This is a genomic window from Paraburkholderia solisilvae (genome assembly GCF_902859875.1).
Classification (GTDB): Bacteria; Pseudomonadota; Gammaproteobacteria; order Burkholderiales; family Burkholderiaceae; genus Paraburkholderia; species Paraburkholderia solisilvae.
In genome coordinates this window covers 1-52,363 of sequence record NZ_CADIKF010000053.1, presented here as the reverse complement: position 1 = coordinate 52,363, position 52,363 = coordinate 1, and the positions used below count along the sequence as shown (strand labels likewise).

Genomic DNA, 52,363 nt, shown 5'->3' with positions numbered 1-52,363 from the left:
CGCCTTTCCGTGTCTGCCGCGCGTCGCAGCAGAGAAGCGAGATTATGCAGACTCGCACTCACATCGTCAACAGGTTTTTTACTTCCACCAACCTGTCGCACATCGTGCAAACCCCCGCCATTGCTGGCGCTCCCGCCTTCCGCACCCCGTTCAACCCAGCCTCACATGAAGGCTCACCGAAGCGCGAAAGACGGCGATTCTAGCGACTCGACTCCGCCCGTGCAAGTGAAATCCGCCATTTATTTTCCCGGCGCCTTTTCGACTTCGCGACGACCGCCATCCGCCGCCACAGCAGCAGCGTCCGCGCTCGCCATTTCGCCGCGCGCGCCCGCTGCGCCCACCGTCCAGTCGTGCACCACGGTATAGGCGACCGCAAGCAGCGTCGGCCCGATAAACACGCCCAGAAAACCGAAGGCAAACGCGCCGCCGAGAATCCCGAGCATCACGAGAATCAACGGCATGTCGCTGCTCTTGCCGATCAGGATCGGCTTGACCACGTTATCGGACATGCCGACCACCACCACGCCCCACACGACCAGGAAGATCGCCCACCCCGTCTCGCCGCCGTGATACAGCCAGATCGCGGCCGGCAGCCACACGACCACCGGACCACCCGGTATCACCGACAGAAAGAACGTCGCGAGCCCAAGCAGCGCAGGCGCGGGCACGCCGGAGATCCAGCAGCCGAAGCCGGCCAGCACGCCTTGCACGAGCGCGGTGCCGAGAATGCCGTAGACCACCCCCTTCACCGTGCTGCCCGCGAGCGCAAGCAGGTAATCGGCACGCTCGCCGGCGACGCGCCGCATGCCGGCATTCAGCCACGCGGCCGCCCCTTCACCGCCCGTATAGAAGAAGAACGCAAGGATGATACTGAGCGCGAGCAGCCCGAGACCGTGCGTCACCGCGAGCGCCGCCGCGAGAATCCACTTGCCGGCCGGCGCCGCCAGCGTGCGCAGCTGCGCGGCCATTTCCGAACTGCTGCTCGTCACGCGCTCCCAGAACGCTTCGATACTCGTTCCGACGAGCGGTATGTGCGCAACCCATGGCGGCAAATCCGGCAAGCCCCCATCGAAGAAACGCTGCACGACCGCGGTGATATCACGCGCATGCGCGCCGAATGCGAACCCCGCATAAACGAATGGCCCGAGCACGACGATCAGGATCATCAGCACCATCAGCGTCGCCGCCCATCTGCGCCGCCCGCCAAGCGCCGCCGCGAGCCTGATGTACAGGCCCCATGAACTGAAGCTGAGAATCGCGCCCCATAGCAGCGCGGTCGTGAACGGCGCGAGCACCAGCAGCGAGCCGCCGACGAGGATGATCAGCGCGAACACGGCCGCGAGCCGCTCGATGAGTTGATCCGATTTCACCATGAGGCTCTCCCTTTGCCGAACCGCGGCGACAGATATCGATGAACGACAAAGCCCGCCCAGTCAGTATAGGGGAGCGCTTCGGCACGCCCTCCGGCCGCGCGCCCGCTCCGCGCGGCAATCCGTCGGGTAGTCCTTCGCAATGCCGACCTCCGGCCGGCGGGTGCGCGTGCCGAACATATCGCGTGATGGAAAGGACTAGAATATATGGTTCTGTGCACACAACCTCCGGATTTATGCGCTCGCGAATAGCTAAACGCCTCCCTCCCGACGCCGACAAACTCGTCGGTCTGTCGCTTGCCCTGTTCGCGTCGGGCAGCCGAACCGAAGATCGTTTCTGGGAAGCAAAACTCGACGCAATGCTTGCCAGAATCGTCCGCAATGGCAATCAGACAACTCTGGATGCCGCGCTGGACCATCTGCAGCAGAACCACCCCGACGCCTATGGCGCGCTCGCCGACATGGCCGAAACGCATAGCGAGTCGCTCGTCGTCGAGCACGAAGGCGTCACCTACGAAGCGCTGCTGATCGCCGCGCCGGTGCTCGCGTGGACGCGCTACGCGATTCCATCGGGCGCGCTGAAGGGCGACGCGTCCGACGCGTTGCGCGCGCACCTGCAGGCGCACGTGCTGGCCGCGGGCACGCGCGTCGCCATGGCGCCGTTCCTCTACAGCATCGACCAGTTGCCGCGCCATCACGTCGAAACCTGGCGGCTCGCGCAGCAGTTGACACAGACCGCGATGAGCGGCGGCATCGCGAAGCTCAACTTCGGCGAGCTGCCCGAAACTTCGCCGATTCTCGCGGACCCGCGCTTTCTGCTCGCGGTGGTCGCGGCCCCAGTCGGCGCGCCGGTGTTTCGCTGGCAGGAAGAAGAACACGGCACGCGCATCGAGCGCGGCCAGTGCCTCGAGCAATGGGCCGCGCAAGGCGGCGCGAACCTGTCGGTCGTGCTGCCGGGCTGCGAGTTCGAATGCCTGCTGCCCGATGCGTACTACTCGGCATGCCGCGATGCGGACGAACGGGTGCGTCCGCATACGGTCCGCACCGCGGTGCGCTATCTGTTCGACACGATCGGCGCGGCGCCGCAGGAATTGCGCGCGGTGGTCGCCGGCTTCGGCGAGCGGCGCATCGACGAGTACCGGATCGGCTTCACGCGGCGCGGCAGCAACGACGTGATCTATGGCGTCGTGTGGCCGCTCTACGGTCGCGAAAACGGCGACCCGGGCATCGATGAGGAACCGCAGGAACCGGGCGCCGAAGAAGGTCCGCTCGAAGAAATCGTCGCGCTGCTGAAGGAAACCGGCGTCACCGAAATCCGTCGTCATGCGGGCCGCTTCGAGCCCGAATATTGCGATGACTGCGGCGTGCCGCTTTATGCGGATCCGCTCGGCGAGATCGTGCATGCAGAAATGCCTGAAGACGCTGAGCCCGCACAGCCGCATTTCCACTAACTGCACGCGCTGTTCTTAAGAACAGCGCCAAACAGCGCTATGAAGCCCCGCCTGACGCGGGGCTTTTTTCATTTTTGTGCACTGATCCTATGCCTATCGGACAGGCGGTCATCCGTTAAGGAATTTGTCATTATCGGATTGGTGGGTGACGCATCGCCGCGCAACAGTCTCTAACGTTTCGCGCGCATCACGACACCTCGATCGACTCATCAGGAGGCATGGCAATGCGTTTTTCGCTTCTCAATTCAGACGCCGAACGGCGCGAAGGGCTCAAGGCACTGCTGCGGCAGATCGACCGGAAAGCCCGCTTCAACGAAGCACAAGACTGGCGTCAGGCCGACCGCATCTTGCGGCGGCATCCGCCGGAGCTGCTTGTGATCGACTGGCAGGACTGGATGACCGTCACGGATGCGCGCGCGCTCTTTGTGGACCATCCGGGCATGCCGGTCGCGGTGCTCACCGACGACACGTCGCCGGATTGCGTCCGCGGCCTCGTCGAAACAGGCGTGTGCGGCGTGATTCCTCGCTCGACGGACCCGCGCCTCATCGTGCGGGCGCTCGAACTCGTGCTGCTGGGCGGGCACTACATCCCGCCTGGTGCGCTTGCGCTCGAGCCCCCGGTGGTCACGATCACCACGGTGGCGAGCACACCGGATACGACGGGCGAGACCGGTGGCAATCCAGGCGGCAACGCGGGCGGCAGCCCCGCTGCCCTTCCCGCGCCCGCCGAAGGTGTGCCGCGGCGGCCCGAGTTCTTCGCGCCGCCGGCCAGGCGCACGCGCTTCGCAGGGGGACTGTCGCCTCGCCAGGAGCAGATCATGCGCTGCGTCCATATGGGCAGCACGAACAAGATGATCGCGCGCGCGCTCGGCATAAGCGAAGGCACGGTGAAAATCCACCTGACCAGCATTTTCCAGCAGCTCGGTGCGCCGAATCGGGCGGCCGCGGTGGCGATCTATAACGGCTGGCTCAATGCTCAGCTCGAGGTGTTGCGCACGAGCCAGGAAAGCGCCGAACGCCCGGTGCGGGGCCAGCCCGGCGTCGTGCCGCTGCGCAGGCGCACGCGGCGCAAGTTCAAGTATCCGTTGCCTGCGAACGACACTGCGACGCCGTTGCCCATCGCGGCCGAAGCGACCACGCCATTCGACGAAGCGGCACCCGCCGCGACGCCGGAACCGGCCGGCGACGCGGGTCGCGACGCAGGCGCCGGGCCCACCGACCCACCGCAGGCAAGCACGCAGGAAGGCGAAGCCACGGATGCCCCACGCGACGGCTGGCACGGAATCCGCTCACACGTTTCGCCGTCCAACGAGTAATATGAGACACATGGGTTTCTTCTATACTCCGCTTCCGCTATGGGTCGCTGCCGGTGGCTCGATCGCCGCTGCGGCGCTGCTCGCGCTCGCGCTGTCGAGGAACCCTTTCAAACGTCTTCAAGACTCGGTGTTGCAGCATGTCTGGCTGGCGATCATCGTCGCGGTGTCGGTGCTGTGGGCAAGCAATGCGTGGCTCGAAGACGGCACCGTGCTGCATCTGCTCGGCGCCACGCTCGTCGTCACGCTATTCGACTGGGCGCTCGCGCTGCTGGCCATGGCCGCGGTTGCGGGCCTCGCGGCCATCGTCTTCGATGCACCGTGGCAAGGCATCGCGCTCACGTTTCTTGTGTTCGGCGCGTTGCCGGTCGGCGTGTCCGCGTTGCTACAGCGCATGGGCAAAGCATGGCTGCCGCGCAGCCTCTTCATGTTTATCGTCGGCCAGGGCTTCGTGTCGCCGGCCATCGCGGTGACGGCCGCATCCGCCGCCGCGCTGGCCACGCATATCGGCCTTTCCGACGGCTCGCCGAAGGTGATCCCGGCCGGCTACGTGTTCAGCGTGTTTCTGCTGGCCTCGGGCGAAGCCTGGTTCACCGGCATGGCCACCGCGCTGATCGCCGTTTATCGGCCCGCATGGGTCACGACCTACGACGTGCGCCGCTATCGTCTCGGCGGCCCGCGCACCTGACCGCCGCCGCATCTGCGCGCAACCTGCGCGCCGTCCGTTCACGACGGCGCAAAATATTTGTGTCACGATTGAACTCCTTTTGGCATCAATGCATCTTATTTGGCTGATGTCGCAATCGTGCTTCAGTTTCATGCAGCTATTGCGTTCGACTCGCGCTTGATGCGCGTGACGGGCGCGTCACTCACTACAAGATGGATCGCACCAACGTACCGCGCCGGTTGCTGCGGTTGGTCGGCCGGATCGCGGTATGGACCGCGGGCGTCGCGCTCGTGTCTCCCGCCCTTGCCGACCAGCTCGAGCAACACAATCAGCTCGTCAATCAGTTCGTCAACGACATGCACGCCGACCCGCTCGTCGCGGACTGCGCGGCGCACGGCAACTTTGTCGCCAGCACGTCCACCGCATTCGATCACGTCGAATTCCCGCCCACCGCGTTCGATAGCGTGCATGCGTCGGTCACGCCGTGGAATGACGCGTTCGACGAAGGCAAGCAGCGCGTGAAGGTCGACAGCATCGTGACCGTCGACGGCTTCGGCATTCGCAGCAATGGCGGGGATCCGACCGAGTTGCACTTCCGCTGCGGCTATGTCGGCTCGCAGATGCTGGCGTTCTCGTGGAATGACCCGGTGCCGCCGTTGCGGCCGGTGGTGAGCCGCGCTGCAACGGCCGACAGCGTGCCGAGCGCGCACGGCAAGCACGTCGCACACGGCAACGCGTCGTCAACGAAGAAGGCTGCGGGAAAGACGTCGAAGAAAGGCTCGACCAAGGCCACGAAAGCCGCGAAAGCGACGGCGAATTCCAGCGCGAAGTCCACCGGCAAATCGGCAGGCAAATCATCGTCGTCAAAATCGACGGCTCACAAGACGAACGCGTCGACGACAAAGAAGAAGCATTGATAGCGCGGTCGTGCGGGCGCGCAGCATCGCTCGCTGCGGCCTGGGTTCATCGGTCGATTGATGTCCGCATCTTTACCACGCCTGTCCGATATCGATAGCTGATACCCAATGCGCGCAGCGCCGCACAACACAGCGGCCGCATCACCGCATCATCGCACCGCCCCATCCCGTCATCGCGCAACGGCACGACACGTTACGCGAACGCCTGCACGTGCCACAGGATCGCCTGCAACATCGCGGCGCCCAGCGCCGCGCTGCGCTCGCCGTTCCAGCCGACGCGCTCATCGGGCAGATTCGCGTTGTCCTTGAACGGCATTTCGAGCGTCAGCGACAGGCAGCCGAATTCATTGCCGATAAATTTCGACGCAAGCCGCAACGCATCCTGCCGATACTTGCTCGCCTCGTACCCGTACCTGTCCTGGAAATCGGGGCTTGCCTGCTTGAACGCTTCGATAAACGCCTTCTGCTCGCGCGCCTGCTGCTCGGTGAAGCCCGGCAGCATCTCCGAGCCGGCAACGAACACATACGGCAGCGCTTCGTCGCCGTGAATATCGAAGAACAGATCGCAGCCGGTCGCGCGAATCGCGTCGCGCACGACCAGCACTTCAGGACTGCGCGCGGCATCGGGCTCCATCCACTCGCGATTCAGATTCGCGCCGGCCGCGTTGGTGCGCAGGTTGCCGTGCACACTGCCGTCCGGATTCATATTCGGCACGATGTGGAACACCGCATGATCGTAGAGCTTGCGCGCCACCGCGTCGCCCGCCCAGTCGCCCCAGCCCGCGAGCCGCTTCACGAGGCCTTCGACAAACCATTCGGCCATCGTTTCGCCCGGATGCTGGCGCGCGATGATCCAGACGCGTTTCTTTTGCGCGCTACCTGCGCTGCTCGCCGCGCCCGCAGCGCGGGCCGCATGCGCGTCGTCCGCTTCAGGCGTGCCGAGCGTCAGCATCGAAACCGGGCGGCCTTCGACCGTCTTGCCGAGCTCCGTCAGCGTCGCGTGCGGCATCTGCTGCACCGCGCCGAGAAATTCCGCGTGACGCTCTTCGCTATACGGCTCGAAGTACGCGTAGTAGATGCGATCGAAGTCGGGCGTGTGATCGATCGTCAGCACGCGGCCGTCATAGGAGGTCGGCACGCGGAACCAGTTCACGCGATCATAGCTCGCCATCGCGTGATAGTTGCGCCAGCCTTCGGCGAACGCACAATCGCCGGCGTTCTCGAACTTCATCACGCAGCGCTCGCCGCGCGCGCCCGACACGCGGAAGTAGAACCATTGCGCGAATTCCGCATGGCTATCGCGGCGCACGCGCAGACGGATATCGCCGGCCCGCTCGCAGGACAGTACCTCGATTGCACCGGCGTCGAAGTTGCTCGTGATCGAAAGCGTCATGGTCTACTCCTGCCCTGCTGATTTACGCTGCTGCGGATTGTGCCGATGACGGCGCGCTCAACTCGCGACGCGCCGGCGAAAGACATAGGTATCGTCGTTCGACGCATTGGCATCGAACGCATAGCCTTCCGCATCGAAGCCTTTGAGTTCTTCCGGCGCGGCGATGCGGTGTTCGACCGCGAAGCGCGCCATCAGTCCGCGCGCCCGCTTCGCATGGAAGCTGATCACCTTGTAGCGTCCGCCCTTCCAGTCTTCGAAGACCGGTGTGACGACCGGCGCATCGAGCCGCTTCGCCTTCACGGACTTGAAGTACTCGCCGGACGCGCAATTGATCAGCACGCGCGCCGCGCCCCTGTTGCGCTTGAACTGCGCATTCAATGCTTCCGTGATGCGCTCGCCCCAGAACGCGTACAGGTCCTTGCCGCGTGCGTTCTGAAAACGCGTGCCCATCTCGAGCCGGTAAGGCTGCAGCAGATCGAGCGGCCGCAGCAGTCCATAGAGACCGGACAGCACGCGCACGTGCTGCTGCGCGTAGTCGAGATCGGCGGCCGACAGGCTGCGCGCTTCGAAGCCTTCGTAGACGTCGCCGTTGAACGCGAGCACCGCCTGCTTCGCATTGCCTGTGTGAAAACGCGGCGACCAGTCCGCGTAACGCTGGAAATTCAGCTGCGCGAGCGGATCGGAAATGCTCATGAGCGTGGCGATCTGCTGCGGCGACAGACGCCGCAAGCCGTCGATCAGTTCGGCCGCATCGTCGACGAAATCGGGAATGGTATGCCTGCTGACGTGCGGCGGGGTTTCGTAGTCGAGCGATTTCGCCGGCGACAGAACGATTATCATAGAGGCTTTCAGGCACGCCGTGCCTGGCGGTCAAAAGACGAAAGCCCGATTGTAGCGAATGTCACGCATGCCCGGTTCCCCTGCCCCACGTACTGCGCCCGATGTGTCGACGCCTGCGTCGCCCGACGTGCGGCCCGACGTGCTGCTCACCGTGCGGCCCGATGGACAACCCGCCGTGCCCGCGAGCGCGCCGCCGCCGCATGTAACCCAGCCGAACCCGCAGACGCCGCACATGCCGCCACATGCACCCCCGCCTGCACCCTTGCTTGCGCCCCCGCCTGCACCCAGAATCGTGCTCGATTCGAACGTGTGGATCGACATTCTCGTGTTCGACGATCCGCACACGCGCCCGATTCGCGCGGCGCTCGAACGAGGCGCGCTATGCGCGCTGATCGACGCGCGCTGCCTCGCCGAGCTCGCCTATGTGCTCGACTATCCGCAGTTCGCGAAACGCGCGGTCGACAAGGAAGCGGCGCTTGCCACCGTCGCACGTTTGACACAGCTGATCGAACCGGCCGCGTCCGACGACGATGCGGCCGCTGCGTGCGCGCTGCCGCAATGCAAGGATCGCGACGACCAGAAGTTTATCGAGCTCGCGCACGCAGGCCGCGCGCACTGGCTCGTATCGAAGGACCGCGCAGTGCTGAAACTGGCGCGCCGCATCGCCCGGGACTTCGGCTTCCGGATCGCCCAGCCGGCACCCTTCGTCGAAGCGTGCCTGTCGAGCCATGAGGAGCCCGCGCCCGCATAGCGCAATGCACGTGCAAAGCCGGCAGCGCGGCTGCCGGCATTTCCGGTTACAGTGACTTGCCTCTGCACCAGCCACACCCGACCGACCTCACTCACCTTCGCCCATCGCTTCAGGACCGCGCCATGAATGCACCGAACGACACGCCCGTCACGCCTTCGTTTCCGTCCCGCCTGCCGACCGTCGGCACGACGATCTTCACCGTGATGAGCGCGCTCGCGGTCGAAAAGAACGCCGTGAACCTGGGTCAGGGCTTCCCGGATTTCGAATGCGATCCGCGCATCATCGATGCGGTAACGGACGCGATGCGCGGTGGACACAACCAGTACCCGCCGATGGCCGGCATCGCGCCGCTGCGCGAAGCGATCGCGGAGAAAATCGCGAACCTGTACGGCCGCCGTTACGATGCGGCAAGCGAGATCACGGTCACCGCGGGCGCGACGCAGGCGTTGCTGACCGCGATTTTGTGCGCAGTCCATCCGGGCGATGAAGTGATCGTGATCGAGCCGACCTACGACAGCTACCTGCCGTCGATCGAACTCGCCGGCGGCAAGCCGGTGTTCGTCACGCTCGATGCGCCGGACTACGCGATTCCATTCGACAGGCTCGCCGCCGCGATCACGCCGAAGACGCGCCTGATTCTGATCAACACACCGCACAATCCGACCGGCACGGTCTGGCGCGCGGACGACATGCGCAAGCTCGAAGCGATTGTCCGCGGCACGAATGTGCTGATCCTCGCCGACGAAGTCTATGAGCACATGGTGTACGACGGCGCGCCGCATGAGAGCGTCGCGCGTTATCCGGAGCTCGCGCAGCGCAGCTTCGTCGTGTCGAGCTTCGGCAAGACGTATCACGTGACGGGCTGGAAGGTCGGCTATGTCGCGGCGCCCGCGGCACTGACCGCCGAATTCCGCAAGGTGCATCAGTTCAACGTATTCACCGTGAACACGCCGATGCAGCTCGGCCTTGCGCACTATATGCAGGACCCGGCGCCGTACCTGAATCTGGCCGCGTTCTATCAGAAGAAGCGCGACTATTTCCGCGCGGGTCTCGCGAATTCGCGCTTCAGGCTGCTGCCGTGCACGGGCACGTACTTCCAGTGTGTCGACTACTCGGCAATCAGCGACCTGCCGGAAGGCGAGTTCGCGCAGTGGCTCACGCGCGAGATCGGCGTCGCGGCCATTCCGGTGTCGGCGTTCTATCACGAGCCGCATGAATCCGGCGTCGTGCGCTTCTGCTTCGCGAAGAAGGAAGAGACGCTCGCCACCGCGCTGGAACGGCTGGCGCGCCTCTGATCGAAACCACACCGCGCGTTTGCTGCAAGCGCAGCGACGGAACCTGAAACGGGCGTCGCCGCAACAAGCGGCAACCAACCGCTGCACGGCCGGCGCGGCCAGCGCTATGTGTTGCGCGTCGCGTCCATATACGCCTTGCGGTCGGCGGTCACGCGCTGCGCGGCCGGGCGCGCATTGACCACCTTCCAGTAGCTTTTCCAGTCGACGCCTGCATCGAGCAGAAAGTCGCGCCCATAAACCTGCCGCGTCGCGAGACCGACAAGCGGCAGATGCACGAAGCCGCTGAAATCGGCGGCGCCGAACTTTTCCCCGCGCAGATACGGGCCAAACTGCGCGAGCCGCGTAAAGCCGCGAATATGGCGCGTGAGCAGCTTCTCGACCCGGCCTTTCGTCGCATCAGTTACCACGCCGCCGAAAAACGCCTGCTTGTACAGATTGCGCGCGACCAGTTCGAGATGCAGATCGACGAACAGCATCATCTCCCGCTCCTTCGCCGCCTCCCATGGATCGCGCGAAAAGATCGCCTTCTCCGGATAGCATGCGCACAGATATTCGAGAATGGCCTGCGATTCGCACAGGCTGCCGTGTTCGGTCAACACAAACGGCACCTTGCCGAGCGGTGAATGCGCCAGCATCGCGTCGTCCTGACTCGCCGGCACATGGTGTTCTTCGAATGGAATCTCGTGTTCGAGTAGCGCAAACTTGATCTTGTTGTAATAGTTGGACAGCGAGAAGCCGCATAGCGTAATCATTCGATGTCTCCCTTTATCGTCAGGCATGCGGACTGCCTGCGTTGAAACCGTGCCGGAGGCATCCCGCGACTGCAAAGGAAACCTTGCTAGCCGGCACGCTCGTGCTATTTTAAGCTCAACCTGGAGACGCCCCCGCATGACGTCAATCGCTCGCCCCTACGCTATTGAAACCATCGGCATCGTCGGCACCGGCGCGATGGGCCGCGGCATCGCGCAGATCGCGGCGCTCGCCGGTCTCGGGGTACGGCTGTTCGACACGAATCCCGCGGCCGTCGGCGCCGCGCGCGACTACCTCGCCGATACCTTCGCGAAACTGACCGCCAAAGGCAAGCTCGACGAAATTCACGCGCGCGCCGCGCTCGGCGCGGTCTCCGGCGCACAGGCGCTCGCGGAATTCGCCGACTGCGATCTCGTCATCGAAGCGATCGTCGAAAAACTCGACGCGAAGCGCGCGCTCTTTCGCGAGCTCGAGGCGATTGTCAGCGGCCGCTGCGTGCTCGCGTCGAATACGTCGTCGCTGTCGATCACCGCGATTGCCGCGGGCTGCAGCGATCCGTCGCGCGTGGCGGGCTATCACTTCTTCAATCCGGTGCCGCTGATGAAGGTCGTCGAAGTGATCGACGGGCTGCGCAGCGATCCGGCCGCCGGCGACGCGCTGATGGACCTCGCGCGCCGTATGGGCCACACGCCGGTGCGCGCGAAGGATATGCCCGGCTTTATCGTCAATCACGCGGGACGCGGGATGAATACCGAGGGCCTGCGCATCGCGGACGAAGGCGTCGCGCGCTTCGTCGACATCGATCGCATCATGCGCGAGCAGGCCGGCTTCCGGCTCGGACCGTTCGAACTGCTCGATCTGACCGCGCTCGATGTATCGCATCCGGTGATGGAGTCGATCTACCACCAGTTTTATGAAGAGCCGCGCTTTACGCCGTCGCCGATCACCGCGACGCGGCTCGCGGGCGGTCTTATCGGGCGCAAGGCGGGCGAAGGGTTCTACCGGTATGTCGACGGCAAGCAGCAGGTGCCGCCGGAGCCGCCCGCGCCCACGGGCTTGCCGGCGCGCGTGTGGATCAGCAACCGGCATCCGCACGCGCACGACGCGGTGCAGGCGCTCGTCGCGCGGGCTGGCGTGCCGCTCGATACCGGCGCGAAGCCGGCCGCCGATGCATTGATCGTCGTTACGCCGTTCGGGCTCGATGCGACCACCGCCGCGCTCGACGAATCACTCGATGCGACGCGCGTCGTCGCCGTCGACGCGTTGTTCCCGCTCGTCGATGCGCAACGCCGCACGCTGATGACGACGCCCGCGACCACGCGCAGCGTCCGCGACGCCGCGCATGCGCTGTTCGCCGCCGACGGCGTGCCGGTCACGGTGATTCGCGATTCGACGGGCTTTGTCGCGCAACGTGTGGTCGCGACGATTGTGAATATCGGCTGCGATATCGCGCAGCGGCAAATCGCGACGCCGCACGATATCGACCTCGCGGTCACCCTCGGCCTTGGCTATCCGCGCGGCCCGCTCGCACTCGGCGACGCGCTCGGCGCGCGTGTCATCCTGACGATCCTGCGCAACCTGCATGCGGTGCTCGGCGATCCGCGCTACCGTCCGTCGCCGTGGCTCGCGCGCCGTGCGCAACTCGGCCTGTCGCTCACGCAATCCGACGCGGCCGATAGACATCCGGATACCGGCGACAGCGATCGCCCCACTCAATCGAAGGAGCCCTCTCAATGACCGCCGAACTGCTCGCCACGCGTCCTGCCGAAAGCGAAGCGACCCTTGTGCTGACGCTGTCGAATCCGGGCGCGCGCAACGCGCTGCACCCCGACATGTACGCGGCCGGCATCGAAGCACTCGAAACGGCGGAACGCGACGCGTCGGTGCGCGCGATCGTGCTGACCGGCGCCGACCAGTTCTTCTGCGCGGGCGGCAACCTGCACCGGCTGCTCGAGAATCGCGCGAAAGACGCGTCGGTGCAGGCGGCCAGTATCGATCTGCTCGGCGAATGGATCGCGACATTGCGCGCGTCGACCAAGCCGGTGATCGCGGCGGTCGAAGGCGCGGCGGCGGGTGCGGGCTTCTCGCTTGCGCTCGCGTGCGACCTGATCGTCGCTGCCGACGACGCGAAGTTCGTGATGTCGTATGCACAGGTCGGCCTCACGCCCGATGGCGGCGGCTCGTGGTTTCTGACGCATGCGTTGCCGCGCCAGCTTGCGACCGAAGTGCTGCTCGAAGGCAAGCCGATCGGCGCGACGCGCCTTTACGAACTGGGCGTCGTGAACCGGCTCGCGAAAACCGGCACGGTGCGCGACGCGGCGCTCGCGTGGGCCGACGAACTCGGCAAGCTGTCGCCGCATGCGACCGCGCAGATCAAATCGCTGATCGGCGCAGCCGGCACGCAGCCGCTCGATGCACACCTTGTCGCGGAACGCGACAGCTTCGTCGCGTCGCTGCAGCATCGCGATGCGCTCGAAGGCATCAGCGCGTTCCTCGACAAGCGCGTGCCCCATTTCAAGTAAACGAGACTGCGCACGATGCCGTCCTATCAATTGCCCAAGCGCCGCCGGATCTATCTGATGCGTCATGGCGACGTCACGTACTTCGACGACTCGGGCCGCATGATCGACCCGGATACGGTGCCGCTCAATGCAAACGGCCGCGAACAGGCGAGCGCGGCGGGCCGCGCGTTCGCTGAGCATCGGATCCGCTTCGATCGCGTGATCGCGAGCGGTTTGCCACGCACGGTCGAGACCGCGCGGCGCGTGCTCGACGAGACCCGTCAGCAGATCGACATCGAGCTCGAGCCGGCATGGCTCGAGATTCGCGGCGGCAAGCTCGGCGGTATTCCGGATGCCGATCTCGAAGCGGCGTTTCTCAGCGTCTTCGATGGGATCGTGCCGGAAGACACGCGCTTTCTCGGCGGCGAAACGATCGGCTCGCTGTTCGACCGGACGCTGCCCGCGCTTGCCGCGCTGCGCGCCGACCACACGTGGGATTGCGTGCTGCTGGTGCTGCATGGCGGGGTGAATCGCGCGATTCTGTCGCACGCGCTGTCGGCGGGCGGGCGTACGTTTTTCGGTCATATCGCGCAGGCGACCGGGTGTATCAATGCGCTCGATGTCGGCGATGCGCCGCGCGACTGGGTGCTGCGGCTGATCAATCATTCGCCGCCGGCGCCCATGCATCATGAGATTCGCAATACGACGATGGAAATGCTGTATGCGCAGTTTCGGCAGACGAGGAGTGGGTAGGAGCGTCGGAATTTATGGGCGAGTGCTGGTGGGCGCTGAAGCGCTAACTCGCGCTAATGCGGCATGGGGCGGGAGTAGGCGCTGAAGCACCAACTCCCGTCGACTCACAAATAAAGGAGGAGACAATGCCGCAATCGACGACCACATCCGGCGCCGCACCCGGCACAACCGACTATTCGGCCTTCATCGGCACGCGCCCGATAACGGCTCACCAACGCGTCGATACCGACGCACTCACCGCGTGGCTCGCCGCGAACGTCGACGGCTTTATCGGACCGCTCACGCTCGAGCAATTCGCAGGCGGTCAGTCCAATCCGACCTTCAAGCTGATCACGCCATCGCGCGCCTATGTGATGCGCACAAAACCCGGCCCCGCAGCGAAGCTGCTGCCCTCCGCGCATGCGATCGAGCGCGAGTATCGCGTGATGCACGCGCTGCATGACACCGACGTGCCAGTCGCGACAATGCTCGCGCTTTGTGAAGACGAAAGCGTGATCGGTCGCGCGTTCTACGTGATGGAGTTCATCGAAGGCCGCGTGCTGTGGGATCAGTCGCTGCCCGGCATGACCTGCGACCAACGCGCGGCCCTCTACGACGAGATGAACCGCGTGATCGCCGCGCTGCATAGCGTCGATCCGGCCGCAGTCGGCCTCGCCGGCTACGGCAAACCCGGCAACTACCTCGCGCGGCAAATCGGCCGCTGGAGCAAACAATACCAGGCGTCCGAAACCGAACCGATCGACGCGATGCAGCGTCTGATCGAATGGCTGCCGCAGCATATTCCGCCTGAGCCGCCCGACGACGCCGCGCGCGTATCGATCGTGCATGGCGATTACCGGCTCGACAACCTGATTTTTCATGCGCAGGAACCGCGCGTGCTAGCGGTACTCGATTGGGAACTGTCGACGCTCGGCGACCCGCTCGCCGATTTCGCGTACCACTGCATGGCGTGGCACGTCGATCCCGCACAGTTTCGCGGCATCGCGGGCCTCGACTGGCGCGCGCTCGGCATTCCCGACGAGACAGCGTATGTCGAACGCTATTGCGCACGCACCGGCTTCACAATGCGCGGCGACTGGAACTTCTACCTCGCATACAACATGTTCCGCATCGCGGCGATTCTGCAAGGCATCATGAAGCGCGTCGTCGACGGAACGGCGGCCAGCGCGCAAGCAGTCGACGCGGGCCGCCGCGCGAGGCCGATGGCCGAGCTCGCCTGGCGTTACGCACAGAAAGTGCGCTGATACGCACACGCAACACACGTTGCAGATGCACGCGACGCATCGATTCCGACCGATTCACGATACGAGGGCTCAGATGAATTTCGACTACACCCCGAAAGTGCAGGCGCTGCGAGAAACGCTGCTCGCGTTCTTCGATGAGCACATCTACCCGAACGAGCAGGCCTTCGCCGCCGAGATTGCGCGCAACCGGCAGGACGGCAATGCATGGGCGCCGACCGACCTTATCGAAACGCTGAAGCAGCGCGCCCGCGACGCGGGCCTGTGGAATCTGTTCCTGCCGGCCTCGCAGCGCGGCGCGGGACTGACGAATCTCGAATACGCGCCGCTGTGCGAGATCATGGGCCGCGTGCCGTGGTCGCCCGAAGTGTTCAACTGCAATGCGCCCGACACCGGCAATATGGAAACGCTCGAACGCTATGCCAGCGAAGCGGGCAAACGCGAATGGCTCGAACCGCTGCTGCAAGGGCAAATCCGTTCCGCGTTTCTGATGACGGAGCCGGAAGTCGCGTCGTCGGATGCGACGAACATTCAAACCCGCATCACACGCGACGGCGACAGCTATGTGATCAACGGCCACAAATGGTGGTCGACGGGCGCGGGCGACCCGCGCTGCAAGCTCTATATCGTGATGGGCAAGACCGATCCGGACGCGCCGCGTCACCAGCAGCAGTCGATGATTCTCGTGCCCGCGGACGCGACCGGCATTACCGTGCGTCGGCCGCTGACCGTATTCGGTTATGACGACGCGCCGCACGGTCATATGGACATCACGCTCGACAACGTGCGCGTGCCGGCGTCGAACCTGCTGCTGGGCGAAGGCCGCGGTTTCGAGATTGCGCAGGGACGCCTCGGTCCCGGGCGCATTCACCATTGCATGCGGCTTATCGGCCTGGCGGAGCGCGCGCTCGAACTGATGTCGAAGCGCGTGCTGCAGCGCGTCGCGTTCGGCAAACCGATCGCTGCGCAGAGCGTCACACAGGAACGCATCGCCGAGGCGCGCTGCATGATCGAGCAGGCACGCCTGCTGACACTGAAGACCGCCTGCATGATGGATACCGTCGGCAATAAAGGTGCGCGCGGCGAGATTGCGATGATCAAGGTCGTCGCGCCGAACATGGCGTGCCAGGTGATCGACTGGGCGATCCAGGCGCACGGCGCGGCCGGCATGAGCGACGATTTTCCGCTCGCGTATGCGTATACCTGCGCACGGACGCTGCGTTTCGCGGACGGCCCGGATGAAGTGCATCGCAACGCGATCGCGAAGCTCGAACTGGCGAAATACACGGACGCGAACCTCGCGCCGCGCGGCGACGACGGTCAGGAAGCGGGCGCCTCGAAGTAGTGCAGCGTAATGAATTCGGCGATGCAAACCGGCCGCTCGCTATCCTGCCGCTCGAGTGTGACGCGCCACACCGCTTGCACGCCGCCGTCGGCGGCATCGGTGGCGCGCATCACCGCGAAGCTCGCGCGCACCTGTGAGCCGACCGGCAACGGCGCGGTGAAGCGCACGCGGTTGAGCCCGTAATTGACGCCGAGCCGCTGCACGAACGGCACAGTGCGATCGAGTAACACCGGAATGAGCGACAAGGTCAGAAAGCCGTGCGCAATCGGCCCGCCAAACGGCGATTCGCGCCGCGCGCGCTGCGGATCGACGTGAATCCACTGACGGTCGCCGGTCGCTTCGGCAAAGCGGTCGACGCTCGCCTGATCGATCTCGACCCACGGGCTCACCCGCGGCGCCGCGCCGATCAGCGCGCGCAGGCTTTGCGCGCTATCGATGCGCGTGATCTCCATATCAGGCGTCATGCCGACGCTCCCGGATTGCGCAAACCGAAGATCACTTTCGAGCGTACGGTAATCACGGTCTCGCCGTGCTGATTGACGCCGTCCCACTGCGTCGACACGATGCCGCGATCCGGCTTGCTCGACGACACGCGCTTGTCGAGCACCGTGCTCGTCATGCGGATCGTGTCGCCGGCACGCACCGGCTTCAGCCAGCGGATATCGTCGATGCCGGGCGAGCCCATCGAGGTCGAGCCGGCAAGTGCATTGCGCACCAGCATCCCCATCATCACCGAACAGGTATGCCAGCCGCTCGCGATCAGCGTGCCGAACGGCGACGCCGCGGCCGCATGGTCGTCCACATGGAACGGCTGAGGATCGAACTGTGTGGCGAACGCGATAATCTCGTCGCGCGTAAAGGTGTGCTCGCCCACTTCGTACGGCTTGCCGACTTCGAAATCTTCGTAGCTCAAACCCATCTTTGTCCCCAGGTCAGTGAAACGATCGGCGCTCAAGCGTCGACGGGTGTGAAACCCGGCAACGCCGCAAAGCGCGCGAGATGATGATCGACGTCGCCAAGCGTCGTTTCGATAATCGCCAGACGCTTGAACAGATGCGCCGCCGCCACTTCGTTCGTCATCCCCATGCCGCCGTGCAATTGAATGGCCTGCTGGCCGACGAAGCGCGCCGCCTGACCGATTCGCACCTTCGCCGCGGAGACCGCGCGACGCCGCTCATCCGCATCGTCGCTTGCATAGCGGACTGCCGCCAGATACGTGAGCGAGCGCGCCTGCTCGGTGTGAATCATCATCTCGACCATACGATGCTGCAGCGCCTGAAAACGTGCAATCGGCGTACCGAACTGCTCGCGTGTTTTCGTGTACTCGATGGTTGCATGATTCAGCGCATCGAGTGCGCCGAGCGCCTCCGCGCACAGCAGGACGATGCCGTAATCCGCGACGCGTTCGAACACGGCCGCGCCGGCGGGCGCGCCGATCAGCCAGCGCGCGGGCGTGTGCGCGAACTGCAGCGTCGCGGCCCGCTGGCCGTCGATGGTTCGATAATCGGTGATGGCGACACCTGCCGCGTCGCGCGCAACGACGAAGAGCGCCACGTCGCCGTTGATGCGGGCGGGCACGATCCAGCAATCGGCCTGGGCGCCGTGCTGCACGATCGACTTCGTGCCGTCGAGCAGATAGCGGTCGCCTTGCAGTGCGGCCGTCGTTGCGATCGCAAACAGATCGTAGCGCGCAGCCGGCTCATGAAACGCAACCGCAAGTTTCAGCGCGCCCTGCGCGACGCGTTCGAGCAACTCGGTGGCGTTGGCATCGAGGTCGCTGCCGCGACTGGCGCCTCGCTCACTGTTTTGGCCGCTGTTCTGGCCACTGTTCTGCGCGCTGTTTTGCACACTGCTGCCGTGTGCACCCGCCAGCCGCAGCGCCTCGGCGCCCACCATCGTCGCCCAATACGGCTCGACGACGAGCGCACGCCCGAGTTCCTGCATCACGACCAGCATATCGACCGCGCCGCCGCTAAATCCGCCGTACGCTTCGGGCACCGGCAACGCGGTCAATCCGAGTTCGGCGAACGCAGCCCAATGCGTGTCCGATACGCCTGCGTCCGAATGAATGATCGCGCCGCGCGCATCGAACCCGTATTGCGCGTCCAGATAACGGCGCAGTGCGTCGGCAAGTTGCCGCTGTTCGTCGTTGAAGCTGAAGTCCATACGCCGCTCCTCACAACCCGAGCATCATCTGCGCGATGATGTTCTTCTGGATTTCGTTCGAGCCGCCGTAAATCGATGTTTTACGGTAGTTGAAGTAGTACGCGGCGAGCGGCGCGGCATCGTCGTCGCCGGCCACGCTATGCGCACGCTCGCCTTCGAGGAACGGCACGTCGAACGGCGCGGCGAGCGGCCCGATCGCTTCGACCATCAGTTCGGTGAGGCCCTGCTGGATCTCGGTGCCCTTGATCTTCAGCAGCGACGCCTCCGGGCCGGGCCCGCGCCCCTGCGCTTCGTTCGCGACGACGCGCAGCACCGTCACGTCGAGCGCCATCAGATCGATCTCGAGGTTCGCGACCTTCGCGGCGAACACCGGGTCGTGCAGCAACGGCGTGCCGTTCTTCCGCTGCGCGAGCGCAAGCCGTTTCAGGAATGCGAGCTCGCGCTGCGAAGCCGCGACGCGTGCGATACCGGTACGCTCATGGCCCAGCAGATATTTCGCGTAGGTCCAGCCGCGATTTTCGTCACCGACGAGATTCTCGAGCGGCACCTGCACGTCGTCGAAAAACACTTCGTTGACTTCGTGGTCTTCGTCGAGCGTGATGATCGGCCGCACCGTGATGCCGGGCGTCTTCATGTCGATCAGCAGGAACGAGATGCCTTCCTGCTTTTTGGCGTCGCCGTCGGTGCGCACGAGGCAGAACATCATGTCCGCATGCTGGCCGAGCGTGGTCCACGTCTTCTGGCCGTTCACGACGTAGTGACCGTCGCGGCGCTCGGCACGCGTGCGCAGCGACGCGAGATCGGAGCCCGCGCCGGGCTCCGAGTAGCCCTGACACCACCAGTCGGTGCCATCGAGAATGCGCGGCAAATACCGGTGTTTCTGCGCGTCGCTGCCGTATTTCATCAGCACCGGCGCGACCATCGACACGCCGAACGGCAGCACAACCGGTGCGCCGATGCGCGCGCACTCGTCGTCCCAGATATGGCGTTGCGTCGCGTTCCAGCCGGGGCCGCCGTATTGCGCGGGCCACGCGGGCGCGGACCAGCCGCGTGCACCCAGCAGCTTGTGCCAGCTCGCGTAATCGGCGCGATTCAGACGCTTGTGCCGGAGAACCTTGTCGCGCAGCGTGTGCGGCAGATTCGCCTCGAGCCACGCGCGGACCTCGGCGCGAAACGCGTTGTCGGCGGGTGTGGTGTTCAGATCCATGCGCGCAGTCTCCCTGCCGCGGCCACATCATGCATCGCCGCCGGGACGCCGCGCAGGTTATTGCAGCGGCTCTTTCAGCGCGGCAGGAATAGGCAGCGGCATCACGTCGATGCCTTCTTCGACGAGGGCTTTCGCGTCTTCGGGTGTCGTGACACCGCGAATGTTGCGGGCGGGCGCCTCGTTGTAGTGAATGCGCCGCGCTTCCTCGGCAAAGCGTTCGCCCACGTTCTCGGTCTTTTCCAGCACCTCGCGCAGCGCCTGCATCGCGCGCGCCTGCCATTCGCGAGCCTGCTGCGACTCACTCGCCGCGGCAAGCGGCTTCGCGTCGCTCGTCGCGCCCGACAGGTTCAAACGCGGCGCGGACGGCAAACGGCTCACCTGCTTCGCACCGCAAATCGGGCATTCGACAAGCTGCCTTTTCGACTGCGATTCGAAATCGTCGGCGGAGGCAAACCAGCCTTCGAACCGATGGCCGTGCGAACACTGTAAATCGAGGACCTTCATCTGGAATCTGGGCTTGCGTACGAGTTTAGCGCAAAAAAGTGGTTTGTGAACGGTCGTTCGCAAAGGTTTGGTCATCGCCGCGCGCCGGTTTGGCGCGCGCACAGCCGGTGAACGGAGGCTTTGTCATGATCGTCTGCCGCCGGTACTTCCATCTACCGGTGCGGCCGTGTAGCGCAATAGTACTCCGCTGCTCCCACACAGTACCGGGGCCGCGTTTTGCGTGGTGGTTCTTTTCCGGCCAGCCCCGGTTGCCGCTCGATCGACCCTCGTCAGCCTTCAACCGGCGCCGGCATCTGCCATGCGCCGGACAGGAATTTCTCGAGCCAGAAGGTGCCGATGATCGTCTTCACGTCGCTGAGCTCGCCGGTGCGCACCCACTCGGACACTTCCGGCACGGTCGCGGTGAAGATCTCGATAAACTCGCCCTCGTCGAGCTTCTGCTCGCCCGCCGTCAGGCCGCGCGCGAGATAGATGTCGATAAACTCGGTCGAATACGAAATGATCGGATGGATGCGCGTGAGGTAGATATACTCGCGCGCGGTGTAACCGGTTTCCTCTTCCAGCTCGCGCTTCGCGCAGGTCAGTTCGTCCTCGTTCGGGTCGAGCTTGCCGGCCGGGTATTCGATCATCACCTTGCCGGTCGCATAGCGATACTGCCGTTCCATCAGCACACGGCCATCGTCGAACAGCGGAATCACCATCACCGCGCCGGAATGCACGACGTATTCGCGCGTCGCCTCCTTGCCGTCAGGCAGGCGCACGGTGTCGCAGTTGACCGTCATAAACGGCCCCTGGTAGACGCGCTTGCTGGACAGGCGCGTCTCGGTCAGTGTTGCGTGATGTTCTTCTGGAAGCGATTCCGGATGCTTGGGATGCTCAGCCATAGGCGACCTCTGGACGACCAGCTGGCGCCGCGGCCGAAACCATCAGCGCCGTTTGACGAGATATTGAAACGCGAAACCCGGAAAGGAGAATACGACGAACAGGCTGAAAGTAATTGCGTAAAATTGCCAGCCCTGCTCGAAGCGGTTCCCGGCGCGCGCTTCGAGCATGAAACCGATCGCGCCCACGACAAAATACAGCACGATCATTTCGCCGATTCGGATCCACGCGCTTTTCTTCGCGGCCCGCAACGGCACGAGCGCGAACAGACGCTGATTCACAAACGGCAGGTTGGCGCCGGCCAGCGCCAACAGCACAATAAACCACCCGGCTGCCGACATCGATCAGAGCGGCAACGTGTGCGAGATAGCCTGCAGGCAGACCGTCATCAGCGGGCCCGGCACGATGCCGAGCACGACGATCGCAATACCGTTCAGCGTGAGCAGCAGACGCTTGCTCGAATCGGCGGCAATCACCGACGTGTCCTGCGGGTCGTCGAAATACATCAGCTTGACGATACGCAGGTAGTAGAACGCGCCGAACAGCGACGTGATCACCGCCAGCACCGCGAGCCACGTGAGGCCGGCATTCATCGTCGCCTCGAGCACCGCGAGCTTCGCGTAGAAGCCGACCGTCGGCGGAATGCCGGCGAGCGAGAACATCATCACCATCATCACGAACGCGTACACCGGGTTGCGCTGGTTCAGGCCCTTGAAGTCGTCGAGCGTGTCGGCCTCGAAGTCCTTGCGGCCGAGCAGCATCACCACGCCGAACGAGCCGAGCGTCGTCACGAGGTAGACGATGCTGTAGAACATCGCCGAACCGTACGCGCTCGCAGCGGAACTCGTCTTGCCGTCGACCACGCCGGCCAGCAGCCCGAGCAGCACGAAGCCCATATTCGAGATGGCCGAATACGCGAGCATGCGCTTCACGTTACGCTGCACGATACCCGTAATGTTGCCGACGATCAGCGACAGCGCCGCGAGAATGACGAGCATTTCCTGCCAGTCGACCGCGAGCGGCAGCAGGCCCATCACGAGAAAGCGCAGACCCCATGCGAACGCCGCGACCTTCGGGCCGCCGCCGACGATCAGCGTCATCGCGGTCGGCGCGCCCTGGTACACGTCAGGCACCCACATATGGAACGGCACCGCGCCCATCTTGAATGCAATACCCGCGACGATGAAGATCACGCCGAACAGCAGCACGACGTCGTTGATACGGCCCGATGCGACCGCCTTCAACACCTCGTTCAGTTCCAGCGAACCGGTCGCGCCGTAGAGCATCGAGATGCCGTACAGCAGGAAACCGGAGGCGAGCGCGCCAAGCACGTAGTACTTCATGGCCGCTTCGTTCGACTGCGACGCATCGCGGCGCAGCGCGATCACCGCGTACAGCGACAGCGACATCAGTTCGAGGCCGAGATACAGCGTCAGGAAGTTGTTGCCTGAAATCATGATCAGCTGCCCGAGCAGCGAGAACATGCCGAGCAGGTAGAAGTCGCCGCGGAACAGATTGCGGTCTTCCAGATACTTGCGCGAGTAGATGATCGAGACCGTGTAGCCGAGCGTCACCACCGCCTTCATCAGGCTCGCGAACGAGTCGACCACGTACATCCGCGAGAAGAAGTAGTGCTGTGCCGGGTCGAGTGCCTGCACCGCGAACCAGATACCGGCGACCAGCGTCGACACGAGCGAGATCAGATACGTGGTGCGCCGGCCGGCCTGGCCGGCGAACGTATCGTTGAGCCACGCGACGACGACCGCGGCCATCACCAGCGCGTCGGGGAGCAGAGCACTCATAGGGGCGTTTTGCATGATTTTCTGATTCCTCCGCTCTGCCCTACTGGGACAGCGGCAGCTTCGACTGCGACACGTGGGTAAGGAGGTTCTCCACGGACGCATGCATCACTGAAGAGAAAGGCTTCGGGTACAGGCCCATAAACAGCGTCAGCGCGGCGAGCACGATCAGCATGAAGAACTCGCGGCCGTTGATGTCGATGAGCTTCCTCACATGGTCGTTGCCGACCGCACCGAAATACACGCGCTTGTACATCCACAGCGTGTACGCGGCGCCGAGAATCAGCGTGAACGCGGCGCCGAACGCGATCCAGAAGTTGTACTGGACCGCGGCCAGGATCACCATGAACTCGCCGACGAAACCGGAGGTGCCCGGCAGGCCGCAGTTCGCCATCGCAAACAGCATCACGAATGCGGCGAACTTAGGCATCGTGTTGACGACGCCGCCGTAATCCGCGATCTGACGCGTATGCATGCGGTCGTACAGCACGCCGATGCAAAGGAACATCGCGCCGGACACGAAACCGTGCGAGATCATCTGCACGATCGCGCCTTCGACACCCATCTGGTTGAAGATAAAGAAGCCGAGCGTGACAAAGCCCATATGCGCGATCGACGAGTACGCGACCAGCTTCTTCATATCGGCCTGCACCATCGCGACAAGGCCGATGTAAATGACCGCGATCAGCGACAGCGTGATCACGACCGGCGCGAGGAAGTGGCTCGCGTCCGGCGCGATCGGCAGCGAGAAGCGCAGGAAGCCGTACGCGCCGAGCTTCAGCATGATCGCCGCCAGTACCACCGAGCCGCCGGTCGGCGCTTCGACGTGCGCGTCAGGCAACCACGTGTGCACCGGCCACATCGGCACCTTCACCGCGAACGCGAGGAAGAAGGCGATAAAGAGCAGCACCTGCGGCGTCATCGGAATCTGCGCGGCGTGCCATGCGGCGAGATCGAACGTGCCGGTCTGCGTGTACAGATAGATCAGGCCGACCAGCATCAGCAGCGAACCCATCAGCGTGTACAGGAAGAACTTGAAGGCCGCATACACGCGGTTCGCGCCGCCCCAGACGCCGATGATGATGTACATCGGGATCAGCGTCGCTTCGAAGAACACGTAGAACAGCATGCCGTCGGCCGACGAGAACACGCCGACCATGATGCCCGACAGGATCAGGAACGCCGCCAGATACTGGCCGACATTCTTCGTGATCACTTCCCATGCGGCGATCACGACGATCACCGTGATCAGCGCAGTCAGCACGACGAACCACATCGAGATGCCGTCCACCCCGAGGTGGTACGTGATGTTGAAGCGCTCGATCCAGTTCGCCTGCTCGACGAACTGCAGCTTCGCCGTGTCCGGATTGAAATCCGTCATCAGCGGAATCGTGACGATCAGGCTCAGGATCGAGCCGACCAGCGCGATCCAGCGCGCCGGCGCCGGATTGCGATCGGATCCCACTGCCAGCACGATCAGGCCGAAGACGATCGGCATCCAGATCGCAATGGAGAGAATCGGGTAGTTATACATGGTGTCTCCTCGCGTTATTTATTTACCGCCGAGCGTGACGAACAACGTCAGGAGACCCAACATCCCGATGATCATCGCGAACGCGTAGTGATAGATATAACCGGACTGCAGGAAGCGGATCACGCTCGCGAACCAGCCGATAAAGCGCGCGCTGCCGTTGACGATGCCATCGATCACCACGACGTCGCCTTCCTTCCACAGGCCGCGGCCGATCGCCACCGCGCCGCGTGCGAACACGACTTCGTTGATCTTGTCCATGTAGTACTTGTTGTCGAGCAGCGTGTAGATCGGCGAGAACGTCTGGCGGATCTTCGCCGGCAGTTCCGGACGCTTCATATACAGGAACCACGCGACCACCACACCGGCCAGCGACAGCCACACCGGCAGACCCGCGAACGAGTGGATGCCCATCTCGAACCAGCCGTGGAATTCCTCGGCCATTTCACGCAGTGCCGGATGGTTGTCGGCGACGTAAATCACCTTGTCGAACACCACGCCGTGCGAGAAGAAGTCGCCGTACAGCATCGGACCGATGCCGATCGCACCGATGATCACCGACGGAATCGCGAGCAGCACGAGCGGCACCCACACCACCCACGGCGTTTCGTGCGGCACATGCGGGCCGTGACCATGACCGTGATCGTCGTGACCATGGTCGTCGTGACCGTGCGCATGCGCTGCCGCTTCTTCGATGCCCATCGGCGAGTCGGGGTGCTTCGGACCGCGGAAGCGCTCTTTGCCGTGGAATACGAGGAAGTACATGCGGAACGAGTACAGCGCCGTGACGAACACGCTGGCCGTCACCGCGAAGTACGCGAAGCCCGAACCCGGCAGATGCGACAGGTGCGTCGCATCGATGATCGAATCCTTCGAGTAGAAGCCGGCGAAGAACGGCGTGCCGATCAGCGCGAGCGAGCCGATCAGCGATGTGATCCACGTGATCGGCATGTACTTCCACAGGCCGCCCATGTTGCGCATGTCCTGATCGTGGTGCATGCCGATGATCACCGAACCGGCGCCGAGGAACAGCAGCGCCTTGAAGAACGCGTGCGTCATCAGGTGGAACACGGCGACCGGGTAAGCCGATGCGCCGAGCGCGACCGTCATGTAGCCGAGCTGCGACAGCGTCGAGTACGCGACCACGCGCTTGATGTCGTTCTGCACGACGCCGAGAAAGCCCATGAAGAGCGCGGTGATCGCGCCGATCACCATCATGAACGACAGCGCGGTGTCGGACAGTTCGAAAAGCGGCGACATCCGCGTGACCATGAAGATGCCCGCGGTCACCATCGTGGCTGCGTGGATCAGCGCGGAGATCGGCGTCGGGCCTTCCATCGAATCGGGCAGCCACACGTGCAGCGGGAACTGCGCGGACTTGCCCATCGCGCCGATAAAGAGGCAAATGCAGGCGACCGTCAGCAGGCCCCAGTCGGTGCCCGGGAAGCTCAGCGACGCGAGCTCGTGGCTCTTCGCGAACACGTCGCCGTAGTTCATCGAGCCGGCATACGCGAGCAGCAGGCCGATGCCGAGCAGGAAGCCGAAGTCGCCGACGCGGTTCACGAGGAACGCCTTCAGGTTCGCGTAAATCGCGCTCGGACGCGTGTAGTAGAAACCGATCAGCAGGTACGACACGAGACCCACCGCTTCCCAGCCGAAGAACAGCTGCAGGAAGTTGTTGCTCATCACGAGCATCAGCATCGAGAACGTGAACAGCGAGATGTACGAGAAGAAGCGCTGATACCCGTCCTCCCCCGCCATGTAGCCGATCGTGTAGATGTGCACCATCAGCGACACGAAGGTCACCACGACCATCATCATCGCGGTGAGCGAATCGACGAGGAAGCCGACCTCGAACTTCAGCTTGCCGATCGTCATCCATTCGTAGATCGTCGCGTTGAAGCTCGCGCCGTTCTGCACGTCGAGGAAGACGATCGCCGACAGAACGAACGAGATCGCGACGCCGAGGATGGTGACCGAGTGCGCGCCCGCACGCCCGATCGTCTTGCCGAAGAGGCCGGCGATCAGCGAACCCGCGAGCGACGCGAGCGGGATAGCCAGTAGCAGGTTTTCGTTGAGTGTCGTTGACATGACTGCTTACCTGAAGTGAACTTCGCTGAAATTAACCTTTGAGCTGATCGAGGTCTTCGACGTTGATCGTGTCGAGGCTACGGAACAGGGTCACCAGAATCGCGAGGCCGATCGCCGCTTCGGCTGCGGCCACCGTCAGCACGAAAAACACGAAAATCTGGCCGTGTATATCGCCGAGATAGTGCGAAAACGCGACGAAATTCGTGTTCACCGCCAGCAGCATCAGTTCGATCGCCATCAGGATGATGATCACGTTGCGGCGGTTCAGGAAAATGCCGACGACGCTGATCGCAAACAGGATCGCGCCGAGCACGAGGTAATGAGCAAGGGTCAACATGTTTTTCTCCTCCTGTCCGCTCAGGCCTTGCCAGCCGGAGCCGAACCCGCTGCGGCTGCCGCGGTGGCGGTTTCCGTCGCTTCCGGGACGGGCGCGATTTCCGGCTTCATCTTCACGATACGTACACGGTCCTTGCTGCGCACCGCGACCTGATCGGAGATGCGCTGGCGTTTGCTGTCCTTCTGGTGACGCGTGGTCAGCGCGATCGCCGCGATGATCGCGACCAGCAGCACGAGGCCGGCCACTTCGAACGCGAAGATGTAATCGGTGTAGATCACCTTGCCGATCAGGCGCGTGTTCGACCAGCCCGCCGTGCCGCCTGCGCCGGCAACCGCGGCCGCGGTCGTGTCGCGCACCGGCTGCACGGTCGCGCCGTAGCCGTGCCACAGGATCAGCGCGGTCTCGACCACGATGATCGCGCCCACGATGGTGGCCATCGGCACGAAGCGTTTGAAGTCGCGCCGCAGCACGTCGAGATTGATGTCCAGCATCATCACGACGAACAGGAACAGCACCATCACCGCGCCGACGTACACGAGCACCAGCAGGATCGCGAGGAACTCGGCCTGCAGCAGCATCCAGATCGCGGCCGCGTTGAAGAACGCGAGCACGAGGAAGAGCGCGGACGACACGGGGTTGCGCGCAGTGATCACCTTCAGCCCCGACACCGTCAGGAGCAGCGCGAAGATGTAGAACAGTACGGTCGTGAATTCCATGATTACCGGTTCATCGTTAGGCCATCATCAGGCAAGGTCCCAGGGGCTTGCCGCACGCGCGCGCATTTTCGCAACGCAATCACGCGCGAAACACGCGGGCACGGCAGCCGGGGGGCTGCGCACCGCACCGCCCTGCCCGGGCGGCCGATGCGACTTCTTACTAAAGCACAGCAACTTCGTGGATCAACGATACGGTGCGTCGGCCGCCTTGTTCGCCGCGATTTCCGCTTCGTAGCGGTCGCCGACGGCCAGCAGCATGTCTTTCGTGAAGTACAGATCGCCACGCTTCTCGCCGTGATATTCGAGAATGTGCGTTTCGACGATCGAATCGACGGGGCAGCTCTCTTCGCAGAAACCGCAGAAGATGCATTTGGTCAGGTCGATGTCGTAGCGCGTCGTGCGGCGCGTATTATCCGCGCGCGTTTCCGACTCGATCGTGATGGCAAGCGCCGGGCACACCGCTTCGCACAGCTTGCAGGCGATGCAGCGCTCTTCGCCATTCTCATAGCGGCGCAGCGCGTGCAGACCGCGAAAGCGCGGTGAAATCGGCGTCTTTTCTTCCGGGAACTGCACGGTGATCTTGCGCTGGAACGTATAGCGTCCAGTCAGCGCGAGACCCTTCAGCAGTTCGGTGAGGAAGAAGGTCTTGAAGAAGTTTTGCAATGCGGTCATGGCTCATCCGCCCTTTATTTCCAGATATTCAACGGCGACATGATCCAGAATCCGACCACCACCAGCCATATCACGGTCACTGGAATGAACACCTTCCAGCCGAGACGCATGATCTGGTCATAGCGGTAGCGCGGAAACGTCGCACGCACCCAGATGAATACCGACAACAGGAGAAACACCTTGATGACGAACCAGACGATGCCCGGGATAAAGGTGAGGAAACCGAACGGCGCGTCCCAGCCGCCGAGGAACAGCACCGACGCGAGCGCCGAGATGACGATCATGTTGATGTACTCGGCGAGGAAGAACAGCGCGAACGCCATCCCCGAGTAATCGATCATGTGGCCCGCGACGATTTCCGACTCCCCTTCCACCACGTCGAACGGATGGCGGTTCGTTTCGGCGATGCCGGACACGAAGTAGACAACGAACATCGGCAACAGCGGCAGCCAGTTCCACGACAGGAAGTGGATGCCGTAGCTCGCGAATATGCCGCGCATCTGCGACTGGACGATATCGGACAGGTTCAGGCTGCCGGCCGTCATCAGCACGACGACGAGCGCAAAGCCCATCGAGATTTCGTACGACACCATCTGCGCGGCCGCGCGCATCGCGCCGAGGAACGCGTACTTCGAGTTCGATGCCCAGCCGGCGAGAATCACGCCGTACACGCCGATCGACGAGATCGCGATTGCGTACAGCAGGCCTGCGTTGATGTCGCCGAGCACCGCGCCCGCCTGGAACGGAATCACCGCCCAGACCGCGAAGGCCGGCACCACCACCATCACCGGCGCGACCAGGTAAATCCAGCGGCTCGCCTGGGTCGGCTGGATCACTTCCTTCAGCAACAGCTTGAGCACGTCGGCGATCGGCTGCAGCGAGCCGCCGGGGCCGACGCGATTCGGGCCGAGACGCACGTGCATCCAGCCGATCAGCTTGCGCTCCCAGAGGATCAGGTACGCGACGCACAGCAGGATCGCAACGGCCACCACGAGGATGCGCACCAGCGCCCACACCGTCGGCCATGCGAAGCCGAGAAGCTCATTGCCGCCCGCGTTGATCGTATCGAACAAGGTCATTTACGCCTTCTCCACCAGCAGTTCGCCGAACAGGCTGCCGAGCGCCGCACCGGCAGGCGTGGCCGCCGACACGCGGACCACCGTCTCCGCAAGATTCGCATCGCGCACGGCCGGCACCTGCACCGAACGCTCCCCCTGGCGCACGCGCACCGCGTCGCCTTCCTTGAGTCCCAGCTTGTCGAAGAGCCCCGCCGGCAGACCGATCGTGTTCGCTGCGCGCGCGGCCGCCGTCAGATGCAGCGAGCCGGCCCGGCGCACCACCGGGTCCGCATGGTAGATCGGCACGTCGGCGATCCGCTCGAACGCGCCGTTCGCGGCCTTCGCACCGCTTGCGCCATTCGCGCGCACAAGCGTCACGCCGGTCTTGTTCGACAGGCGCGAGCTCAGGTCCGCATCGCCGAGCGCCGCGGCGCGCACTTCTTCGGCGGTGTCGTAGGCGAAGCCCGGTGCGCCCAGCAAGCTGCCGAGCACGCGCAACACCTTCCACGCAGGACGCGCATCGCCAAGCGGACGCACCACGCCGTTAAAGCTCTGCACCGTGCCTTCCGCGTTGATGAACGTGCCGGCCGTTTCGGTGAACGGCGCGATCGGCAGCAGCACGTCGGCGTAGTCCGCGCCGGTTTTGAACGCGGACATCACGACGACCATGTCCGCCTGGTTCAGCGCGGCGAGCGCCTGCGCCGGGTTCGCGGTATCGAATTCCGCTTCGATGTTCATCAGCAGGTAGCCCTTGCGCGGCTGCTCGAACGCTTCACGCGCGTTCAGGCCGCCCTCGCCGGGCAGTGCGCCGACGAGGTGGGCGCCGACCGTATTCGCCGCTTCGGTCAGGAAGCCGAGCGTCGCGCCGGTCGCGTCCGCGATCCATTGCGCCGCTGCGTGAATACGCGCGAACTCCGGATGCCGGACCGCCGCGTTGCCGATCAGCACGATGCGCTTCTCGCCGGTTGCAAGCGATGCGGCAACCCGCTTCGCGGCATCCGATGCCTGCGTGCCGGCGAACGCTTCCGGCAACGCGACGCCGCGCGCTTCCGACACGGCGGCCGCGATGCCGGCCAGTTCGTCGAGCCACGCGGACGGCGCCGCGGAGATGACTTGCGCTTTCGGGATCAGCGAATTGTCGCTCGATGCCTGCAGCAGCGTGAGCTTCGCGCCGCCCTTCGACGCCTGGCGCAGACGCGCGGCCAGCAGCGGATGATCGCGGCGCAGCGACGACGCGCCGACCACGAACGCCGCGTCGATGAGCGACAGATCGGCGATCTTCACGCCGAGCCACGGCGTACCGTTGACCGGCGCCGAGAAGTCGGCCTGGCGCAAACGGAAGTCGATGTTCGGCGTACCGACCGCTTGCGCGAGCTGCTTCAGCAGGAACAGTTCTTCGACCGTGCTATGTGCGCTACCGAGTGCGGCGATCGCGTTCGCGCCATGGTCGCCCTTGATGCCGTTCAGGCCCTTCACCACATACTCGAGCGCGGTTTGCCAGTCGGTTTCGATCCACTGGCCGCCCTGCTTCAGCATCGGCCTCGTCAGGCGCTCTTCGCTGTTCAGGCCTTCATACGAGAAGCGGTCCTTGTCCGAGATCCAGCATTCGTTGATCGACTCGTTCTCGAACGGCAGCACACGCATCACGCGGTTGTTCTTCACTTGCACCACGAGATTCGCGCCGACCGAATCGTGCGGGCTCACCGACTTGCGGCGCGACAGTTCCCACGTCCGCGCGCTGTAGCGGAACGGCTTGCTGGTCAGCGCGCCGACCGGGCACAGGTCGATCATGTTGCCCGACAGTTCGGAATCGACCGTCTTGCCGACGAAGGTCGTGATTTCGGAGTGCTCGCCGCGGTTCAGCATGCCGAGTTCCATCACGCCGGCCACTTCCTGGCCGAAGCGCACGCAACGCGTGCAGTGAATGCAGCGCGTCATCTCTTCCATCGAGATCAGCGGCCCCACATTCTTGTGGAACACGACCCGCTTTTCTTCGCTATAGCGCGACGACGATTTGCCGTAACCGACCGCCAGATCCTGCAACTGGCATTCGCCGCCCTGATCGCAGATCGGGCAGTCGAGCGGGTGGTTGATCAGCAGGAATTCCATCACCGACTGCTGGGCCTTGACCGCCTTGTCCGACTTCGTATGCACGACCATGCCCTGCGACACCGGGGTCGCGCAGGCGGGCACCGCCTTCGGCATTTTCTCGACGTCGACGAGACACATCCGGCAATTGGCCGCAATCGACAGCTTCTTGTGATAGCAGAAATGCGGCACGTATGTGTCGACCTTATGCGCAGCCTGGATCACCATGCTGCCTTCAGGCACTTCGACCTTCTTGCCGTCTATTTCGAGTTCAACCATGATGGTCAATCTTCCTTAACCTGATTACCGCTCATTCGTTCGCCCCGTTCATCGCGCGCGCTGTGGGCGCGTCGCGCGATGAAACTGCACTCGATGTTTCTGCTTCTTTTATGCAGCGACTGTTTCCGATACCGCCGCCGCCCCGGCATGGCCGCCGACGAGGCAGCGCTTGTTGGCGACGTGATATTCGAACTCGTCCCAGTAGTGCTTCAGCATCCCGCGCACCGGCATCGCGGCCGCATCGCCGAGCGCGCAGATCGTGCGGCCCATGATGTTCTCTGCGACCGAGTTCAGCAGATCCAGATCTTCCTTGCGGCCCAGACCGTGCTCGATGCGATGCACGACGCGATACAGCCAGCCGGTGCCTTCGCGGCACGGCGTGCACTGGCCGCACGACTCTTCGTAATAGAAGTACGACAGGCGCAGCAGCGAACGCACCATGCAGCGCGTCTCGTCCATCACGATCACCGCGCCCGAACCGAGCATCGATCCGGCTTTCGCGATCGAATCGTAGTCCATGTCGGTATGCATCATGATGTCGCCCGGGATCACCGGCGCCGACGAGCCGCCCGGAATCACGGCCTTGATTTTCTTGCCGCCGCGCATGCCGCCGGCCAGCTCCATCAGCGTCGCGAACGGCGTGCCGAGCGGCACTTCGTAGTTGCCCGGACGCTCGACGTCGCCCGACACCGAGAAAATCTTCGTGCCGCCGTTGTTCGGCTTGCCGATTTCCAGATACGCCTGCGGGCCGACCTCGAGCAGGAACGGCACCGCCGCGAAGGTTTCGGTGTTGTTGATGGTGGTCGGCTTGCCATACACGCCGAAGCTCGCCGGGAACGGCGGCTTGAAGCGCGGCTGACCCTTCTTGCCTTCGAGCGACTCGAGCAGCGCCGTTTCCTCGCCGCAGATATACGCGCCGTAACCGTGGTGCGCATGCAGCTGGAACGAGAAGCCCGAGCCGAGGATGTTCTCGCCGAGCAGGCCCGCGCGGCGCGCCTCTTCGAGCGCCTCTTCGAAACGCAGATACTCGGCGAAGATTTCACCGTGAATGTAGTTGTAGCCGACCGTAATGCCCATCGCATACGCGCCGATCGCCATGCCTTCGATCAACGCATGCGGATTCCAGCGCAGGATGTCGCGGTCCTTGAACGTGCCCGGTTCGCCTTCGTCCGAATTGCAGACGAGGTACTTCTGCCCCGGAAACTGGCGCGGCATGAAGCTCCACTTGAGCCCGGTCGGGAAGCCCGCACCGCCGCGGCCGCGCAGACCCGATGCCTTGACGTCGGCAATCACCTGCTCCGGCGGGATTTTTTCTTCCAGGATGCGGCGCAGCTGCTTGTAGCCACCGCGCGCGACGTAATCTTCGAGATGCCAGTTCTCGCCGTTCAGGCCCGCGAGAATCAGCGGCTTGATGTGACGATCGTGTAGAGACGTCATTTCGAAAGTTCCTCGAGCAACTGGTCGATCTTCTCGCGGCTCATGAAGCTGCACATACGGTGGTTGTTCACGAGCAGCACCGGAGCGTCACCGCACGCGCCCATGCACTCGCCCTCTTTGAGCGTGAACTTGCCGTCCGCGGTGGTTTCGCCGAAATCGATACCCAGCTTCTGCTTCAGATATTCCGCGGCGCTCTCCGAGCCGCCATCCGGACCGAGCTGGCACGGCAGGTTCGTGCAGAGCGTGATCTTGTGCCTGCCGACGGGCGACGTCTCGAACATCGTGTAGAACGTCGCGACTTCCTGCACGGCGACGGCCGGCATGGCGAGATAATCCGCGACGTACTGCATCAGTTCGGGCGACAGCCAGCCATGTTCGTCTTGCGCAACGGCCAGCGCCGCCATCACGGCGGATTGTTTCTGATCGGCGGGATACTTGGTCAGCGCGCGATCGATTTCTTTCAGGCCTTCAGCTGAGATCATTTTCAGACACGACTCTTTCAATTCCTACCGAACGAAAACCCGTCGCTCACAGCATATTGCGACAGACCCGGCGTTCCTTGCTTTGCCCCTTGCCTCACGCGCGCTGGTATTGCGTTCGCGCGTGCAAGCCTCGATGAAACATGCCTAGCGATCCACTTCGCCGAACACGATATCCTGCGTGCCGATGATCGTCACGGCGTCCGCAATCATGTGGCCGCGCGCCATTTCGTCGAGCGCGGACAGGTGCGCGTAACCCGGCGCGCGAATCTTCAGGCGATACGGCTTGTTCGCGCCATCCGAAATCAGATAGATGCCGAACTCGCCCTTCGGATGCTCGACCGCCGCATACGACTCGCCCTCAGGCACATGGAAGCCTTCGGTAAAGAGCTTGAAGTGGTGAATCAGCTCTTCCATGTTCGACTTCATCCCGACGCGCGACGGCGGCGCAACCTTGTGATTGTCGACCATCACCGGGCCGGGATTCTTGCGAAGCCAGTCAATACATTGTTTGACAATGCGCGTCGACTGGCGCATTTCTTCGACGCGCACGAGATAGCGGTCGTAACAGTCGCCGTTCACGCCAACCGGAATGTCGAAATCCAGCTGATCGTAAACCTCGTAGGGCTGCTTCTTGCGCAAATCCCACTCGACGCCCGAGCCGCGCAGCATCGCGCCGGTCATGCCGAGTTGCAGCGCCCGCTCCGGGCTCACGACGCCGATGCCGACCAGACGCTGTTTCCAGATCCGGTTGTCGGTGAGCAGCGTTTCGTACTCGTCGACGCACTTCGGGAAGCGGTTGAAGAAGTCTTCGATAAAGTCGAGCAGCGAACCCTGACGGTTCTCGTTCAACCGCGAAAGCGCCTTCGCATTGCGGATTTTCGACGCCTTGTATTGCGGCATTGCGTCAGGCAGATCGCGGTAGACGCCGCCCGGACGATAGTACGCCGCGTGCATCCGTGCGCCGGACACCGCCTCGTACACGTCCATCAGGTCTTCGCGCTCGCGGAACGCATACAGAAACACCGCCATCGCGCCGACGTCGAGCGCGTGCGCGCCGATCCACATCAGGTGGTTCAGCACGCGCGTAACTTCGTCGAACAGCACGCGGATGTACTTCGCGCGAACCGGCACGTCGATGCCGAGCAGCTTTTCGATCGCGAGCACATAACCGTGTTCGTTCACCATCATCGACACGTAGTCGAGACGGTCCATATACGGCACCGATTGAATGAACGTCTTGGTTTCCGCGAGCTTTTCGGTCGCGCGGTGCAGCAGGCCGATGTGCGGATCGGCGCGCTGGATCACTTCGCCGTCGAGTTCGAGCACGAGGCGCAGCACGCCGTGCGCTGCCGGGTGCTGCGGGCCGAAGTTGAGCGTGTAGTTCTTGATCTCTGCCATGGCGCTCTCTTAATGTTTCAGACCGCCATAGTGATCCTCGCGGATCACACGCGGCGTGATTTCGCGCGGCTCGATCGTCACCGGCTGATAGACGACGCGCTTCTCTTCCGGGTCGTAACGCATTTCGACGTGGCCGGAGATCGGGAAATCCTTGCGGAACGGGTGACCGATGAAACCGTAGTCGGTCAGGATGCGGCGCAGGTCCGGGTGGCCTTCGAAGACGATGCCGTACAGGTCGAACGCTTCGCGCTCGTACCAGTTCGCGGAATTCCACACGTCGACCACCGACGGCACGATCGGCAGGTCGTCGTCCGGCGCGAACACGCGCAGGCGCACGCGCCAGTTCTTCGACACCGACAGCAGATGCAGCACCGCGGCAAAACGCGGGCCTTCGTATGCGCCGTCGCCGTACGTCTGGTAGTCGACGCCGCACAGATCGATCAGTTGTTCGAACTTGAGCGATGCGTCGTCGCGCAACTGCTTCGCCACGTCGAGGTATTCGCTCGCTTTCACGACGATCGTCAGTTCACCGACGGATTCCGTGATGCTCGACAGGCGGCCGCCAAAGGCCGCCTCGAGATTCGCTTTGAGGGTCTCGAGTTTGCTTGCCATATTGTGGGGGAGGCTCAGGCCTTATTGACGGGCGATGGTGTTGGTGCGGCGGATCTTCGCCTGCAGCTGGATCACGCCGTAGACGAGCGCCTCGGCCGTGGGCGGACAGCCCGGCACGTAGACGTCGACCGGCACGATGCGATCACAACCGCGCACCACCGAGTACGAGTAGTGGTAATAGCCCCCACCGTTCGCACACGAGCCCATCGAAATCACCCAGCGCGGCTCGGCCATCTGGTCGTACACCTTGCGCAGCGCGGGCGCCATCTTGTTGCACAGCGTGCCGGCGACGATCATCACGTCCGACTGACGCGGACTCGGACGAAACACCACGCCGAAGCGGTCGAGGTCGTAGCGGGCGGCGCCCGCATGCATCATCTCGACCGCGCAACACGCGAGACCGAACGTCATCGGCCACAGAGAACCGGTGCGCGTCCAGTTGATCAGTTTGTCAGCCGTCGTGGTGACAAACCCTTCCTTCAAGACCCCTTCGATACTCATTTGCTTTCCACTCCAGACGGGCAGCTAGCGTAGGCCGCCCTGCAAACCGGCGATTGGACCCGTCATTCCCAGTCGAGGCCGCCTTTCTTCCAGATATAGGCGAAGCCCAGCAGGAATTCGAGCAGAAAAATCATCATCGAGATGAAGCCCGGCCAGCCGATGTCACGCAGCGCGACGCCCCACGGAAACAGGAACGCGGTTTCAAGATCGAAAATGATGAACAGGATGGCGACCAGGTAGTAGCGCACGTCGAACTTCATGCGCGCATCTTCGAACGCTTCGAAGCCGCATTCGTACGGCGCGTTCTTTTCGCTATCTGGCCGGTTGGGACCGAGGATCTTGCCGATGCTGACCAGTGCTACGCCTAAACCGGTACCCACGAGGAGGAACAGCAATACGGGGAAATAGGCTGCGAGGTTCAAGACTATCCTCAATCGGTTGGTTCTGATGCCACCAGATGCCGGGAGCAGACGCCTCCCCCGACGCGCGTATCACTTCGAACTGCTTGTTGTTGTAAGCGTATGGCAAGCAGCTCACTAGAAGTGAAAATGCCAGCCGAAGCGAAGCAAGCGGCTGGCATTAGCATAACGTCTCTAGATAACATTGGTGCCGACGGCGAGACTCGAACTCGCACAGCTTGCGCCACTACCCCCTCAAGATAGCGTGTCTACCAATTTCACCACGTCGGCACTGTCTGCAATCCGGGAAATCAACTTATAAAAGCCGCGAATCGCTTCAAGACTTAGATTCTAACTGGTTTAAACAGTTTGTTCAACGCACAAAAGCAGGCCATTCGAAAAATTTATTTCGGTACATCCTGGCCCGGCGCTGACGCCGCCGCCGGCGATGCGGGCGCCGCAACCGTCGCCCCTGAAGTCGCCGCAGGCGATGCAGACGCCGCCGCGGATGCCGGTGCAACCGCAGATGCAACGGGCGCGCTCGTCGGCGCAACAGTGCCAAGGACACCTGCGGAAGGCTTCACGTGATACGCGCCGATGTAAGTCAGCGCAAGCGTCGTGACAAAGAAGATCGCGGCCAGCACGCCGGTCGTACGCGACAGGAAGTTCGCCGAACCCGTTGCGCCGAACAGGCTGCCCGATGCGCCGCTGCCGAATGCCGCGCCCATGTCCGCACCCTTGCCGTGCTGCAACAGCACGAGGCCGATAATGCCAAGCGCCGACAGCAACTGCACAACGATGATCAATGTTTTCAAATACAGCATCACACTCACCCGAGTCTTTATTTAAAGGCGCAACGTAAAACCATGTTGCGCGCAACAAAACAATCGAACCGCCGATCGAATCAACGATCGGTCAGACGCCTTTCTGCAATCTGCTTCATCAGACGCCGCGCCGCTTACCGCATTGCGTTCGCCGTGACGGCCGCCTGACAGATCGCGAGGAAATCGACGTGCTTCAACGACGCACCGCCGATCAGGCCGCCGTCGATGTCCTGCTGGCGGAACAGACTTTCCGCATTGTCCGGTTTCACACTACCGCCATACAACAGCGCTACGCGAGCCGCTGCCGCTTCGCTTTTTGCAGCCAGACGCGCACGCAAAAAAGCATGCACCGCCTGCGCCTGTTCGGCGCTCGCGCTCCTGCCGGTGCCGATCGCCCAGACCGGCTCGTAAGCGACGACGAGGCGCGCCGCGTCGTCCGCCGACAGCTTCGCGAGCACGGCGTCGATCTGCATGCCGATCACGCTTTCGGTCGCGCCTGCTTCACGCTGATCGAGCGTTTCGCCGACACATACGATGGGCGTCAAGCCGGCCTCGAGCGCACGCACCGTTTTCGTTGCAACGAGTTCGACGCTTTCGAGATGGTACGCGCGCCGCTCGGAGTGCCCGACGATCGCATACGACGCGCCGAACTCCGCCGCCATTTGCGCGGCCACTTCACCGGTGAACGCGCCCTGCGCGTGCGCGGATACATCCTGCACACCCCAGCCGACGCGGCCGCCGTTCAACAGCACCTGCGCCTGCGCGAGATAGGGACACGGCACGCACACACCGACGCCCACCTGTTGCGGCAATGCGCCGGCACCCTGCGACACCGCCTGCAACAACACTTTGTTGTCGGCAAGCCGACCATGCATCTTCCAGTTGCCGACTACCAGTTTTGCCCGTTGATTCGCCATCGCCTTGCCCGTTGCCCTGATGTCATGAATGGTGGACGAATTCCGCTTAGTCGTTCGTCCTGGTTCCTCGAACCTCTCTGACTGCAAGCTACCGCTGCACGCGCAAAACACGCGATTTTACTTTGAGCGGCGCGCATGGGTCAAACCCGGACCAAACATGGGTCAAACGCAGGTTGACAGGCCCAACCCGCAGCGCGCCGGCGCGATGAATCAGGCGTTGGCACCCCAATTCAACACGATCTTGCCGACGTGGGTGCTGCTCTCCATCAACGCGTGCGCGTCTGCAGCCGCTTCGGCCGGAAACACACGATGCACGACCGGTTTGATCGTGCCGTCTTCGAGATGCGGCCACACGCGTTCTTTCAGCTGCGCGGCGATTCTCGCCTTGAACTCGACTGGCCGCGGACGCAGCGTCGAACCGGTGATGGTGAGCCGCCGGCGCAGCACGTCGTTCATGTTCACTTCCGACTTCGCGCCGCCCAATAGCGCGATCACCACGAGACGGCCGCCGTCCGCGAGCGCCTTCAGCTCACGCGCGACATAGCTGCCCGCGACCATGTCGAGAATCACGTCGACACCGCGGTCGTTCGTCAACGACTTCACCACTTCGACGAAATCTTCCGTCTTGTAGTTGATCGCCCGCTCGGCGCCCAGCGCCTCGCAGGCGCGGCATTTGTCATCGGAGCCGGCCGTCGCGAACACGCGAAAGCCAAGCGCATGCGCGATCTGGATCGCCGTCACGCCGATGCCGCTCGAACCGCCCTGCACGAGAAACGTTTCGTTCGCGCCGCCTTCGCCCTTGCCAAGCAGCGCACGGTCGAACACATTGCTCCAGACCGTGAAAAACGTTTCCGGCAGCGACGCAGCCTCGACATCGGTGAGCCCCTTCGGCACCGGCAGACACTGCGCGAGCGGCACCGCGGCAAACTCCGCGTAGCCGCCGCCCGCCATCAACGCGCACACGCGGTCGCCCGTTTTCAGGCCGAACGGATTGTGCTTCGCGTCGATCGTCCCGCCGACAATTTCTCCCGCCACCTCGAGCCCCGGCAGATCCGACGCGCCAGGCGGCGGCGCATACGCACCCTTGCGCTGGAATACATCGGGACGATTCACGCCGAACGCCGCGACCTTGATCAGCACTTCACCCGCTTTCGGTTCCGGCATCGGACGCTCGGCCAGTTTCAACACTTCCGGCGCGCCGAACTCGGTAATTTCGATCGCTTTCATCGCTGTCGTCTCCAAAGGTGGGGATTGCGCTGAAAACTGCGGGTTCTCAATGCAATCCACCCTACATGAAAAACGGCCGGCGCGCATTCACGCTGCCGGCCGTTTGCTCGACACGCTGTTACTGCTGCGGCGAGGATTCGGGCTGGGCGGGAGCGCCATCGTTCAACAGCGCCTTCGCCGACAGCCGCACCCGACCCTTCTCATCCGTCTGGATGACCTTGACCTTCACCTGCTGACCTTCCTTCAGGTAGTCGTTGATGTCCTTGATGCGCTCGTTCGCGATCTCGGAGATATGCAACAGACCGTCCTTGCCCGGCAGGATGTTCACGATCGCGCCGAAGTCGAGCAGCTTGAGCACGGTGCCTTCGTACACCTGGCCCACTTCGACTTCCATCGTGATGTTCTCGATGCGCTTCTTCGCCTCGGCCATGCCTTCGGCGCTGGTGCTCGCGATCGTCACGACGCCGTCATCGGAAATATCGATGGTCGTGCCGGTTTCTTCGGTCAGCGCGCGGATCACCGAACCGCCCTTGCCGATCACGTCGCGGATCTTTTCCGGATTGATCTTGATCGTGATCATGCGCGGCGCGAACTCGGAGAGTTGCGTATTCGCGCCGGCGACCGCCGAAGTCATCTTGCCGAGGATATGCATGCGGCCTTCCTTCGCCTGCGCGAGCGCGACCTGCATGATCTCCTTCGTGATGCCCTGGATCTTGATGTCCATCTGCAGCGCCGTGACGCCGTCAGCCGTGCCGGCCACCTTGAAGTCCATGTCGCCGAGGTGGTCCTCGTCGCCGAGAATGTCGGTCAACACCGCAAACCGGTTGCCCTCGAGAATCAGACCCATCGCGATGCCCGCGACGTGCGCCTTCATCGGCACGCCGGCGTCCATCAGCGCGAGACAGCCGCCGCAGACCGATGCCATCGACGACGAGCCGTTCGACTCGGTGATTTCCGAGACGACGCGAATCGAGTAGCCGAATTCGTCGGCGCTCGGCAGGCACGCGACGAGCGCGCGCTTCGCGAGCCGGCCGTGGCCGATTTCGCGGCGCTTGGGCGAACCGACGCGGCCGGTTTCGCCGGTTGCGAACGGCGGCATGTTGTAGTGGAGCATGAAGCGGTCGCGGTACTCGCCTTCGAGCGCGTCGATGATCTGCTCATCGCCCTTGGTGCCGAGCGTTGCGACCACGAGCGCCTGCGTTTCGCCACGCGTGAAGAGCGCCGAGCCGTGCGTACGCGGCAACACGCCGGTGCGGATCTCGATCGGGCGCACCGTGCGCGTGTCGCGGCCGTCGATGCGCGGCTCGCCGTTCAGGATCTGCGAACGGACAATCTTCGCTTCGATGTCGAACAGCACGTTGCCGACCGTCGCCTTATCGGCCGCCGCGGCGCCCGATGCGAGCGCTTCCGCTTCGAGCTTCGCGGAGGTCGCGGCGTAGATTTCCTTCAGCTTCGCCGAACGCGCCTGCTTGTCACGCGTTTGATACGCGCCAAGCAGTTCGTTGTACGCGATCTCATTGACGCGCGAGATCAGCGCTTCGTTCTTCGGCGCCGGCTGCCAGTCCCACTCCGGCTTGCCGCCGTCGCGCACCAGCTCGTGAATCGCGTCGATCGCCGTTTGCATCTGCTCGTGGCCGAACACGACCGCGCCGAGCATCACGTCTTCCGGCAACTGGTCCGCTTCCGATTCGACCATCAGCACCGCACGCTCGGTACCGGCGACCACCAGGTCCAGACGCGACTCCTTGATCTGCGAGCGCGTCGGGTTCAGCACGTATTCGTTGTTGAGGTACGCGACACGCGCGGCGCCGACCGGGCCGTTGAACGGCAGACCCGATACCGCGAGCGCCGCCGATGCGCCGATCAGCGCGGGAATGTCGGCCGGCACTTCCGGGTTGATCGACATCACGTGGATGACGACCTGCACTTCGTTATAGAAGCCTTCCGGGAAAAGCGGACGCAGCGGACGGTCGATCAGGCGGGAGATGAGCGTTTCGCCTTCCGACGGACGGCCTTCGCGACGGAAGAAACCGCCCGGAATCTTGCCGGCGGAGTAGGTTTTCTCGATGTAGTCGACGGTCAGCGGGAAGAAGTCCTGACCCGGCTTGGCGGTCTTCGCGCCGACGACGGTCGCGAGCACAACCGTATCTTCAATATCGACGAGCACCGCACCGCCTGCCTGACGGGCGATTTCGCCCGTTTCGAGGCGAACCGTATGCTGCCCCCACTTAAATTCTTTGACGATCTTGTTAAACATAGACAATTTGTCCTCCATTGATCTTTTCGTCATGCCGCGAGCGCCGATGCGCCACGGCAACACCCGAACCGGCACCGCAGGGGAAGAGGAGTGTTATGCCATTCCAGAGAGTCGCGCGGTGCTCGCGCGAACCGCTGGAATGACACAGCGCCCTTCCCTGCAGCCCGATTGCTCTTGCTGCTGACTGCTATCGCGGCGCCCATTGCGTGCCGCCGCTGCTGCCGCCGTTTTTTCAACTTTTCCCGCTGGCCGCCGCCGGCGACCGCTGTCGCCCGCCGCGTCCGCCGATTTTCGCGGCCGCATTCGAACGTGCCGCGATGTCGCCGCGTTTCACGACGTTATCGGAAGTTACCCGACGTTATGGTTTGCGATAACGGGCGACTGGCCGATGCACGCGAGGCGAAGCAGGAGTAACGACGTCTCAGGCATTCGCATTCGCATGGTTGAACGCTGCGTACCGTTCAAAAACAAAATGCCTGCATCAGCGGAACTGACACAGGCACTTTGCTGAAAAACGACCCGCTTACTTGCGCAGACCCAGCTTCTCGATCAGCGAGCGATAACGATCGGCGTCCTTACCCTTCAGATAGTCGAGCAGCTTGCGACGGCGGCTCACCATGCGCAGCAGACCACGGCGGCTGTGATGGTCTTTCGTGTGGGCTTTGAAGTGAGAAGTCAACTCGTTGATGCGCGACGTGAGCAGCGCAACTTGCACTTCGGGGGAGCCGGTGTCATTAGCGCCGCGAGCGAATTGCGCAACGACGTCGGATTTCTTGATTTCAGCAACAGTCATTTGATTTCCTTTGATTCAACAGGCGGTCACGGAAGAAGGGCCGTGCCGTGGGTTACGACGAAGCGCGTATTGTAGCACAGCGTAAAAGCCCGGAGAACCGGCCTTTCGGGCCGGTTGAAGCGGGCGACGGCGGGCCGGTGTGCGGCCGGCGACCGTGGGTAGCACGCTGGTCGCACACGGTCGCAAGCGCACCGCGCGCCGCTGAATTGCTACGCGGTTTGAAATTCTTTCACCGCACAGCATGTCAAAATGATGCATCCGTACGATAGAAATAACCGCAAAACCGCATTCGGAGTGACTCATGTTCAATCGCCTTTCAATCGCCTGCGCGCGTCTCTTGCGCGCGCTCATGCGGCGCACGCGTGCACAGCGGGCGCTGCTCGCCTGCGCGGGCGCGCTCGCGCTGGCCGGCTGCGCGCAGCCGTGGCAAGGCTATCAGGCCGGCGCCGACCAGTCGACGGTGATCGCCCGCCTCGGGCCGCCGCGCGAGGTCTACGATCTGCCCAACGGCGGCAAGCGGCTGATGTGGCCGACGCAGCCGATGGGCGAGTACACGACCGCCGCGGACATCGACGCGAACGGCAAGATCGTCAGCGTGCGTCAGGTGCTGCAGCCCAACGAGTTCTACCGCGCGGAAATCGGCAAGTGGACGCGCGCCGACGTGCTCGTCAACTTCGGCCGGCCCGAGGAAACCGCCTATTTCCCGCTGATGAAGCGCGAAGTGTGGACCTACCGGTACTACGAGGACAACGTCTGGTACATGCTGTATAGCTTCTACTTCGACGATCAGGGCATTCTGCGGCTCACGCAGAAGACGCCGGATCCGCTGCACGACCCGGATCACCGCGGTTTCTTCTGAACGCCGCGGTGCGGCACGGCTGCGCCAACTAGCGACGGCATGAAAAACCCCGTGAGGCCGGCAGGCCGCACGGGGTTTGTTTTTTGCCGCTTGATGCGAGAGAAGCAGCGAGAGACGGCAGCCAAGAAAGCTGGCGCGCCACGAACGCTCGCGCGACAAACAGAGGCAGTTACGACCGCTGCGGATTCAGCTTGTCCGCGCCTGCATACAGCCGGTTGAGCGCCGCGATATATGCCTTCGCCGATGCCGCGACGATGTCCGGATCGGTGCCGACGCCATTGACCACGCGGCCCGCCTTCGACAGCCGCACGGTCACCTCGCCTTGCGCCTGCGTGCCGGTCGTGATCGCATTCACCGAGAACAGCAGAAACTCGGCGCCGCTGCCCACTTCGCTTTCGATCGCATTCAGCGTCGCATCGACCGGTCCGTTGCCGCGCGCTTCCGCGGTCACTTCCTTGCCTTCCACCGAAAACACGATACGCGCCTGCGGCTGTTCGCCCGTTTCCGAGCGCTGCGCAAGCGACACGAACTTGTAGTGCTCCTTTTCCTGCGCCTGCAGCGACTCTTCCGTGACGATCGCGATAATGTCCTCGTCGAAAATCTCGGCCTTGCGGTCCGCGAGGTCCTTGAAGCGCGTGAACGCAGCGTTCAGTTCGGCTTCACTGTCCAGTGCAATGCCGAGTTCCTGCAAACGCTGCTTGAACGCATTGCGGCCCGACAATTTGCCGAGCACGATCTTGTTCGCAGCCCAGCCCACGTCTTCCGCGCGCATGATTTCATAGGTGTCGCGCGCCTTCAGCACACCGTCCTGGTGAATGCCGGAAGCATGCGCAAACGCGTTGGCGCCGACCACCGCCTTGTTCGGCTGCACGACGAAACCCGTGATTTGCGAAACCAGTTTCGATGCCGGCACGATCTGCGTGGTATCGAGGCCGACCTCGAGCCCGAAGTAATCCTTGCGCGTCTTCACCGCCATCACGATTTCTTCGAGCGAGGTATTGCCCGCACGCTCGCCGAGGCCGTTGACCGTGCACTCGACCTGACGCGCGCCGCCGATCTGCACACCCGCCAGCGAATTCGCGACGGCCATGCCGAGATCGTTGTGACAGTGCACCGAAAACACCGCTTTATCGGAGTTCGGAATACGCTCGCGCAGCGTCTTCACCAGGTTGCCGTACAGCTCCGGCACACCGTAGCCGACCGTATCGGCGATATTGATCGTGGTCGCGCCTTCGGCGATCACCGCCTCGAGCACACGGCACAGGAAGTCCATGTCCGAACGGCTGCCGTCTTCCGGCGAGAACTCGACGTCGTTGGTGAACTTGCGCGCGAAACGCACCGCGAGCCTCGCCTGCTCGAACACCTGGTCCGGCGTCATGCGCAGCTTCTTCTCCATATGCAGCGGCGACGTCGCGATGAAGGTGTGGATGCGGAAGTGGTCGGCAGGTTTGAGCGCATCGGCGGCGCGTTGAATGTCTTTGTCGTTCGCGCGCGCCAGCGAGCACACGGTGCTGTCCTTGATCGTCGACGCGATTGTGTGGATCGCATCGAAGTCGCCGTTCGAGCTCGCGGCAAAACCCGCTTCGATCACATCCACCCTCATCCGCTCGAGCTGTTTCGCGATACGGATTTTCTCTTCTTTCGTCATCGACGCGCCGGGCGATTGCTCGCCATCACGCAACGTCGTGTCGAAAATGATCAGTTTGTCTGCCATCTCAGGTCTCCTGGGGGATCCGGTCAATTCAAATCGAAAAGGAATACGGCTGTTTGCGCCACCGGCTGGCGACGCTAACACGTACGAGGCAGACGGAGGGCGAAAACGGTCAGCGCGACAGGCGCGCCGAAGCTAGCGAGCGTAGTAGCGCGCCGGCTTGAAGAAACAGGAAGGGGAACTTGGAAAGTGCCATGCCAGCGACTATAGCGAGATTCGCCGATTCGCGCAATTCACGATAAGCGCGCGCAGAACCGCCCGTGACCGGCCGATTGCCTGTGTCACGCGTTCCGCCTTGCGCAGAAACGGCGCGGCGACAGACGGCATAGCCAGCGCCAAATACGTCGATTGAAAATGAAAACGGCGAATGAAAACAGCTCATGAAAACGGCGAATGAAACAGCCGCCGGCGATAATCGCCGGCAGCCGTGCCGGATAACGCATAGGCCGAGGGGATTCGCAACAGCGTGCGCTGCACGACCAACGTGCGGCAACTCACGGCCTGTTTTGCCGGCGGACGCTGATCAGCGCCCGCCTCGCGAGCCAGGTCCGGCGCTAGGACTGCCGCTGCGACGAGCGCGCCGGATTACTGCGTCCGCGCAGCGCCTGATACCCCCAGAACACATAGCCGGACAGCCCGTACAGCACAAAGAGGCCGAATAGCATCAACGGCGGATCGGACGACACCAGCACGAACAGCATGACGATCAACAGCGTCGCCGCGAACGGCACGCGATGCCGGATATCGAGCGCTTTGCCGCTATAGAACGGCGCGTTCGACACCATCGTCACGCCCGCATAGACCGTCAGTGCGAATGCGACCCAAGGCAGCCAGCCGAGCTTCAACGGTACGCGATTATCGGTCGCGAGCCAGACGAAGCCCGCGATCAGCGCGGCGGCGGCCGGGCTCGGCATGCCCTGGAAAAAGCGCTTGTCGACCACGCCGATATTCGTATTGAAGCGCGCAAGACGCAGCGCCGCGCCCGAGCAGTAGACGAACGCCGCGAGCCAGCCCCAGCGGCCGAGGTCCTTCAGCACCCACTCGTACATCACGAGCGCCGGCGCAACACCGAACGACACCATGTCCGACAGGCTGTCGAACTGTTCGCCGAACGCGCTTTGCGTATGCGTGATACGCGCGACGCGCCCATCCATGCCATCGAGCACCATCGCGACGAAGATCGCGATGGCCGCGACTTCGAAGCGTACGTTCATCGCTTGCACGACCGCGAAAAAGCCGCAGAAGAGCGCTGCGGTGGTGAACGCGTTCGGCAACAGGTAGATGCCGCGCTTGCGCAGGAATTGCTGACGCGCGGCGCGCCGGCTTTCGATGACGCCCGGCACCGGGTCGCCAGCCGGCTTGTTGCGGCGAAACGGTCGGATCGGCCGCGCTTGCGGCGCTGCGCCAGTACGGGGGCGACGCGGTTTGAGGGCCATCGGGGTCTCCCTGCGCCGCTTTACAGGTCGGCCAGAACGGTCGACGACGCGGCCACCTTCTCGCCGATCGACACGCGCGGCCGGCTGCCCATCGGCAGATAGACGTCGACGCGCGAGCCGAAGCGGATAAAGCCGTAGCGCTGGCCGCGCGTGAGCGGCTCTCCCGCCCGCACGTAGCACAGAATGCGCCGCGCGATCAGCCCGGCGATCTGCACCGAGGTGACCGTCGCGCCGCTCGCCGTTTCGATCACGAGCGCATTGCGCTCATTTTCGAGCGACGCTTTATCGACGGCGGCATTCAGATAAGAACCCGGAAAGTATTCGACCTTCGCAATCGCGCCATCGACCGGCGAGCGTTGCGAATGCACGTTGAACACGTTCATGAACACGCTGATCTTCAGCGCTTCGCGATTCGCGTAGGGATCGTGCGCGGTTTCGACGGCGACGATGCGCCCGTCGGCGGGACACAGCACCGCATTGGGCTGCGTCGGAATGGGTCTTGCCGGATCGCGGAAGAATTGAACCACGAAGATGACGAGCAACCAGAACAGCCACGCAATGCCGAACCCCAGAAAGGCATGGACCAACAGCGCCACGACAACGGCAATTGCGATAAACGGCCAGCCTTCGCGCGCGATGATCGGATGAGGGTAATTCATGGATGGGATGGCTTCAGTGTTTTTGTAAAACCATAGGATAGCAAAAGCCGTCCAGGGTTCAGCACGCCTGGACGGCTTCGTGAGGACGCGCAGTACAGCGGATGCACCGCGCGGCGGCAAGCGGGAACACGCCCGCCGCCCGCTTTAGTTCTTCGACTGATCGACGAGCTTGTTCTTCGCGATCCACGGCATCATCGCGCGCAGCTTCGCACCGACCTGTTCGATCTGGTGCTCGGCCGTCAGACGGCGGCGCGACTGCAGCGTCGGCGCGCCCGCGCGGTTTTCGATGATGAAGCTCTTCGCGTACTCGCCGGTCTGGATGTCCTTCAGCACATCCTTCATCACCTTCTTCGTTTCTTCCGTGATGATGCGCGGACCCGTCACGTATTCGCCGTACTCCGCGTTGTTCGAGATCGAGTAGTTCATGTTCGCGATGCCGCCTTCGTAGATCAGGTCGACGATCAGCTTCAGTTCATGCAGGCACTCGAAGTACGCCATTTCCGGCGCGTAGCCCGCTTCCACCAGCGTCTCGAAGCCGGCCTTGATCAGGTCCACCGTGCCGCCGCACAGCACCGCCTGTTCGCCGAACAGGTCGGTTTCGGTTTCTTCGCGGAAGTTCGTCTCGATCACGCCGGCACGGCCGCCGCCGTTGGCCGCCGCGTACGACAGCGCGATATCGCGCGCCGCGCCCGACTTGTCCTGCGCCACCGCGACCAGATGCGGCACGCCGCCGCCCTGCGAATACGTGCTGCGCACCGTGTGACCCGGCGCCTTCGGCGCGATCATGATCACGTCGAGATCCGCACGCGGAATCACCTGGCCGTAGTGCACGTTGAAGCCGTGCGCGAAGGCGAGCGCCGCGCCCTGCTTGATGTTCGCGTGCACTTCGCTCTTGTATACCTCGGCGATCTGCTCGTCGGGCAGCAGCATCATCACGACGTCGGCGCCCTTCACGGCTTCCGCCACTTCCTTCACGGTCAGACCCGCGTTCTCGGCCTTGCTCCACGAAGCGCCGCCCTTGCGCAGACCGACCGTCACCTTCACGCCGCTGTCCTTCAGGTTCAGTGCGTGCGCATGGCCTTGCGAGCCGTAGCCGATGATCGTGACCTGCTTGCCTTTGATCAGGGAGAGGTCGGCGTCCTTGTCGTAGAAAACTTTCATGTCTGTTCCTTGGCGATAAACGGTGAATACGGTGAAGTCAAATGTTGCGCTTTTGCTGCGGCCATACACAGGAAATGCGGATGGCCACAATCAATAAATGTAGCGAATCCGGCTACGTCAAACCTTAAGAATGCGTTCGCCGCGTCCGATACCCGAGCCGCCCGTGCGGACCGTCTCGAGAATCGCAGTCGCATCGAGCCCTTCGATAAATGCGTCGAGCTTGTCGCTCGCGCCCGTCAGTTCGATCGTGTAGGTCTTCTCCGTGACGTCGATGATGCGGCCGCGGAAAATATCCGCCATCCGTTTCATCTCCTCACGTTCCTTGCCGACCGCGCGTACCTTGATCAGCATCAGCTCGCGCTCGATGTGGGCGCCCTCGGTCAGGTCGACCACTTTCACCACCTCGATCAGGCGGTTCAGATGCTTCGTAATCTGCTCGATCACGTCGTCCGAGCCAATGGACACGATGGTCATGCGCGACAGCGAACGGTCTTCGGTCGGCGCCACCGTCAAGGTTTCGATGTTGTAGCCGCGTGCCGAAAACAGGCCGACGACGCGCGATAACGCGCCCGGTTCGTTCTCCAGCAGCACAGAAATGATATGCCTCATGATTGCTTCTTCCAGATGTCGATGTATCGATTTATCCGCACCGGCCGCGCCGCTCCGCTCGCATTGCGCCTTTCGTGAAGGCGCGCGTGGCGAAGCCGGCTGCGACAGTCGAAACCGGCGCCGTTATAGATCTTCCGAACCGAGCAGCATCTCGGTGATGCCCTTGCCGGCCTGAACCATCGGCCAGACGTTTTCGGTCGGATCGGTCTGGAAATCGAGAAACACCGTGCGATCCTTCAGACGCAGCGCTTCTTTCAGCGCGCCTTCGACATCCGCTGTCTTCTCGATGCGCATGCCGACATGGCCATACGCTTCGGCCAGCTTCACGAAGTCCGGCAGCGCATCCATATACGAATGCGAATAGCGCTTGCTGTATTCGATCTGCTGCCACTGGCGCACCATGCCCAGATAGCGGTTGTTCAGCGAGATGATCTTGACCGGCGTGTCGTATTGCTTACACGTCGACAGTTCCTGGATGCACATCTGGATCGAGCCTTCGCCGGTGATACACACCACTTCGTCGTCCGGATGCGCGATTTTCACGCCCATCGCGGCCGGCAGGCCGAAGCCCATCGTGCCGAGACCGCCCGAGTTGATCCAGCGGCGCGGCTTGTTGAAGCGATAGAACTGCGCGGCCCACATCTGGTGCTGGCCGACGTCCGAGCAGACGAACGCGTTGCCGTCGGTCAGCTCCCACAGCTTTTCGACCACGTACTGCGGCTTGATGATTTCGCTCTTGCGGTCGTACTTCAGGCAATTTTTCGAGCGCCAGCCTTCGATGTCCTTCCACCACGCGGCGAGCGCCTCGGTGTCGGGACCATGCTCAGCGGTCTGCAGCTGCTCGATCAGTTCCTTCAGCACCTCTTTCACGTCGCCGACGATCGGAATATCGACCTTCACCCGCTTCGAAATGGACGACGGGTCGATGTCGATATGAATGATCTTGCGCGGCTGCGACGCGAAGTGCGCCGGGTCGCCGATCACGCGGTCGTCAAAGCGCGCGCCGATGGCGATCAGCACGTCGCAGTGCTGCATGGCCATGTTCGCTTCGTAGGTGCCGTGCATGCCGAGCATGCCGAGAAACTTCTTGTCGCTCGCGCGGTAGCCGCCGAGGCCCATCAGCGTGTTGGTGACCGGGTAGCCGAGCAGATCGGCGAACTGGTTCAGCTCGCGCGCCGCATCCGCGAGGATGATGCCGCCGCCCGTGTAGATATACGGACGCTTCGCGGACAGCAGCAGCGACACGGCCTTGCGGATCTGGCCGGAGTGGCCCTTCGTGACCGGGTTGTAGGAGCGCAGCGCAACGGTCTTGACCGGCTCGTACTCGCATGGCGCCTTCGACACGTCTTTCGGAATGTCGATCAGCACCGGACCGGGCCGGCCGGTTCGCGCGATATAGAAAGCTTTCTTGACGGTGGCCGCAAGCTCGCGCACGTCCTTCACGAGGAAGTTGTGCTTCACGCAGGGCCGCGTGATACCGACCGTGTCGCATTCCTGGAAGGCGTCCTGGCCGATCGCGGCGGTGGGCACCTGGCCGCTGATGACGACGAGCGGGATCGAATCCATGTAGGCGGTCGCGATGCCGGTGACCGCATTGGTGACACCGGGGCCGGAGGTCACGAGGCAGACGCCGACCTTGCCGGTCGCGCGCGCATACGCATCGGCCGCGTGGACCGCGGCCTGCTCGTGACGCACGAGCACGTGCTGAAACTTGTCCTGCTTGTAAAGCTCGTCGTAGATGTAGAGTACCGAGCCGCCGGGATAGCCCCAGACAAATTCGACGTCTTCGTCGGCCAGTGCCTTCATGAGCACGGTGCCGCCGATCGAATCAGCTTCGTGATGGGGAGTGGTATCCGACGTGGAGAATTCCGCGCTGGGCATATTCATCGTTCACCTTTCGAATTTTCGGCAAAAAATTGATCGGGTGCTCTCTGCCGGGCTTGTGGCTCGGGTTCAAGCGGCGCGTCCAGTTTGACTGGCGGACTTCTTGGGTCCGCCTCAAATGAGACTAGTCACTTATATTGCGAACCTGCGACGATAGCGGGAAGTGACCGTTCGGTCAAGAAAATATTTCCGGACCACGCATCGGATCGGCAACGGCGGGCAACAACGGGCAACGCGCGCAATCGAGGGGAAACAATAGGCAAGCGCGGACCTCGGCGGCCCGCTTTTCACGATGCGGCAACCGGCTTCCCGTTTGACCGCGCGCCCGACACACTTTGTCAAACGTTTGCCCGCTATTTGTTCGCAGTTTGCGATGACGCTGCCCGATTTCCCCCGGCTGCCGCCAAATTTTGTTAGCATCCGCGAGTTTTACGATATTTTTCGGCCGCTCCATTCGCATTTTTCCGGCCGCTTCTCTCACGGATCCACCGCACGACCGCAACGCCCACTCAGCACGGATGGCATCAGACAAAGAACTCGCCGATTTTCTGGCGGGCGTCGAAAGGCGCGCGTTCAAGCAGACGGTTTACGCCGTGCGGGACGACGACGCCGCGCTCGACATCGTGCAGGACGCCATGATCAAGCTCGCCGAAAAGTACGGCGACCGTCCGCCGGCCGAGCTTCCGCTTTTGTTTCAGCGTATTCTGCAGAACGCGACGCACGACTATTTCCGCCGCCAGAAGGTGCGCAATACGTGGGTGAGCCTGTTCTCGTCGCTGGCGAGCGCGGATGACGACGAATTCGACCCGCTCGAGACGATCGATGCGCAGGAAAGCACGATCGGCGCGGAAAGCGGCGAAGAAAAGCTCGCGCGCGAGCAGATTCTGCAGTTGATCGATGAGGAAATCCAACGGTTGCCGGCACGTCAACGGGAGGCGTTTCTGATGCGTTACTGGGAAGACATGGATGTCGCCGAGACTGCCGCCGCGATGGGCTGCTCCGAAGGCAGTGTGAAGACCCACTGCTCGCGAGCCACGCACACGCTGGCCCAGGCGCTCAAGGCCAAAGGAATTACGCTATGAGCTCCGCTCCCGATAAAGAAATCGAGTTCGTGTGGCAAGTGCGCCGTGCGCTCGATGAAAGCGCCGCCCGCATCCCGCCCGTCACGGTCGACCGGCTCGCTGCCGCGCGCCGCAACGCGCTCGCGCGCAAAAAGCCCGAAGCCGTGCGCGCGCCGGCCTTTGTGCCGGTGCTGGTGTCCGGCCCGGCGGGGCTGCTGGC

General features: G+C 63.3%; 51 protein-coding genes and 1 tRNA gene. 15 read left to right on the top strand and 37 right to left on the bottom strand.

The window, feature by feature from the left end; translation table 11 throughout:
* On the top strand, nucleotides 1-203 hold a 203-nt coding region (locus tag HV675_RS32265), incomplete at its 5' end, for a hypothetical protein (protein WP_217478263.1).
* A gap of 36 nt (nucleotides 204-239) precedes the next feature.
* On the opposite strand, the gene HV675_RS25955 is transcribed toward HV675_RS32265, so the two are convergent.
* The gene (locus tag HV675_RS25955) at nucleotides 240-1,373 is read right to left on the bottom strand and encodes an AI-2E family transporter (RefSeq protein WP_175114315.1); all 1,134 of its coding nucleotides are present in this window, start codon (nucleotides 1,371-1,373) and stop codon (nucleotides 240-242) included.
* 233 nt (nucleotides 1,374-1,606) lie between these two features.
* Between HV675_RS25955 and HV675_RS25950 the strand changes: the two genes are divergently transcribed.
* The 4 genes from HV675_RS25950 to HV675_RS25935 all read left to right on the top strand — a co-directional run bounded on the left by HV675_RS25950 (nucleotide 1,607) and on the right by HV675_RS25935 (nucleotide 5,718).
* Nucleotides 1,607-2,821 carry a DUF2863 family protein gene (locus tag HV675_RS25950; RefSeq protein ID WP_175114314.1) on the top strand — a complete coding sequence of 405 codons (1,215 nt, stop codon included), beginning with the start codon at nucleotides 1,607-1,609 and terminating at the stop codon, nucleotides 2,819-2,821.
* 224 nt (nucleotides 2,822-3,045) lie between these two features.
* Nucleotides 3,046-4,137 carry a response regulator transcription factor gene (locus HV675_RS25945; protein WP_175114313.1) on the top strand — a complete coding sequence of 364 codons (1,092 nt, stop codon included), beginning with the start codon at nucleotides 3,046-3,048 and terminating at the stop codon, nucleotides 4,135-4,137.
* A 10-nt stretch (nucleotides 4,138-4,147) separates the two neighbouring features.
* Complete coding sequence (locus HV675_RS25940) at nucleotides 4,148-4,822, top strand: energy-coupling factor ABC transporter permease (protein WP_175114318.1); 675 nt, start codon at nucleotides 4,148-4,150, stop codon at nucleotides 4,820-4,822.
* A gap of 191 nt (nucleotides 4,823-5,013) precedes the next feature.
* Nucleotides 5,014-5,718 (top strand): BspC domain-containing protein, encoded by a 705-nt coding sequence (locus HV675_RS25935; protein ID WP_175114312.1) that lies wholly within the window; start codon nucleotides 5,014-5,016, stop codon nucleotides 5,716-5,718.
* A gap of 193 nt (nucleotides 5,719-5,911) precedes the next feature.
* Here the strand turns inward: HV675_RS25935 and HV675_RS25930 are convergent, their stop codons facing one another.
* Together HV675_RS25930 and yaaA are read right to left on the bottom strand one after the other, a co-directional pair.
* Complete coding sequence (locus HV675_RS25930; protein ID WP_175114311.1) at nucleotides 5,912-7,111, bottom strand: M14 family metallopeptidase; 1,200 nt, start codon at nucleotides 7,109-7,111, stop codon at nucleotides 5,912-5,914.
* Between the two features lie 57 nt (nucleotides 7,112-7,168).
* Nucleotides 7,169-7,951: a peroxide stress protein YaaA gene (yaaA, locus tag HV675_RS25925; protein WP_175114310.1), complete on the bottom strand. Its 783-nt coding sequence runs from the start codon at nucleotides 7,949-7,951 to the stop codon at nucleotides 7,169-7,171.
* 232 nt (nucleotides 7,952-8,183) lie between these two features.
* Here yaaA and HV675_RS25920 point away from each other — a divergent pair, with 232 nt between their 5' ends.
* Nucleotides 8,184-8,702 (top strand): putative toxin-antitoxin system toxin component, PIN family, encoded by a 519-nt coding sequence (locus HV675_RS25920; protein WP_175114317.1) that lies wholly within the window; start codon nucleotides 8,184-8,186, stop codon nucleotides 8,700-8,702.
* A 122-nt stretch (nucleotides 8,703-8,824) separates the two neighbouring features.
* Nucleotides 8,825-9,997: a pyridoxal phosphate-dependent aminotransferase gene (locus tag HV675_RS25915; RefSeq protein WP_175114309.1), complete on the top strand. Its 1,173-nt coding sequence runs from the start codon at nucleotides 8,825-8,827 to the stop codon at nucleotides 9,995-9,997.
* A 104-nt stretch (nucleotides 9,998-10,101) separates the two neighbouring features.
* Here HV675_RS25915 and HV675_RS25910 read toward each other — a convergent pair whose 3' ends face one another.
* Nucleotides 10,102-10,749 (bottom strand): glutathione S-transferase family protein, encoded by a 648-nt coding sequence (locus tag HV675_RS25910; protein ID WP_175114308.1) that lies wholly within the window; start codon nucleotides 10,747-10,749, stop codon nucleotides 10,102-10,104.
* Between the two features lie 136 nt (nucleotides 10,750-10,885).
* Between HV675_RS25910 and HV675_RS25905 the strand changes: the two genes are divergently transcribed.
* The 5 genes from HV675_RS25905 to HV675_RS25885 all read left to right on the top strand — a co-directional run bounded on the left by HV675_RS25905 (nucleotide 10,886) and on the right by HV675_RS25885 (nucleotide 16,587).
* On the top strand, nucleotides 10,886-12,484 hold the full coding sequence (locus HV675_RS25905; RefSeq protein WP_175114307.1) for a 3-hydroxyacyl-CoA dehydrogenase: 1,599 nt from the start codon (nucleotides 10,886-10,888) through the stop codon (nucleotides 12,482-12,484).
* Nucleotides 12,481-13,269 carry an oxepin-CoA hydrolase, alternative type gene (locus HV675_RS25900; protein ID WP_175114306.1) on the top strand — a complete coding sequence of 263 codons (789 nt, stop codon included), beginning with the start codon at nucleotides 12,481-12,483 and terminating at the stop codon, nucleotides 13,267-13,269. The genes HV675_RS25905 and HV675_RS25900 overlap by 4 nt, the downstream gene beginning before the upstream one ends.
* A gap of 15 nt (nucleotides 13,270-13,284) precedes the next feature.
* Nucleotides 13,285-14,001, top strand: coding sequence for a histidine phosphatase family protein (locus HV675_RS25895; protein WP_175114305.1), 717 nt, complete (start codon nucleotides 13,285-13,287; stop codon nucleotides 13,999-14,001).
* A 125-nt stretch (nucleotides 14,002-14,126) separates the two neighbouring features.
* Nucleotides 14,127-15,245, top strand: a complete 1,119-nt coding sequence (locus tag HV675_RS25890) for a phosphotransferase (RefSeq protein WP_175114304.1) — start codon at nucleotides 14,127-14,129, stop codon at nucleotides 15,243-15,245.
* A 73-nt stretch (nucleotides 15,246-15,318) separates the two neighbouring features.
* Nucleotides 15,319-16,587, top strand: coding sequence for an acyl-CoA dehydrogenase family protein (locus HV675_RS25885; RefSeq protein ID WP_175114303.1), 1,269 nt, complete (start codon nucleotides 15,319-15,321; stop codon nucleotides 16,585-16,587).
* On the opposite strand, the gene HV675_RS25880 is transcribed toward HV675_RS25885, so the two are convergent.
* From HV675_RS25880 to rpsO, 27 genes are all read right to left on the bottom strand, one after another.
* Nucleotides 16,563-17,051: a MaoC family dehydratase gene (locus HV675_RS25880; protein WP_175114302.1), complete on the bottom strand. Its 489-nt coding sequence runs from the start codon at nucleotides 17,049-17,051 to the stop codon at nucleotides 16,563-16,565. The genes HV675_RS25885 and HV675_RS25880 overlap by 25 nt on opposite strands.
* On the bottom strand, nucleotides 17,048-17,506 hold the full coding sequence (locus HV675_RS25875) for a MaoC family dehydratase (RefSeq protein ID WP_175114301.1): 459 nt from the start codon (nucleotides 17,504-17,506) through the stop codon (nucleotides 17,048-17,050). Before HV675_RS25875 ends, HV675_RS25880 begins: the two co-directional genes overlap by 4 nt.
* A 32-nt stretch (nucleotides 17,507-17,538) precedes the next feature.
* Nucleotides 17,539-18,753: an acyl-CoA dehydrogenase family protein gene (locus HV675_RS25870; protein ID WP_175114300.1), complete on the bottom strand. Its 1,215-nt coding sequence runs from the start codon at nucleotides 18,751-18,753 to the stop codon at nucleotides 17,539-17,541.
* A gap of 10 nt (nucleotides 18,754-18,763) precedes the next feature.
* A complete protein-coding gene (locus tag HV675_RS25865; RefSeq protein WP_175114299.1) occupies nucleotides 18,764-19,960 on the bottom strand; it encodes an acyl-CoA dehydrogenase family protein in 1,197 nt (398 codons plus the stop codon).
* A 57-nt stretch (nucleotides 19,961-20,017) separates the two neighbouring features.
* Nucleotides 20,018-20,464 (bottom strand): DUF1178 family protein, encoded by a 447-nt coding sequence (locus HV675_RS25860; RefSeq protein ID WP_175114298.1) that lies wholly within the window; start codon nucleotides 20,462-20,464, stop codon nucleotides 20,018-20,020.
* Nucleotides 20,465-20,733: 269 nt separating this feature from the next.
* Nucleotides 20,734-21,348, bottom strand: coding sequence for an NUDIX domain-containing protein (locus tag HV675_RS25855; protein WP_175114297.1), 615 nt, complete (start codon nucleotides 21,346-21,348; stop codon nucleotides 20,734-20,736).
* 42 nt (nucleotides 21,349-21,390) lie between these two features.
* Nucleotides 21,391-21,687, bottom strand: a complete 297-nt coding sequence (locus tag HV675_RS25850; protein ID WP_175114296.1) for a DUF2818 family protein — start codon at nucleotides 21,685-21,687, stop codon at nucleotides 21,391-21,393.
* 3 nt (nucleotides 21,688-21,690) lie between these two features.
* Nucleotides 21,691-23,163 carry an NADH-quinone oxidoreductase subunit NuoN gene (gene nuoN / locus HV675_RS25845; protein WP_246270540.1) on the bottom strand — a complete coding sequence of 491 codons (1,473 nt, stop codon included), beginning with the start codon at nucleotides 23,161-23,163 and terminating at the stop codon, nucleotides 21,691-21,693.
* 25 nt (nucleotides 23,164-23,188) lie between these two features.
* The gene (locus tag HV675_RS25840) at nucleotides 23,189-24,679 is read right to left on the bottom strand and encodes an NADH-quinone oxidoreductase subunit M (protein ID WP_175114294.1); all 1,491 of its coding nucleotides are present in this window, start codon (nucleotides 24,677-24,679) and stop codon (nucleotides 23,189-23,191) included.
* A gap of 18 nt (nucleotides 24,680-24,697) precedes the next feature.
* Nucleotides 24,698-26,767, bottom strand: a complete 2,070-nt coding sequence (gene nuoL / locus HV675_RS25835) for an NADH-quinone oxidoreductase subunit L (RefSeq protein WP_175114293.1) — start codon at nucleotides 26,765-26,767, stop codon at nucleotides 24,698-24,700.
* Nucleotides 26,768-26,798: 31 nt separating this feature from the next.
* Entirely contained in the window at nucleotides 26,799-27,104 is a 306-nt protein-coding gene (gene nuoK / locus HV675_RS25830; RefSeq protein ID WP_028196948.1) for an NADH-quinone oxidoreductase subunit NuoK, read from the bottom strand.
* 20 nt (nucleotides 27,105-27,124) lie between these two features.
* Nucleotides 27,125-27,820 carry an NADH-quinone oxidoreductase subunit J gene (locus tag HV675_RS25825; RefSeq protein ID WP_175114292.1) on the bottom strand — a complete coding sequence of 232 codons (696 nt, stop codon included), beginning with the start codon at nucleotides 27,818-27,820 and terminating at the stop codon, nucleotides 27,125-27,127.
* A 183-nt stretch (nucleotides 27,821-28,003) separates the two neighbouring features.
* The gene (gene nuoI / locus HV675_RS25820; RefSeq protein WP_175114291.1) at nucleotides 28,004-28,492 is read right to left on the bottom strand and encodes an NADH-quinone oxidoreductase subunit NuoI; all 489 of its coding nucleotides are present in this window, start codon (nucleotides 28,490-28,492) and stop codon (nucleotides 28,004-28,006) included.
* 14 nt (nucleotides 28,493-28,506) lie between these two features.
* Entirely contained in the window at nucleotides 28,507-29,571 is a 1,065-nt protein-coding gene (nuoH, locus tag HV675_RS25815; RefSeq protein ID WP_175114290.1) for an NADH-quinone oxidoreductase subunit NuoH, read from the bottom strand.
* Nucleotides 29,572-31,917 (bottom strand): NADH-quinone oxidoreductase subunit NuoG, encoded by a 2,346-nt coding sequence (nuoG, locus tag HV675_RS25810; protein WP_175114289.1) that lies wholly within the window; start codon nucleotides 31,915-31,917, stop codon nucleotides 29,572-29,574.
* Nucleotides 31,918-32,025: 108 nt separating this feature from the next.
* The gene (nuoF, locus tag HV675_RS25805) at nucleotides 32,026-33,354 is read right to left on the bottom strand and encodes an NADH-quinone oxidoreductase subunit NuoF (protein WP_175114288.1); all 1,329 of its coding nucleotides are present in this window, start codon (nucleotides 33,352-33,354) and stop codon (nucleotides 32,026-32,028) included.
* The gene (nuoE, locus tag HV675_RS25800) at nucleotides 33,351-33,836 is read right to left on the bottom strand and encodes an NADH-quinone oxidoreductase subunit NuoE (RefSeq protein WP_175114287.1); all 486 of its coding nucleotides are present in this window, start codon (nucleotides 33,834-33,836) and stop codon (nucleotides 33,351-33,353) included. Before nuoE ends, nuoF begins: the two co-directional genes overlap by 4 nt.
* Before the next feature lie 144 nt (nucleotides 33,837-33,980).
* On the bottom strand, nucleotides 33,981-35,234 hold the full coding sequence (locus HV675_RS25795) for an NADH-quinone oxidoreductase subunit D (RefSeq protein WP_175114286.1): 1,254 nt from the start codon (nucleotides 35,232-35,234) through the stop codon (nucleotides 33,981-33,983).
* 9 nt (nucleotides 35,235-35,243) lie between these two features.
* The gene (locus tag HV675_RS25790; protein ID WP_175114285.1) at nucleotides 35,244-35,846 is read right to left on the bottom strand and encodes an NADH-quinone oxidoreductase subunit C; all 603 of its coding nucleotides are present in this window, start codon (nucleotides 35,844-35,846) and stop codon (nucleotides 35,244-35,246) included.
* A 21-nt stretch (nucleotides 35,847-35,867) separates the two neighbouring features.
* Nucleotides 35,868-36,347 (bottom strand): NuoB/complex I 20 kDa subunit family protein, encoded by a 480-nt coding sequence (locus tag HV675_RS25785; RefSeq protein ID WP_006052903.1) that lies wholly within the window; start codon nucleotides 36,345-36,347, stop codon nucleotides 35,868-35,870.
* A gap of 62 nt (nucleotides 36,348-36,409) precedes the next feature.
* Nucleotides 36,410-36,769, bottom strand: coding sequence for an NADH-quinone oxidoreductase subunit A (locus HV675_RS25780; RefSeq protein WP_175114284.1), 360 nt, complete (start codon nucleotides 36,767-36,769; stop codon nucleotides 36,410-36,412).
* 182 nt (nucleotides 36,770-36,951) lie between these two features.
* Nucleotides 36,952-37,036, bottom strand: a tRNA-Leu gene (locus HV675_RS25775).
* 113 nt (nucleotides 37,037-37,149) lie between these two features.
* The gene (secG, locus tag HV675_RS25770; protein WP_175114283.1) at nucleotides 37,150-37,569 is read right to left on the bottom strand and encodes a preprotein translocase subunit SecG; all 420 of its coding nucleotides are present in this window, start codon (nucleotides 37,567-37,569) and stop codon (nucleotides 37,150-37,152) included.
* A 134-nt stretch (nucleotides 37,570-37,703) separates the two neighbouring features.
* Nucleotides 37,704-38,486, bottom strand: a complete 783-nt coding sequence (gene tpiA / locus HV675_RS25765; protein ID WP_175114282.1) for a triose-phosphate isomerase — start codon at nucleotides 38,484-38,486, stop codon at nucleotides 37,704-37,706.
* Nucleotides 38,487-38,696: 210 nt separating this feature from the next.
* Complete coding sequence (locus HV675_RS25760; RefSeq protein WP_175114281.1) at nucleotides 38,697-39,713, bottom strand: NAD(P)H-quinone oxidoreductase; 1,017 nt, start codon at nucleotides 39,711-39,713, stop codon at nucleotides 38,697-38,699.
* Nucleotides 39,714-39,831: 118 nt separating this feature from the next.
* Complete coding sequence (gene pnp / locus HV675_RS25755; protein WP_175114280.1) at nucleotides 39,832-41,976, bottom strand: polyribonucleotide nucleotidyltransferase; 2,145 nt, start codon at nucleotides 41,974-41,976, stop codon at nucleotides 39,832-39,834.
* Nucleotides 41,977-42,493: 517 nt separating this feature from the next.
* Nucleotides 42,494-42,763 carry a 30S ribosomal protein S15 gene (gene rpsO / locus HV675_RS25750; protein WP_175114279.1) on the bottom strand — a complete coding sequence of 90 codons (270 nt, stop codon included), beginning with the start codon at nucleotides 42,761-42,763 and terminating at the stop codon, nucleotides 42,494-42,496.
* A 349-nt stretch (nucleotides 42,764-43,112) separates the two neighbouring features.
* Here rpsO and HV675_RS25745 point away from each other — a divergent pair, with 349 nt between their 5' ends.
* Nucleotides 43,113-43,622 carry a hypothetical protein gene (locus HV675_RS25745; protein ID WP_175114316.1) on the top strand — a complete coding sequence of 170 codons (510 nt, stop codon included), beginning with the start codon at nucleotides 43,113-43,115 and terminating at the stop codon, nucleotides 43,620-43,622.
* Between the two features lie 169 nt (nucleotides 43,623-43,791).
* Here the strand turns inward: HV675_RS25745 and HV675_RS25740 are convergent, their stop codons facing one another.
* The 6 genes from HV675_RS25740 to HV675_RS25715 form a co-directional block, all read right to left on the bottom strand.
* On the bottom strand, nucleotides 43,792-45,336 hold the full coding sequence (locus HV675_RS25740) for a 2-isopropylmalate synthase (RefSeq protein ID WP_175114278.1): 1,545 nt from the start codon (nucleotides 45,334-45,336) through the stop codon (nucleotides 43,792-43,794).
* A 551-nt stretch (nucleotides 45,337-45,887) separates the two neighbouring features.
* On the bottom strand, nucleotides 45,888-46,769 hold the full coding sequence (gene pssA / locus HV675_RS25735) for a CDP-diacylglycerol--serine O-phosphatidyltransferase (RefSeq protein WP_175114277.1): 882 nt from the start codon (nucleotides 46,767-46,769) through the stop codon (nucleotides 45,888-45,890).
* A gap of 20 nt (nucleotides 46,770-46,789) precedes the next feature.
* Nucleotides 46,790-47,428, bottom strand: a complete 639-nt coding sequence (locus HV675_RS25730; protein WP_175114276.1) for a phosphatidylserine decarboxylase — start codon at nucleotides 47,426-47,428, stop codon at nucleotides 46,790-46,792.
* Nucleotides 47,429-47,572: 144 nt separating this feature from the next.
* A complete protein-coding gene (ilvC, locus tag HV675_RS25725; RefSeq protein WP_175114275.1) occupies nucleotides 47,573-48,589 on the bottom strand; it encodes a ketol-acid reductoisomerase in 1,017 nt (338 codons plus the stop codon).
* A 117-nt stretch (nucleotides 48,590-48,706) separates the two neighbouring features.
* On the bottom strand, nucleotides 48,707-49,198 hold the full coding sequence (gene ilvN, locus HV675_RS25720) for an acetolactate synthase small subunit (protein WP_175114274.1): 492 nt from the start codon (nucleotides 49,196-49,198) through the stop codon (nucleotides 48,707-48,709).
* Between the two features lie 123 nt (nucleotides 49,199-49,321).
* Nucleotides 49,322-51,085: an acetolactate synthase 3 catalytic subunit gene (locus tag HV675_RS25715; protein WP_175114273.1), complete on the bottom strand. Its 1,764-nt coding sequence runs from the start codon at nucleotides 51,083-51,085 to the stop codon at nucleotides 49,322-49,324.
* 515 nt (nucleotides 51,086-51,600) lie between these two features.
* Here HV675_RS25715 and HV675_RS25710 point away from each other — a divergent pair.
* Both HV675_RS25710 and HV675_RS25705 read left to right on the top strand, forming a co-directional pair.
* Nucleotides 51,601-52,164, top strand: a complete 564-nt coding sequence (locus HV675_RS25710) for an RNA polymerase sigma factor (protein WP_175114272.1) — start codon at nucleotides 51,601-51,603, stop codon at nucleotides 52,162-52,164.
* Nucleotides 52,161-52,363: DUF3619 family protein (locus tag HV675_RS25705; RefSeq protein ID WP_175114271.1), on the top strand; the 203-nt coding region annotated here is incomplete at its 3' end. The genes HV675_RS25710 and HV675_RS25705, both read left to right, overlap by 4 nt.

What these genes read in the sequence shown, in the direction of transcription:
- ilvN (WP_175114274.1), bottom strand. Translation starts at nt 49,198, where the DNA reads ATGAGGCATATCATTTCTGTGCTGCTGGAGAACGAACCGGGCGCGTTA.
- HV675_RS25730 (WP_175114276.1), bottom strand. Translation starts at nt 47,428, where the DNA reads ATGAATTACCCTCATCCGATCATCGCGCGCGAAGGCTGGCCGTTTATC.
- HV675_RS25850 (WP_175114296.1), bottom strand. Translation starts at nt 21,687, where the DNA reads ATGTCGGCAGCCGGGTGGTTTATTGTGCTGTTGGCGCTGGCCGGCGCC.
- HV675_RS25740 (WP_175114278.1), bottom strand. Translation starts at nt 45,336, where the DNA reads ATGGCAGACAAACTGATCATTTTCGACACGACGTTGCGTGATGGCGAG.
- nuoG (WP_175114289.1), bottom strand. Translation starts at nt 31,917, where the DNA reads ATGGTTGAACTCGAAATAGACGGCAAGAAGGTCGAAGTGCCTGAAGGC.
- ilvC (WP_175114275.1), bottom strand. Translation starts at nt 48,589, where the DNA reads ATGAAAGTTTTCTACGACAAGGACGCCGACCTCTCCCTGATCAAAGGC.
- HV675_RS25950 (WP_175114314.1), top strand. Translation starts at nt 1,607, where the DNA reads ATGCGCTCGCGAATAGCTAAACGCCTCCCTCCCGACGCCGACAAACTC.
- nuoL (WP_175114293.1), bottom strand. Translation starts at nt 26,767, where the DNA reads ATGTCAACGACACTCAACGAAAACCTGCTACTGGCTATCCCGCTCGCG.
- HV675_RS25905 (WP_175114307.1), top strand. Translation starts at nt 10,886, where the DNA reads ATGACGTCAATCGCTCGCCCCTACGCTATTGAAACCATCGGCATCGTC.
- HV675_RS25880 (WP_175114302.1), bottom strand. Translation starts at nt 17,051, where the DNA reads ATGACGCCTGATATGGAGATCACGCGCATCGATAGCGCGCAAAGCCTG.
- HV675_RS25940 (WP_175114318.1), top strand. Translation starts at nt 4,148, where the DNA reads ATGGGTTTCTTCTATACTCCGCTTCCGCTATGGGTCGCTGCCGGTGGC.
- pssA (WP_175114277.1), bottom strand. Translation starts at nt 46,769, where the DNA reads ATGGCCCTCAAACCGCGTCGCCCCCGTACTGGCGCAGCGCCGCAAGCG.
- HV675_RS25920 (WP_175114317.1), top strand. Translation starts at nt 8,184, where the DNA reads ATGCCGCCACATGCACCCCCGCCTGCACCCTTGCTTGCGCCCCCGCCT.
- HV675_RS25860 (WP_175114298.1), bottom strand. Translation starts at nt 20,464, where the DNA reads ATGAAGGTCCTCGATTTACAGTGTTCGCACGGCCATCGGTTCGAAGGC.
- HV675_RS25875 (WP_175114301.1), bottom strand. Translation starts at nt 17,506, where the DNA reads ATGGGTTTGAGCTACGAAGATTTCGAAGTCGGCAAGCCGTACGAAGTG.
- HV675_RS25745 (WP_175114316.1), top strand. Translation starts at nt 43,113, where the DNA reads ATGCGGCGCACGCGTGCACAGCGGGCGCTGCTCGCCTGCGCGGGCGCG.
- HV675_RS25900 (WP_175114306.1), top strand. Translation starts at nt 12,481, where the DNA reads ATGACCGCCGAACTGCTCGCCACGCGTCCTGCCGAAAGCGAAGCGACC.
- HV675_RS25890 (WP_175114304.1), top strand. Translation starts at nt 14,127, where the DNA reads ATGCCGCAATCGACGACCACATCCGGCGCCGCACCCGGCACAACCGAC.
- HV675_RS25785 (WP_006052903.1), bottom strand. Translation starts at nt 36,347, where the DNA reads ATGAGTATCGAAGGGGTCTTGAAGGAAGGGTTTGTCACCACGACGGCT.
- HV675_RS25840 (WP_175114294.1), bottom strand. Translation starts at nt 24,679, where the DNA reads ATGTATAACTACCCGATTCTCTCCATTGCGATCTGGATGCCGATCGTC.
- HV675_RS25795 (WP_175114286.1), bottom strand. Translation starts at nt 35,234, where the DNA reads ATGGCAGAGATCAAGAACTACACGCTCAACTTCGGCCCGCAGCACCCG.
- HV675_RS25930 (WP_175114311.1), bottom strand. Translation starts at nt 7,111, where the DNA reads ATGACGCTTTCGATCACGAGCAACTTCGACGCCGGTGCAATCGAGGTA.
- HV675_RS25855 (WP_175114297.1), bottom strand. Translation starts at nt 21,348, where the DNA reads ATGGCTGAGCATCCCAAGCATCCGGAATCGCTTCCAGAAGAACATCAC.
- nuoI (WP_175114291.1), bottom strand. Translation starts at nt 28,492, where the DNA reads ATGACCGCATTGCAAAACTTCTTCAAGACCTTCTTCCTCACCGAACTG.
- nuoK (WP_028196948.1), bottom strand. Translation starts at nt 27,104, where the DNA reads ATGTTGACCCTTGCTCATTACCTCGTGCTCGGCGCGATCCTGTTTGCG.
- HV675_RS25955 (WP_175114315.1), bottom strand. Translation starts at nt 1,373, where the DNA reads ATGGTGAAATCGGATCAACTCATCGAGCGGCTCGCGGCCGTGTTCGCG.
- HV675_RS25790 (WP_175114285.1), bottom strand. Translation starts at nt 35,846, where the DNA reads ATGGCAAGCAAACTCGAGACCCTCAAAGCGAATCTCGAGGCGGCCTTT.
- nuoN (WP_246270540.1), bottom strand. Translation starts at nt 23,163, where the DNA reads ATGCAAAACGCCCCTATGAGTGCTCTGCTCCCCGACGCGCTGGTGATG.
- nuoH (WP_175114290.1), bottom strand. Translation starts at nt 29,571, where the DNA reads ATGACCTTGTTCGATACGATCAACGCGGGCGGCAATGAGCTTCTCGGC.
- HV675_RS25935 (WP_175114312.1), top strand. Translation starts at nt 5,014, where the DNA reads ATGGATCGCACCAACGTACCGCGCCGGTTGCTGCGGTTGGTCGGCCGG.
- tpiA (WP_175114282.1), bottom strand. Translation starts at nt 38,486, where the DNA reads ATGGCGAATCAACGGGCAAAACTGGTAGTCGGCAACTGGAAGATGCAT.
- HV675_RS25910 (WP_175114308.1), bottom strand. Translation starts at nt 10,749, where the DNA reads ATGATTACGCTATGCGGCTTCTCGCTGTCCAACTATTACAACAAGATC.
- HV675_RS25865 (WP_175114299.1), bottom strand. Translation starts at nt 19,960, where the DNA reads ATGGATCTGAACACCACACCCGCCGACAACGCGTTTCGCGCCGAGGTC.
- HV675_RS25870 (WP_175114300.1), bottom strand. Translation starts at nt 18,753, where the DNA reads ATGGACTTCAGCTTCAACGACGAACAGCGGCAACTTGCCGACGCACTG.
- yaaA (WP_175114310.1), bottom strand. Translation starts at nt 7,951, where the DNA reads ATGATAATCGTTCTGTCGCCGGCGAAATCGCTCGACTACGAAACCCCG.
- HV675_RS25825 (WP_175114292.1), bottom strand. Translation starts at nt 27,820, where the DNA reads ATGGAATTCACGACCGTACTGTTCTACATCTTCGCGCTGCTCCTGACG.
- HV675_RS25760 (WP_175114281.1), bottom strand. Translation starts at nt 39,713, where the DNA reads ATGAAAGCGATCGAAATTACCGAGTTCGGCGCGCCGGAAGTGTTGAAA.
- HV675_RS25945 (WP_175114313.1), top strand. Translation starts at nt 3,046, where the DNA reads ATGCGTTTTTCGCTTCTCAATTCAGACGCCGAACGGCGCGAAGGGCTC.
- HV675_RS25885 (WP_175114303.1), top strand. Translation starts at nt 15,319, where the DNA reads ATGAATTTCGACTACACCCCGAAAGTGCAGGCGCTGCGAGAAACGCTG.
- HV675_RS25915 (WP_175114309.1), top strand. Translation starts at nt 8,825, where the DNA reads ATGAATGCACCGAACGACACGCCCGTCACGCCTTCGTTTCCGTCCCGC.
- secG (WP_175114283.1), bottom strand. Translation starts at nt 37,569, where the DNA reads ATGCTGTATTTGAAAACATTGATCATCGTTGTGCAGTTGCTGTCGGCG.
- HV675_RS25895 (WP_175114305.1), top strand. Translation starts at nt 13,285, where the DNA reads ATGCCGTCCTATCAATTGCCCAAGCGCCGCCGGATCTATCTGATGCGT.
- HV675_RS25710 (WP_175114272.1), top strand. Translation starts at nt 51,601, where the DNA reads ATGGCATCAGACAAAGAACTCGCCGATTTTCTGGCGGGCGTCGAAAGG.
- rpsO (WP_175114279.1), bottom strand. Translation starts at nt 42,763, where the DNA reads ATGACTGTTGCTGAAATCAAGAAATCCGACGTCGTTGCGCAATTCGCT.
- nuoF (WP_175114288.1), bottom strand. Translation starts at nt 33,354, where the DNA reads ATGACGTCTCTACACGATCGTCACATCAAGCCGCTGATTCTCGCGGGC.
- HV675_RS25715 (WP_175114273.1), bottom strand. Translation starts at nt 51,085, where the DNA reads ATGAATATGCCCAGCGCGGAATTCTCCACGTCGGATACCACTCCCCAT.
- nuoE (WP_175114287.1), bottom strand. Translation starts at nt 33,836, where the DNA reads ATGATCTCAGCTGAAGGCCTGAAAGAAATCGATCGCGCGCTGACCAAG.